The organism is Neotamlana sedimentorum, from assembly GCF_000943565.1.
Taxonomy (GTDB): Bacteria; Bacteroidota; Bacteroidia; order Flavobacteriales; family Flavobacteriaceae; genus Neotamlana; species Neotamlana sedimentorum.
Genome location: NZ_JTDW01000010.1, coordinates 1 through 57671, shown reverse-complemented (window position 1 = coordinate 57671; position 57671 = coordinate 1). Strand labels below are relative to the sequence as shown.

Here is a 57671-nt window from a genome sequence, read left to right as displayed (position 1 = left end):
CGCTACCATCAAACCCAAACGACTGGGTAATAATGTTGTGTAATTCTTCAAGAGAATCGGTTTCACGAATTTCTAAATCGCGAAAAACATCTTCATCTGTCGTATCGTTGTCCAGTATAACTCTAAACCTATAAATCATTTGTAAAAAATTAGGCTACAAAGGTAGTCTTTTTATGTTATTTTGTAAACCTGTGTAATGTAAATGTTATGGCTGTTAATAAGAAAAATGCACCTATTTGATGTGCAACGCCTAACCAAACTGGAACCTGAAGCATAATAGTTAATACACCTAGTACAAATTGAAAAAATACTACAATTAAAATGCTATTTACTGCTCGATTTTGAGGTAAAGTTAAAATGAGTTTTCTCGATTTAATATAAACTAATACAACGCAAGCAACAACTATATACGCTAAGCATCGGTGTATAAATTGTACGCCGCTTTTACCTTCGAAAAAGTTTTTTATTAGCGGTGATTGTTCAATATATACGGTTTCGTGCATAAATTTACCTTCATTCATTAACGGCCAGTGGTTGTGAATAAAACCAGCGTCTAAACCGGCAACAAATGCGCCGTAAATAATTTGTAAAACTATTATAAAGTAGGTTAAACGTAAAAGATTTCTAAACGGAATATTGATTTCTTTTTTGCTTGGATAAATTAAATCTAGAGCGACCCAAAACGTATAGGCAAAGGTTAAAAAAGCGGTAGTTAAATGGGCAGCGAGCCTAAAGTGACTTACGTCTGGATTATCAATTAATCCGCTTTTTACCATATACCAACCTAAAAAACCTTGAAAAGCTCCCATACACAATAAAACAATAGCTTTTTTTATTGTTGGTTTACTAAGTTGCTTTGTAATTAAAAAATAAACAAAAGGCAGAAAAAATACCAAGCCAATAAACCTGCCAATAACACGGTGTAGCCATTCCCAGAAATAAATGTCTTTAAAATCTTGAAGATTAAAGTGATTGTTTAATTTTTGATATTCGGGGTATTGTTTGTATAAATTGAAAGCTTCTTGCCATTCGGTGTCATTCATTGGAGGAATAGTTCCCGAAATAAGTTTGTAATTTGAAATTGACAAACCAGAATGTGTTAAACGTGTTATACCGCCAACAATTACCATTATGAAAATGAGTAAACACCCCGTAAATAACCAGTAAATTACTTTTTTGTTGTCTTTCTTCATTTTTCAAATACTTTTTTAAAACACAGGCTGTTTTCAACATTTTTATAAGGACCGAAATTAGGAACAATTTGATACTTGTTTTTTTTATAAAAACTAACAGCTTCAATTTGCCTTTTCCCTGTTTCAAGAATACTAGCTTTGTAATTAAGCTCTGCAGCCCAATCTTCTAAAGCATGTAACACAGTTGTAGCAATATTTTTACCACGAGCTTCTGGCGATGTGAACATGCGTTTAATTTCAACCAAATTGTCATCGAATTGTTTAAAGGCGCCACAACCAACAGGTTTATCATTTAAGAAAGCAACAACACAATGTTTTAAAACATCAATATTATTGTATTGATTGTAAAAGTCGTGCTCATCGCCATCAACAACAGTTAAATAATTGTCTAGCTGTTTAACCAAGTTAATAAAGTTCTGGTTTTCAGAGTTTGTTCTTTCAATTTTTAACATGGTTAAACGCTTGTTTTTAGCCCAAGTTTTTCTCCTTTTTTAAGCATGAGTTTATAGGCTGCTTCGTGTTCGTTTGGTATATCGCCTTCAAGAATAGCTTCTTTGATGGCTTCTTTTATTACACCTATTTGCCTGCAAGGTTTTAGGTTGAACGTTTGCATAATTTCTTCTCCAGAAATTGGAGGTTGAAAATTACGAATGTGATCGCGCTCTTCAACTTCAACAATTTTTTCACGAACTATTTTAAAGTTATTGTGATACTTTTTAAACTTTTTTGGGTTTTTGGTGGTAATATCGGCTTCACAAAGCGTCATTAAATCATCTACATAATCGCCAGCATCAAAAACAAGACGTCGCACAGCAGAATCTGTAACTTCGTCGTTAGCCAAAACAATGGGGCGCGAACTCATAAATACCATTTTCTGGACAAATTTCATTTTGTCATTTAATGGCATTTTAAGGCGTTTAAATAAGTGAAAAACCATTTTTGAGCCTTCAAATTCGTGCGCATGAAAGGTCCAACCCACTTTCTTACTAAATCGTTTTGTGGGCGCTTTACCAATATCGTGCAATAAAGCAGCCCATCGTAGCCATAAATTATTGGTGTTTTTGGCAATATTATCTACGACTTCTAGGGTATGATAAAAGTTGTCTTTATGGCGCTGGCCTTCAACTTCATCAATACCTTTTAAAGCTGTTAATTCTGGTAAAATATATTGTAAAAGTCCTGTTTTTTCTAGTAACATAAAGCCAATTGACGGTTTTTCGCTTTCTAAAATTTTATTGAGTTCGGTAACAATACGCTCGTTAGTAATTATTTTAATGCGCTTATTATTTCTAGAAATGGCTTTTAGTGATTCTGCTTCAATTTTAAAATTTAATTGAGAGGCAAAACGAATGGCGCGCATCATACGTAATGGGTCGTCGCTGTACGTAATGTCTGGATCGAGCGGGGTACGAATGATTTTTTTATTTAAATCTGTAATACCACCAAAAGGATCAAGCAAATCACCAAAATTAGCTGCGTTTAGGCTTAAGGCTAATGCATTTATTGTGAAATCACGACGGTTTTGATCGTCTTGAAGCGTGCCGTTTTCAACCGATGGGTTTCGGCTGTTTTCGGTGTACGATTCTTTTCTGGCTCCAACAAATTCAATTTCAACATCTTCATAACGTAACATGGCTGTTCCGTAAGTTTTAAAAATTTGAACTTTAGGTTGGTTTGGTAAGTTTTTAGCAACTTGTTTTGCTAAATTTATGCCACTGCCAATAGCAACAACATCGATATCTTTAGCATTACCGCGTTGTAAAATATAATCGCGAACAAAACCGCCAATAACATAAGCATCTAGCTTAAGTTCTTGTGCAGATTGCGAAATTATTTTGAAAATTTTATTTTGAAGAGCTTCTTTGTAATTCATTTTTAATTGCCACGAATTTTTGAATATTAAGGTGGCGACTATTAGCGTATAATTTTAAACACACCATTATTACTAATTTTTATAATAGACGATGGTTTGTTGCAAACTTTTTCTTTTTGCAAATTTACAACATAATCTACGCCATTTAAAATATCGACACTTATTTCTTTAAAGGATTTAGGCGTAGGAGCACCACTAATATTTGCAGACGTAGAAACGAGTGCGCCATTAAGTCTGCGTGTAAGCCAAAAGCAAAAATCGTCGTCTGGAATCCTAATGGCAATACTACCATCTTCAGCAATTAAATTAGGTGCTAAATTTTTGGCTTGGTCGTAAATAATTGTGGTTGGCTTTTCGCTAACATCAATAATATCTTGAGCCGCTTTAGGTACTTGTGCCACGTGGTTTTTTAACATTCTATCGTCGGCAACCAAGCAAATTAAAGCTTTACTGTCTTCGCGTTGCTTTAAATGGTATATTTTTTTTACGGCCTCTGGGTTTGTGGCATCGCAACCAATGCCCCAAACAGTATCGGTGGGGTAGAGTATAATGCCACCAGATTTAAGGGTTTTAAGAGCGTTATTAATTTCGGTTTGCATGAAATGTATTCGTTTTTATAGGTCTAATTTTATTGTTTTCGTTATTTTGCGAATCTAAAGCATTATAATTCGTAATTACGTTGGCTAAAATACTAGTTTTGTTTCATTATATTTTAAGGTGTAATTAATTTTACTGTTGCTTTTTCAATTCAAATAGAGGTTATGCCTAAAAAAGAAAAAATTACAATGCGTTTAATACAGTTTACTGCCGGCACATCTTGGAGAGGACACGAACAGAAAATTATTTATTTATACGAAGCTTTTAAAGATTATGGCTTAGTTGAAGATCAATGGATTATTTGTCCGCATGATTCTGAGATAAGTAAAGTTGCCGAGAGTAAAGGAATGCAAGTCATAACATTTGATTTAAAATCGGAGTACGATTTAAAATTTTCAAAAAAATTAAAAGCTATATGCAATGAAAAAAATACAAATATGCTTTTTATTCATAGCAGTAAGGCGCATACCTTAGCAGTAATTTCATCCTTGTTATTTGGGTTAAAAATACCTTTAGTGCTTTGTCGTACCTTAACGAAGCGTGTTGATACAAACTTCTTTAGAAAATGGAAATACAACTACAAAGGCATAAAAAAGATATTATGTATTACACAGCCTGTTGTAGATGTTTTAAAGTTTGCTGTAAAAGATACGTCAAAGCTTCGTATTGTTGGTATTTTAACAGATATTAAAAAGTTTACAAAAACTAAAAAAACGGGAATTTTACACAAAGAATTTAATATTCCGGATGATTATAAAATAATTGGTAATATTGCCGACTTTAGTGATTTTAAGGATCATTTTACTTGGGTTAATACAGTAAAAGAACTAGTATCTAGAAATAATATTAAAGCCAAATATATTCTTGTTGGTAAGGGGGCCTTAGAAGCTCAAGTGCGAGCTCAAGTAAAAGCATTAAATCTTGAAGAGCATATTATATTTACTGGATTTAGAACAGATATTCCAGAGATTTTACCAGAATTTGATTTGTTTTTATTCACCTCTAAAGATGAACCAGCGGGAGGAGTGATTTTAGAGTCATATGCTTGTAGAATCCCAGTTGTAGCTGCTAACGCAGGAGGAGTTCCAGAGTTGGTAATAGATAAAGAAACAGCGTTGTTAGCAAAAGTGGAAAATCCTATTGATTTTGCTGATAAAGTAGAACTTTTACTGCAAGATGAAGAGCTTCAAGAAAAGTTTAAAACTAATGGTTACGAGTTTTTAAAAAATAACTTTACTAAAGAAGTGATTGCAAATAAAATGTTTGAAGAATTAAATGAAGTTTTAATAGCTGAAAACAATAGAGAAGTCAGTTAATGAAGAATGTACGAATAGATAGCAATTATAAAATAAATGAAGCTGCGCTAAACGAATTTGTAGAGAAGTTTGATGCGCGCGGAGAAAAATTCACGAATCAAAATCGAAATAAACTTAAAATTTTCGATTTAAATGATTTTAAAGTAGTTATAAAATCATTTAAAATACCAAATTTAGTTAATCAGCTGGCATATAGTTTTTTTAGGAAAAGCAAAGCCAGACGCTCTTTTGAGTACGCTAAAAAATTATTAGCTCTAGGAATTAAAACGCCAGAACCTATTGGTTATTTTGAATATAAACAATTCGGATTGTTTAAAAAAAGCTATTATTTGAGTAAGCATTTTAATTATGATTTTACCATAAGAGCATTAGTTGATGATGATAATTACCCAAATTACGATCAGATTTTAAGAGCCTTTACGCGGTTTACATTTAAGTTACACGAAAACAAAATTAATTTTCTAGATCATTCACCAGGAAATACATTAATAAAGAAAACCGAAACCGGTTACGAATTTTATTTGGTAGATTTAAACCGAATGAATTTTGAAGAAATGGATTTTGATGCAAGAATGAATAATTTTGCACGTTTATCGCCGCGCGGAAAAATGCTTTCGGTAATGTCAAGCGAATATGCCACACTTTTAGATGATAAAACAGAAGCTCAAGTTAAAGAGCGTATGTTGTATTTTTCAAAACAATTTTCACATAAATTTAAGGCCAGAGAGCGTTTTAAGAAAAAGTACTTTTTCTGGAGAAAAAAAAGAAAATAGCACTTACTTTTCTTTATACAATCCCAATTTACGTTTTAGAATTTTATTGTAGTATTTAAAATACGAATCTAAATAGTTTCTAAAACTGGTAATAAACCATTTGTTTTGCGGAACATTGTTAGCTAATATAAATTCTTGTTTTTGTTTAGATAGCTTAAAGTGAGTTAAAAAGTAATTGATATCAACTTTACTAAAACCTGTAAATTCATTAATCATATTTTCTTCATGAATTATAGAAGACCAAATACGGCAATCTCCAATGGTTTTTAGCTTGGTTTCATATTTCCAGTGCATGTGTTTTCTGTAATACATGCCTTTTGGGTTTTCGTTTTTCTCTATTAGCGATATAAACGGATTAAATTTTTGAAGTTTGTATCCAACTCTAACCTGTGGTGTGATTTGTAAAGTGTAGCCATCAATAAAATCTAATGCTAAATAATCTTGTTTATTAAACTGTTTTTGTACTTCGTTTACAAAATGAATACTTAAACAGTCGTCATTATCTAAACCACTTGTTATAACGTACTCTTTAGGGCTGGCAGCTAATTTACTTTGTAAATCTGGTAAAAACTGCGTCATGCCATCAACAAAAACAGGTCTAAATTGAGCAGACGCGTTTTCTAAATCTTTTATTTTTTCTTTATATGTTTCAGGTGTATTAACATCAAAATATACTAGCCAAGTAAAATTTTTATTAGTTTGTGCCGCAACACTCGAAAAGCAAAAGTTTGTAAATAACTCAAACCTGTTTTTTAACCAAAGATCAGTTAAAACCACTTGCTGGCGCTTGTTATGAGTCCAGTCTTCTCGTCTTAAATTAAATCGGGTCACTATATAATGATCAAACATATTGTTGTTTTTAACTATTCTTCTTAATTAATTCACGCAATTTTATATACTTTAAAAACCGAATATTGGCAGTTTGTACAGATATTATAAATCCGTTTAAGCCATCTAAAAAACCAAGTTTTACAATATACGATTGTATAAAAGCCCAAGTAGGGTTTAAAATGATTTTATAAACAGGTGCTTTCTTTCCAAGTTTAAAATTTGATTCGGCCGATATGCTTGAAAACTTCTCTACACGCTGGTTAAATTCGGAATAACTTTGGTAAGTGTGGTGTAAAATATCACCTTTTAGCAGTGCAGCTTTACTATCTTTATTAAAAAACTTTACCGAGTCGTGTGGGTTTAAACCGCCCCATTTTGCTTTAGTTTTATCAAAAACACGGAGTTTTTTATCAGGATACCAGGTGGTGTGCTTAATCCACTGTCCGCAAAAATAATTTAATCGCTTTGCGATATAACCATCGTAAACCCAATTCGATTTCAAATTTAAAATCGATTGTTTTAAGGTTTCCGATAAATACTCATCGGCATCTAAACATACCACATGGTTGTAGGTTGCTTTACTTAAAGCAAAGTTTTTCTGCTCGACGTAACCTAAAAAAGCTTGTTCAATAAAAGTGACGTTATATTTCTGGCAAATGGCTTTGGTGTGGTCTGTTGAAAGGGAATCGACTACAACAATTTCATCAACAATACCAACTAAAGATTGCAGGCAGGTTTCAATCTTGTCTTCTTCGTTGTAGGTAATAATAACACCAGATAGTTTAAGCATTAATGCATATAATTTAGGGTAAAAATACTTAATTTTACGGTATGGACAAGCCGCTTGCATCAGTTATAATTACAACCTATAATAAGCCAGAATTTTTAAAATTGGTATTGTTAAGTTACAGCCTACAAACTGTTAAAAATTTTGAACTTATTATTGCCGATGATGGTTCTGGAGATGAAACAAAACAAGTTATTGAAGATTTTAAGGAGAATACAAACTTGGTAATTAATTATGTTTGGCACGAAGATAAAGGCTTCAGAAAAACCGAAATTTTAAATAAAGCCATACGTAAAACTAATGCAGATTATTTAATTTTTACAGATGGCGATTGTATAGCTAGAAAAGATTTTGTGGAAACACATCTAAGTCTTCAAAAAGAAAATTCGGCACTTTCTGGAGGATATTTTAAATTAACTCAAGAAGTTTCAGAAAAAATAACGAATAAAGTAGTTGAAAATCAGGAATGTTTTAATAAAAATTGGTTGTTAAGTCACGGTCAGCCTAAGTCTTTCAAATTAAATAAATTAACTAAGCATAAGTTTAAAGCTAAGTTTTTAAACACAGTAACGCCCACCAAAGCAACCTTTGATGGCATGAATGTATCTTGTTGGAAAAAAGATATGTTGGCAGTAAATGGCTTTAACGAGCAAATGCAATACGGCGGGTTAGATCGTGAAGTTGGTGAGCGCATGATGAATAAAGGAGTAACATTTTTACAAATTAGATATAGTGCCATTTGTGTACATTTGCACCACCATAGACCTTATAAAAATGAAGAAACCCTAAAGTTGAACAAGAAAATAAGGCAAAACAATAAAAAGAACAAAACTGTAGTTACCAAATTTGGTATAACAAAATACGAATGAAGCAACCTGAAATATCTGTAATAATAAGTACTTACAATGCTGAAGCTTGGTTAGAAAAAGTAATGTGGAGTTACCACAAACAAAGCTTTAAAAACTTTGAAATGGTAATTGCCGACGATGGCTCGAAACAACCAACCTTTAGTTTAATTGAAAAAATGCAAAAGCTTGTCGATTATCCTATTATTCACGTTTGGCATGAGGATAACGGATTTCAAAAGTCGCAAATATTAAACAAGGCGGTTTTAAAATGTAATGCCGATTACATTTTAATGAGTGATGGCGATTGTATGGCACGAGAAGATTTTGTACAAGTACATGTTGATAAAAAAGAACCAGGTTATTTTTTGTCTGGAGGTTATTTTATGCTACCCATGGATATATCCAAAGCTATAACCAAAGACGATATTTTTAATCAAAATCCATTTAACGCGGCTTGGTTAAAGTTAAAAGGTTTAAAAGCATCTTTTAAAAATAACAAACTAACAGCTAAGGGTTTTAAAGCCAAGTTTTTAAATGCGGTGACGCCTACAACACCAAGTTGGAATGGACATAACGCATCGGGCTGGAAAAAAGATATTTTAGCGATAAATGGCTTTGATGAGCGCATGCAGTACGGTGGGCAAGATCGTGAATTGGGCGAGCGGTTGTTTAATTATGGTATAAAATCGAAGCAAATTAGGTATAGTGCTATTTGCGTGCATCTGGACCACCCTAGAGGTTATAAAACTCAAGAATCTATAAACAAAAATTTAGCAATTAGGGCCACTACAAAAAAGGAAAAACTTGCTTGGACCGATTACGGTATTGTTAAAAAGGATTGAGATTTATGTTTGATAAATCAACAATTTATGTAGTGTTTGTCAACCTGAACGTGTTTCAGGTTCTTATTAAAAAACTAGTTTTCTTCTAAAAAGAGTTTTAATTGGTCTACAATTAAATTAGGTGTAAAAGCTTTATAGAGGCTTTTATAATTCGCTTTTAAGTATTTTTTCGATGTATTAGTGTAAAGTTCGGGTTTTACGTCGTTTAAATGTATAGAAACGTGAGTTTTTCCATCCTCAAACATATTCCAGGCGGCTTTTGTAATCCAAGGAGAAAAAATGGTAAACGTTGGTACATCAATAGCTTTGGCCATATTTACAGCCCCACCTTCGTTACCTATTAGGGCGGTACAGTGTTTGGTTATGGCAATAAATTCGCGTAGGGTTTTACCAAAAACATCAAATTTAATGTGTTTTTGTGTTTCTGGTTTACACGTATTGTAAATGGCTTTGGCGTCTTCTTCTTGATTTGGAATATAATTAAAAAGAATTTGACCTTGGGTTGCAATAACAAGGGCATCAAGGAGTTCGGCCATGTAATTAAAAGGATAAGTTTTCTTTTGGCTGCTTCCTAAAACACTTATCATATAAATAGGCTTTAACAAGTCCAAGCCATGATTCAGTAAAAATGCTTTGGAATGTTTAAGCTCTTCTGGTGTTAAATAAATTTTAGGAGTTTGGTTTTTAGGCTTATAGTTTAAAATAGGTTTTAAAAGTTGTAATCTATTTTCTATGGCTAAACCTGCAGGTGTTTTAGGGGTTGTAGCATCTGCAAAGGTATGGGTATAAATAAACGCACTGTACCATTTGTACTTTGAGATTCTAATATTTGCAGAAGATATGTAACTTATCACATTACTGGAGAATTTGGAGTAAACATCAATAACAATATCGTATTTTTCCTTTTTAATGCGTTGTGCAAACCTAAATAAGGCTTTTTTACTTTTAGCTTCCTTTTTGGTGTAGTAAATAACATTGTTAATAAACGGATGGTGTTTTATAACCGGAGAGGTGTGCTCGTTTATTAAATAGTCTAACTGGGCTTCAGGAAATTCAACGTTCAAGGCTTCAAATAAAATGCTACTGGTAAGCACATCACCAATCATTTTTTGTTGAATAATTAATATTTTCATCTAAAAGTAAGTATAAAAAAACTCCCAAATTCCGAATTGATAATTTAAGAATTTGGGAGTGAATATAGTGTTTGTTTTAAACCGCAACATCATTTTCACGAAGCGCATCGTTTAAAGACGTTTTCTTATCTGTACTTTCTTTACGCTTACCAATAATTAAAGCACATGGTACTTGATATTCTCCAGCAGGGAATGTTTTAGTATAACTTCCAGGAATTACAACCGAACGAGCCGGTACGCGACCTTTCATTTCTAAAGGTTCATCTCCAGTAACGTCAATAATTTTTGTACTCATGGTTAATACAACGTTAGCTCCTAAAACAGCTTCTTTTTCAACGTGTACACCTTCAACAACAATACAGCGAGATCCTACAAATACATTGTCTTCAATAATAACCGGAGCAGCTTGTAATGGCTCTAAAACACCACCAATACCAACACCACCAGAAAGGTGGACATGCTTTCCAATTTGTGCACAACTACCAACAGTAGCCCATGTGTCAACCATTGTACCTTCATCTACATAAGCACCAATATTTACATAACTAGGCATTAAAATAGTACCAGGAGATAGGTAAGAGCCTTGACGTGCAGAAGCACCAGGAACAACGCGAACACCTTGCCCAGCATAGTCTGTTTTTAAAGGCATTTTGTCATGGTATTCAAATACACCGGCTTCTAAAGTTTCCATTTTTTGAATTGGGAAATAAAGCACAACAGCTTTCTTTACCCATTCATTCACTTGCCATCCATCTGCAGTTGGTTCAGCTACTCGTAATTCGCCTTTGTCTAATTTTTCAATTACAGCTCTAATCGCATTGGTAGTAGCTTCATCTTTTAAAAGCGAGCGGTCATCCCACGCCTTTTCTATGATTTGTTGTAACTCAGTCATTGTATGATTTAATTTTTTGGCAAATATAATAGGTATACTCAAAAAAACATGATTAAGTCGTTCTTAAATGTTCAGTTTATAGAAAAAAAGACTCATTTTTTTACTCGATGAACGGTATGTTTGTCTTTGAATGGCAGGTTTCGTTCGTTTAATTACAAATTTCGTGTATTTAACCCGTAAAATGCTGCTTTTAATCGGTTTAACGAGCAAAATATGCCACTGGTCTTATAAACGAAAATACTAGTGTTTACAACTATTTTTTTGCGTTTGAAACCCGCCGTCGGTATATATTTGAAGTGTAAAACAACAACAGTCACATGAAAACAAATTTATACATATTATTAGTTTTTTTATTAAGTGTTTCTTTTGCTTCTGCTCAAAATACTTCTGAAGTTACTGAAACTGTAAATACTGTTACTGTTGAAAATGATAACGAAATTATCGCTACACAAGTTAAAATTGAAAACGAAACTTTATTAATTGATGCCGACGAGTTAAAGAAAACTATTGCTCGTGGAGCTAGCGATATTAGAAAATACTTAATTAGAGAAAGAAATGCAGGAAATATTACTGTTGTATTTCCTAAATCAAATAAAGCTGTTAAGGCTTAATAACAACGTTCAAATATTATTAATTTAAGGTTAACATTTAACTAAGGCTGTTTGTAAAAACAGCTTTTCCTATTTTTATTACCTTTGTTTTATGGGGAGAATTTTGGCATTAGACTTTGGAACAAAGCGTACAGGTATAGCTGTAACAGATGAATTACAAATAATTGCATCGGGGTTAACTACGATAGATACTAAAGATTTATTAAACTTTTTACAGGAATATATTAACAAAGAAGTAGTAGAATTATTTGTTATTGGAGAACCTAAACAAATGGATAATACGGCTTCACAAAGCGAAAAGTATATAAAAGAGTTTATATCTAAGTTACAAAAGAATATGCCTAATATTAAAATTGAACGCGTAGACGAACGTTTCACCTCAAAAATGGCATTTCAAACCATGATTGACAGCGGATTAAAAAAGAAACAGCGACAAAACAAAGCATTAATAGATGAAATAAGCGCTACCTTAATTTTACAGAATTATCTGTATTCAAAATAAAATATTAACTTTTTGTAACAATACGTTATAAGTTAGTATTTTTGCGCCAACAAAAAATAAAGCATGATATTACCCATTGTAGCATACGGCGATCCTGTATTAAGAAAAAAAGCGACAGACATAGCTAAAGATTATCCAAAATTGAATGATTTGATAGATAATATGTTTGAAACTATGTACAATGCTTATGGTGTTGGTTTGGCAGCACCACAAATAGGTTTACCAATTAGGATGTTTCTTGTAGATACAACGCCTTTCTCTGAAGATGAAGATTTGTCTAAAGAGGAACAAGCTGCCTTAAAAGTATTTAAAAAAGTATTCATTAATGCTAAAATAACAAAAGAAGAAGGTGAAGAATGGGTGTTTAATGAGGGGTGTTTAAGTATTCCAGATGTAAGAGAAGATGTATCTAGAAAACCAAAAGTAACTATAGAATATTTTGATGAAAAGTTCAATAAACATATTGAAACTTATGATGGTTTAGTAGCTAGAGTTATTCAGCATGAATATGACCATATTGAAGGTGTTTTATTTACTGATAAACTATCCAGCTTCAAAAAACGAATTATAAAAGGAAGACTGGCCAATATCTCAAAAGGAAAAATAAGAGTAGATTACAGAATGCGTTTTCCGGCCGAAAAAAAGAAAAGATAACTTGCAAATTTTAAGTAAACAATTAAATTTGCTGTCCAAAAAATAACTTAATGAGTTTAGAAAAAGTTTTAGCCATTTCTGGTAAACCAGGTTTATACAAATTAGTAGCGCAAACACGTGGTGGTTTTGTTGCCGAATCATTAATCGATAATAAACGTATATCGGTAACCATGCAAAACAACGTAAGTGTTTTAAGTGAAATCGCCATTTATACTTTAGAAGAAGAAGTGCCATTACACGCTGTTTTAAAGAAAATAAAAGATAAGGAGAATGGTGAAATCGCATCTGTTAAACCAAAAGATAGCAAAGATAAATTAGAAGAATATTTTTTCGATATTTTACCTAATTATGATGAAGATAGAGTGTATGCCAGCGATATTAAAAAGGTAATACAATGGTATAATTTATTACAAAAGCATAGTATGTTAGATTTGTTGGAAGTAGAAGCGAATGCAGAAATCACCGACGAAGAAGAATAGTAAATAAAACCTAGATATAAAAACCCCTTTTTTTAAGGGGTTTTTTTATGCCTTTTTCTGAAAGTTTTGTTAAAGAAATACGACAATATAAGAACTCAACTAACAAATTATTTTCAAAATGACTGCACTTTGGTTTTTCGAAGATGTAAACCTTTTTAAAGTTTTATGTCCACACAAGTTTAAAAAATACAAACAAACACATCGCTTTAATAATTATAAAAAAGAAGATTATATTTATTTTGAAGCCGATTCTTCCAACAAAGTTTTTTTAATAGAAAAAGGGAAAGTTAAAATAGGATACTATAACGAAGATGGATCTGAGGTTATTAAATCAATTTTAACTAAAGGACAGCTTTTTGGTGAAAAAGCCATATTAGGCGAAAATAATCGCGATGAGTTCGCACAATCTTTAGATAATACTACTAGTATTTGTCCCATAAGTGTAGACACTATGCACGATTTAATGAGAGACAACCAAACCTTTAGTTTTAAAGTCTACAAGTTTATAGGTTTTAAATTTCAAAAACTAGAAAGACGCCTTAAGTTATTAATGTTTAAAGATGCCAAAACACGCTTAAAGGAGTTTTTAGAAGATTTATGTACAGACTACGGGTACGATTGTGAAAAAACAGGGCATAAAGTTATTCAGCATCCATATACTCAAAAAGACATTGCTTCACTTATAGGAACTTCACGACCAACATTAAATATTCTTTTAAACGAATTAAAAGAAAAAAAACTCATTGAATTCAATAGAAAAGAAATAATTATTTACCAAAAAATCGCCTAATGTTAGCTAGCTAACATTTAATACTTTAAGCATAGTGTAATTTTGATTTAAGAAAACAAAAAACAAAAAACACTATGATTAAAAAAGTATTATTAGGCTTAATAGCCTCGACATTTTTATTTGTGTCTTGCGAGGACGACGATACAAATTTAGTTGCTACAAATGGAGGAACTTTATCTGGAGGACCTTTTACATTTTACGTAGACGGAACATCAGATTACGTTTCTGGAATTTCTTTATCTAGCGATGTAGAAGGTGCAAATTCAACTTATGTAATTACGGACGATGCTGGTACCATTCTTGGTTTGCCAACTACTTTAACCGATCTTCAAGGTGTAGATTTTGATGGTGCTGGAGTAGGTGTATGTTTAATATGGCACTTGGCTTACGAAAATGGCTTATCTGGTTTAGAGGCAGGAAACTCTACAGCAGATTTATCTGGAAACTTCGATTTGTCAAACAGTTTAACTGTAAATCGTTTAGGTGGCCCTGATGCAGGAACCTTAGTTGGAGGACCTTTTACCTTTACAGTTGGTGATGGTATGGAAGATATGGTATCTGGAATTACCAATTCGGGTACAGTAAACGGAACTAATTTTTCTTATGTAATTACAGATGAGTCTGGAAATATTTTAGGATTACCAGGAACTTTAAGCGATTTAGAAGGTGTTAATTTTGATGGTGCAGGAGTTGGAGTGTGCTTAATTTGGTACGTTCGTTACGAAGATGGTTTATCTGGACTAGAAGCAGGACAAAACGCTAACGATTTATCTGGTATTTTCGATCTATCTAATAGTTTAACAGTAAATAGAGAAGCTTATACTAATGCAGGTATGTTAGAAGGTGGTCCGTTTACATTTACTGTAGGAGATGGAGTAGCCGATATGGTTTCTGGAATTACAAATTCTGAAACGACTGCAGGTACTAACGCCTCTTATATAATTACAGATGAAGCTGGAACAATTTTAGGTTTACCAGGAACAATAACCGATGTTGAAGGTGTAGATTTTGATGGAGCAGGAGCAGGAGTATGTTTAATTTGGTATATCAGATATGAAGATGATTTAATGGGATTAGCTATGGGGGAAAGCGCAAGTAACTTATCAGGTACTTTCGATTTGTCTAATAGCATTACAGTTAACAGAGAAGCTTATACAAGCGCGGGTATGTTAGAAGGCGGGCCTTTTAACTTTACAGTAGGAGATGGTATAGCAGATTATGTTTCTGGAATTACAGTTTCTGGAACTACGAGCGGAACAAACAGCTCTTATATAATTACAGATGCCAACGGAACTATTTTAGGATTGCCAGGAACTATAGCTGATGTTGAAGGTGTTAATTTTGATGGTGCAGGAGTAGGTGTATGTTTAATTTGGTATATCCGTTACGAAAATGGTTTAATGGGCTTAGCCATGGGTGAAAGTACTAGTAACTTAAGTGGAAATTTCGATTTGTCGAACTCAATTACGGTGAATAGAAATAATTAATTATTAGTGTAAGTTGAGTTTAATTGAGAAAAAAAGTGCAGTATTTTTACTGCACTTTTTGTTTATTAAATCGTAGTACTAATAAGTTAATTAAAATCATTGAAAATGCATAAACAGTATCTTCAATTGGTATGGTAAACATTCTAATATAAAGATTTTCTTGGTTATTATACCAAACAACTTCGCCCTCAATAAAACTTCCTGTTAAAACGCCATTTACTATAAAAAATGGAATAAGCATTACTAAAAATGTTAGGAAATAACGTTGCAAAATTTGAGGATAACTGAGGAGAGTAAGAGTCAGTAATATAGAGCCTAATGAAAAATTAACAAATGTATACCATTTATCCCAGTTGAAAATAGCAACTAATAAAAAGCATATTAGTAGAGAATATCCTACTATTGTACTTAACTTTTTTTGTATTTTTAATTTAGGGAAGTAGTATAAAAGTGCAAAATGAGTAAATGTACAAGCATAGGGAATACAAATGAAAAACAACCATTCTTCTAGAGGTAAATTAAAAATTTTAATTCCTAGGTAATATTTAGGATTAAAACCCCATATTTTATTTTGTGTAAAAATAATGTCCCAAGGGATAAAAATTATCATATTTATTAAAATACCTATAAAAAGAGGTTTCCAGAGTTTATAAAATTTTAATTTTGGATGAAAACTATAAAGAAAAGGGACTAATATCGAACCTACATTTAATAATAGATATAAATAGGTCATTTACTTGATTTTGAAGTATTTAAAAGGCACAAAAAGCATGCCGAAACACTCACCATCTTCTTTTTCTATGTGTTTATGATGCATTTTGTGAGCTCTTCTAACGCCTTTAGCATATCTACTATTAGCTTTACGAAATAATTTAAATCTTTGGTGTATAAAAATATCGTGTACAATAAAATAACACAAACCGTAAGCGAAAATCCCTAAACCAATAGGAAGTCCTGCCCAGAAACTGGTATATTTCCATAGTAAGAAAAAACCAATACTTACAACTGCATAAAATAAAAAGAATGCATCATTACGTTCAAACCAGCTATCGTGGTCTTTTTTGTGATGATCTTTATGTAAACTCCACAAGATACCATGCATTATATATTTATGGGTAAACCATGCCATAAATTCCATAAAGCAAAAGGTACTAAGAAATATTAAAAGCCAAAGTAAAATTTTCATAACGTATAACTCACAATAAATTTAATTGATATTTTACATAACTACGCATTAATAGTTCTACTTTTTTAGTGTTTGAAACTCTAATTCTGGATTCTTTAATTTTTAAAGCAGGTGTTTTTTTTAATTTATCGAGAAGTTGTTTATAATAACGGTAAGCAGTAAAAACTCCAAATTTTGCTTCAATTGGTAATTTTTTAATGCCGTTTAAGCCGTTTTTAAAATCATTTTCAATATCTCTTATAATTTCTGTTTTATCGAACTCGTTTAAATTCTGTAGATCTGTATTAGGAAAATAACTTCTGTTTAAAGTATCAAAATCAGCCTTTAAATCTCTTAAAAAATTCACCTTTTGAAATGCAGATCCTAAAGCCATAGCACTGTCCTTCAAAGCTTCATATTTTGCATTATCACCTTTTACAAATACTTTTAAACACATAAGCCCAACCACGTCTGCAGAACCATAAATGTAAGTTTTAAATTCTTCTTGTGTTAAATAAACGTTTTTATGTAAATCGGTTTTCATGCTATGCATAAAGGCATCAACTAAACTTATGTCTATATTATATTTGTGAAATGTATATTGGAAAGAATTTAATATAGGGTTTAAGCTTATTTTATGTTTTAATGCTAATTTTAAATCTTCATGAAATTTATTAAAAAGATGTTCCTGCTCGTAGTCATGAAAAGAATCTACTATTTCATCTGCAAAACGAACAAAGCCATAGATATTATAAATATCCCTTCTTATTGTCTTGTATAACATTTTTGTGGCCATAGAAAACGATGTGCTGTAAGTTTGAGTTACCAATTTACTAGAGCTGTAAGACACAGTGTCGAATAATGTTTTCATAATTTATGATATTTAGTGACTAAATCTGCAACCAATTTTCCCGAGATTAACGAAGGAGGTACACCTGGTCCAGGAACGGTTAATTGTCCTGTAAAGAATAAATTTTTCACACGTTTACTTTTTAGCTTTGGTCTTAAAAAAGCTGTTTGTAAAAGGGTGTTTGCCATACCGTAAGCATTACCTTTGTACGAATTATAATCTTTGATAAAATCGTTAACACAGAAACTTTCCTTTAATATAATACTTTTTTTTACCTCTTGAGACGTAAGTGCTTCAAAACGAGTGATTATTTTGTTAAAATAGTGTTCCCGAAGATCTTTTGTATCTTTTAAGCCTGGTGCCAATGGAATTAAAAATATACCAGCTTCTTTTCCATTTGGTGCAGCATTAATGTCTGTTACACTCGGAAAACTAGCATAAAATAATGGGTTTTCTGGCCATTTAGGAGTGTCGTAAATAGCTTCAGCGTGAATATCAAAATCTACATCGAAAAATAAAGTGTGATGATTTACATTTTTTAATTTTTTATTAAATCCTATATAAAACAGTAAGGATGATGGTGCGAAGGTTTTTTTTTCCCAATAAGTTTCGGAGTATTGTCTATAGCCCTTATCTAAAAGAGTTTCGGTGTGGTGGTAGTCAGCACCACTAATTGTAATATCTGCGAAATGTTTTTCTCCATTACACACAATGCCTGTAGCTTTTCCTTTTTCTACTATAATTTTTTCAACTGCATTTTCGGTTTTTATAGTTACACCTAATTCTTCGGCAAGTGATTTTATACCTAAAATAACTTGATACATACCTTTTTTTGGATGAAATGTACCAAGACCGAAATCGGCATAGTTCATAAAATTATAAAATGAAGGTGTGTCGCTAGGCTTCGCTCCAAGAAATAATACTGGAAACTCTAAGATTTGAATGAGTTTTTTATTTTTAAAATTCTTACGGACATCACTTTTTATATTGCTAAAAAACTGATTTAATTTTTTTATGGTTATCGGAGTTATCAATTCAAATGGTGATTCACCCGGATTGTAAACTAAGTTTTTAATAGCGATGTCGTAATTACTTTGTGCTTTATCAATAAATCTTTGGAGTTTCGAAGCACTTCCTTTTTCTTCATTTTCAAAAGCTTTCTTAATTTTATCTAAAGTATCTTCAATAGTGATAAAATCATTTTTACCAAAATAAACACTATAAGCGGGATTAAGCTTTTCTAATAAATAATAGTCGGATGGTTTTTTATTAAAGTCTGCAAAGAATCGTTCAAATACATCTGGCATCCAATACCAAGTTGGTCCTATATCAAAAGTAAAACCGTCTTTTTCAAGCTGTCTAGCTCTACCACCAATAGTTTTGTTTTTTTCAAAAAGAGTGACATTATAGCCCTTTTTTGCTAAGTAACAAGCTGCTGCAAGTGATGAAAATCCAGAACCGATTATATTTATCTTTTTCATTGTTTAACAAATATAAAAAAAAGATAAACAAAATTTAGATAAATTTATAATTGTTTTACTAAATTTTTAATGGAATTAAATATAGATATGTTTTCTGGTAAATTTTCTGTATTAATAGTACTGGTTTTTTTTCCTAAAATATAAAGTTGATTTTGTTCTTTTAAAAGAGCATCATTAAAATCGTTGAGATAGCCTAATATTTTGTCATCTTCTGGTGCTACTGTGAAATAAGTTATAAATGTTATGTTGCTAAAGAAATCTAATAAGTGATTTAAGCTTTCCATGGGCACACTCTCGCCTAAAAATATAGAATGGTAGCCTTTACTACGAAGTTGATAGTTAATAAATAATAGACCAATATCATGAATTTCGCTTTCAGGTAAGAATAGAACATAAGTTCGCGAGTTTGGTTTTGGATCGAGTAGTTGCAGGCGCTCAATGTTTAAAAGAATTTTTTGTTTTATGTGTATTGATAAAAAGTGTTCATGCGCAGGTGTTATAGTTTGGGTTTGCCATAATAAACCAATATCGTTTAATACTGGAAGAAATACCTGATAAAAGATATCGCTAAACGACCTAGTTTCAATTAAACTGTTGTATGTATTATAAAATAAAATTTGATCAAAATTTATCATGGCTATTTTAAATGTGTTAATAGCGTGATCTTCTAATTTTGCTCTTGATGCAATTTCTCTAACATTGGCAATAATTTCTTGATTTGATAATTTTGCAATTTTTGAAACTTTTACACCGTTTTTATTTAAAAAAGAAATGTTTAAAAGCTTTTGTAAGCTTTCTAAACTGTAATACCTAATATTTGTATCGGTTCTGTTTGGTGAAAGTAAATTATAGCGTTTTTCCCATATTCTTACAGTATGAGCTTTTATTCCAGATAAATTTTCTAAATCCTTTATGCTAAATTTAGTTTTTATATTGTTCATTTAAACAAGACTTTTGTTCAACAAAAATAAGGTTTAATTTTGAAAATAGATTAATTTCATCGACAAATACTAATAAATACATTTTAAAGCTTTTGTCGGTTAATTATAAAATTGATTAAATAAATATTGATCAAAAAAAAAGAGCGATGATTTTTTATATCATCACTCTTTGTATTTTTAATGCTATGTTTTTTTATTTGTAGTCCGGATAGACTTTGTCCTTATCAGATAAAATAGGATCCTTTATTGGCCAATCTATTTTAAATGCTGGATCATCCCAACGAATGCCTGCTTCTTTTCCTGGTGTATAAAATTCCGAAACTAAATAAGCAATTTCTGAATTGTTCTGTAAAGTTAAAAAGCCATGGGCAAATCCCTTTGGAATATAAATTTGACGTCCGTTATCTTCTGAGATTTCAATAGCTTCATACTGTCCAAAAGTAGGTGAATCTTTTCTAATATCTAAAATAACATCAAGCAGAGCACCTTTGGTACAGCGCACAAGTTTTACTTCTTCGGCACCATCAGTTTGGTAATGCATGCCTCTTAATGTATTTTTAAAAGCATTGTGAGACATGTTCCCTTGAACGAATTGGGTATTTAGCTTTAATTCAGCAAATTCGTTTGCACAAAATGTTCTTGCGAAAAATCCACGATTATCTCCTCTTTTTTCTAAATCCAGCACATATGCGCCTTTTAATTTTAATTCGGTAAAAATCATAATGCCCAAGAGGTTTTATTAGCAGCAGCTAGATTGGTGTAATCTTGAATTTGTTTTACGCGATGATTGTAAACATCTTTATCGTCTTGAACAAGATAACCTTCAACAGTGTAACGAATAGTTTCTTCAAAACTTAACTGAGGCACCCAGTTAAGTTCGTTGGCAGCTTTTGTAATATCTAGCTTTAACAAATTAGCTTCATGTAATTTGTTTTCTTGATTTAGAATTTTATGTTTTAAAGCTGTGCTTTTTTCAATTTCTTGTAGAACAGCTAATACATTGTAATGTTTATAAGTACTCGGACCAAAATTCCAGCCCCCGTCGTACTTTTTATTGTTCTCGCCTAATATGGCTAATTGCATGTATCCTGAAAGTGGTTCTAAAACATGTTCCCATGGTCTAGTTGCGTAAGGGCTTCTAATTTCTAAAACTTCGTCGGCACGTTTGGTTTTAAAAATATCTGGGATTAATCGGTTGTCAGACCAATCGCCACCACCTATTACATTACCTGCACGTGTACTAATAACAGACACAGGTGAATCTTTAAAAAATGATTTACGTAACGATTGAATAGCGATTTCGGCACAAGCTTTTGATGAAGAATATGGATCGGCTCCACCAAGTTCATCATTTTCTTTATAACCCCAAACTTGTTCTTTGTTTTCATAACATTTATCACTAGTAATAAGAACAAGCGACTTTAAGTTGTCGCAATTTCTTGCAGCTTGCATAAGGTTTACGGTACCCATTACATTGGTGCTATACGTTGAAATAGGATCGTTATAAGAATCTATAACTAACGCTTGAGCTGCTAAATGAAAAATATAATCTGGATTTACAGCATTAAGGGTTTTTTCTAACAGAGGCATATTTGTAACGTCGCCGTATGTTTGATTAATTTTATCCTCTAAATCACAAACAATAAAATTGTCTAATTTATTTTTTGGTTTTAACGCATAACCATAAACATCGGCACCTAATTCGTGTAACCAAATTGAAAGCCAAGAACCTTTAAAGCCTGTGTTTCCTGTAACAAAAACTTTTTTTCCTTTAAATTGATCGAATAATTTTTCTGACATTATTTCTCTTCTTTTAAAAAGTTGAAAATTTGTAATGCTTCGTCTTTAAAGTGACTTTCTGCATTATAATTAACAAGTTGTTTAATTTTACTTGAACTAATAATTATAGGTTCTCTAGGGGGAGATTTATCTTCAGTATTAATTTCAACTTCTATAGGTTTGTTGAAATATTCTTGATAAGCTTCTTTTACCGCTTCAGCAACATCCAGCAAGGTATAACTTTTTTCACCACTAATATTGTATGTGTCGTTAGTAGACTCAAGTTGTGTTAGTTTATGAATAATATTGCAGACATCACCCATCCAAATAAAATCGCGAACAGCCAAACCATTTCCATTTAATTTAATTTTATCGTTTTTAAATGCGGATTTACTTAAATCGTTTAAAATTAAATACCACTTCGAGGAGTCGTAGTCTTTAGGGCAACCGTAACTATTTGATAATCTAATTATCGAGTATGGGATGTTAAAATTTTTATGGAATTGTTTCACATAATACTCTGCAAACAAATGGGTTGTTCCATAATCATTATTAGGTAAAAGCTCGGTTTCTTCTGAAATGTTACCTGAGTACTTACCGTACACATGAAAGGTAGAAAAGTAGATAAAATGCTTAGGCGGATTATCTTTTATTGTTTCTAATATATTTCTAGTTCCTAAGGCATTAACTATTATAGCATTTTCTGCGTAGCCTTCAACAAAGTTGTCATTCATACTTGCGGTATGTATAATAATGTCGTAGTACTCTGTAATTGCAGCTTTGCAATTACTTAGTGTACTAATGTCGCAAGTAATAATTTTAAATGGTAACTCAAATTCTAAAGTTCTGTGTCTATAGGTGAGCACAGTAACATCATATCCTAAATTACAATAGTGATGAGTTAACCAAGAACCAAGGTTCCCTAAACCACCAGTAATTAATACCTTTGTTTTACTGTTTACCATATTTTCCAAGGTGCGTTACCAGAATCCCAAAGTTTGTTTAAATCTTGGTTGTCTCTTAAAGTATCCATGGCATGCCAGAAACCTGTATGTTTAAACGCTTGCATTTGGTTGTCTTTTGCAATTTTTTCCATGGGCTCTCGTTCAAGCATTTGGTGGTCACCATCTATATAATCTAGTACTTCCGGTTCGCATACAAAGAATCCGCCGTTTACCCAGCGATTATCATCTTTAGGTTTTTCGTTAAAACCAGCAACAGATAAATCATCCTGAATATTTAAAATTCCATAACGTCCTAAAGGTTGTATGGCGGTAAGCGTCATTAATTTATTATTCGATTTATGGAACTCAACAACCTCTTTAATGTTAATGTCTCCAACACCATCACCGTAAGTACATAAAAACGGTTCGTTTCCAATAAATTCTTTTGCTCTTTTTATACGTCCTCCAGTCATTGTATGTAATCCAGTGTCAAGAAGCGTAACTTTCCAATTTTCAGAAAGGTTGTTGTGTGTTTCTACTTTATTTGATTTTAAATCAATAGTAACACTACTGTGTCTTAAATAATAATTTGCAAAATGCTCCTTAATTATGTGCCCCTTGTAACCAAGTAGGATTACAAATTCGTTAAAACCGTTGGCAGAGTAAATATTCATAATATGCTCTAAAACTGGAATGCCTCCAATTTCCACCATCGGTTTAGGTTTTAGTCTGGTTTCTTCGTTTAACCTGGTGCCAAATCCACCAGCAAGAATTAAAACTTTCATGTGATTAAGTTATGTTGTTAATAGCTCATCAAATGTATAAAAAAATATAAAACACAAATGTGAATTTTGCATTAAATATAAGAGATTTAAGTAATGTTTAGATAAAATGTAAAAAAAAACAGTTTTACGGTTTTTATTTTAATGATTTCCTAGTGTGAAATTACAAAATCGAAAATGTTAAAAATCGTTAAAAACTCTAAAAACGTATTTTGTCGAAAATAATAGCTGTGTGTAGAAAATATATTCTTAGTTATTTTATTCTATGTTCTTTTGTGTGTATAATTAGATTCTTAATAAGACACCAAAATTTGATTAATAGCAAAATAAGTCAAAAATGAAAAGGCGTTTTTAAATCGTCATATTTCATCATAAAATGTTAAAGAATATTGTGAACCTTTAATATTTTGTTTATTGTCCAAATAATTGGAAATAAATTTAATGTAAATTGCTATATGAAAACTAGGAGTTACTCTCACTTAATTATCCCTTTTTCAGTACTTGTTCATTTAAGTATTATAAATGGAGTCTTGTATTTAATGACTCCAAGTACTTATTTAAATATTACGAGCATTATTTTTTATAATGTTTCATGGTTTCTAATTACTTATAATTTAAATTATTATCCTACGGCTCGTAAAGAGACCTTTATGACAAACATTAAAAAAATGTTTTACCTATATATAATATATGGTTTAACATATTTTTCTTGGTTTGGTGTAACTGGAATTCAACCCGATTTTATTCAATATCAACTACTAATCTATCTTATTATATGTGTATTGCTCACGTTGTATAGATGGCTTTTTTATGTTTTTATTAGACACTATAGATCAAAAGGAGGTAATTATTTAAATGTAGTAGTTATTGGGCGAGATAAAAATCTAAAAAAAATCAGAAAAGTTTTTGATAATCCTTATTATGGATATAGATATTGTGGCTTTTTTGACGATGAAACTTCACAAAGTCCAACTTATTTAGGTGAAATATTAGATTGTTTTAAATATATTATTGATAATAGGGTAGATGAAGTGTATTGTACTGCTGCAAAATTAACAAAATCTGACTTACAAAATTTGATCAATTTTGCTGATAACAATCTTATAAAATTAAAAATTATACCTGATAATAAAGATATTTTCACGACTGCTATGACGGTTCAAAAGTATGATCAAATACCGGTTTTAGATTTAAGAACAGTGCCTTTAGATGCTGACTTAGGTAGAATAGCTAAACGTGCTTTTGATATTGCTTTTTCATCTATGGTTATATTATTTTTGTTGTCATGGTTAGTGCCTTTATTGTATGTTTTAATAAAGTTAGAATCTCCTGGACCATTATTTTTCACTCAAAATCGTCATGGGTTAAAGCGAAAAACATTTAAATGCATCAAGTTTAGGTCTATGGCCACTAATTCGGACGCCAATTCAAAAATGGCAACAAAAAATGATAAACGTGTAACCAAAATAGGTAAAATAATACGCAAAACAAGTATTGATGAATTACCACAGTTTTTCAATGTGTTTATGGGAGATATGAGTGTAGTTGGGCCACGTCCTCACATGGAACAGCATACATCGGATTACGAAATTTCTGTAGATAAATATTTGGTGCGTCATTTTGTAAAACCTGGTATAACAGGGTTAGCTCAAATCAAGGGCTATAGAGGAGAAATAATTAATCCATCAGATATATTAAACAGAATTCGATTAGATATTTTATACGTAGAAAAATGGTCGTTTTTGTTAGATTTTAAAATTATTGTTTTAACCGTTTTCAACGCCATTAGTGGTGAAGAAAAAGCTTACTAAAAAAATTATTACTATGAGTTGGTTTGTATTATCAGTTAAGGAAAAACAAGAAGATAAAGTTTCTAAAAAGCTTGAAAAGATGAATTTTCAAGTATTCAATCCTATAGTAAAAGAAACTAAGTTCTGGAGTAACAGACAAAAAAATGTAGAAACACCATTGTTTAAATCACATATTTTTGTAAATATTCCAGAACAATATAGAGGTGTGGTTTTTGCATTGCCAGAAGTACAAGGTTATTTGGTTATCAATGGTAAACCTGCAAAAGTTTATAATGAAGAAATAGAAACAATACAAAGTTGGATTGAAAATGGATCGCATGATTTAGTATTGCTTTCAAAATTAATTGCAAGAAGAGAAATTAACATAAAAAAGTGGCTAAGTAAAAATAATGCAGGTGTAAAATGGATTGGTCAGCAAAATGTTAATACCTTAATTAAAGATATGGACATTATTGTAAAAAATAAATTAAGAAAAGTGGTATAATTTAAGTAGTTAACTTAAAAAAAAGCTCTCATTTATCAATAAATAAAAATGATTTTTAAAGTTGAAAATTTAGAATTGCACGCTATTTTCATAATAAAATCAAGAATTATTAAAATCATTGCTTCAAAATTTATTCAATTAAGTGTTTTATCGGTTATTCTAAAAAATAATGTTTTCTTTGTTTAAGAGAAAATTAAAGCATGTTTTTTGGAATTAAGCAATGCTTAAAAATATTAACAATTAAAACTTAACCTTTTATCGTTTTGTCAAACTATGGAAAAAGACATCATTAAAATTTTAGCCAGTTATTTACGTTATTGGTATTTATTTTTAATAGGCGCAGTAATTTGTTTAGCTATAGCTTTTTTTTACTTACGTTATAATGTTACACCAGAATACTATATTGGTGGTAAAATTTTGTTAAACGATAAAGAGCAAGGTGGTGGTGCAGGCGGAATGGAGTCGTTTAATAGTTTGGGGCTTATAAAAATGTCGCAAAATATTCAAGACGAAATAGGCGTGTTGCAATCTTACGATTTAATGAAGTCTACGATTGATGAACTTGGGTTTGCTGTTGGATATTATATGGAAGGCAGGTTTAGTGAAATTGAAGTTTATGAAAGTACGTTACCGTTTAAAGTGGTGTTAAATGATAGTTTACCACTGACTAATTATGGGACTTTTGGGACTTTAACAATTGTGGATGAATACTCATTTAATATTGAAACTGTTAATGACGATGATACTGTTGTAAAAAAGACCTATGATTTTGGAGAAACATTAAGTACAGATTTTGGTACGTTTTCTGTAGAATTGAAATCAGGTAATTTAAATTTTAAATCTCAAAGTCCAGTAGTTATTAGATTTAGAAATCCAGACAATATTGCTTCAAACTACAACAATAAATTGCAAATTTATCCTGTTTATGAAAATGGTGGTGGATTATTAGAGATTGGTTTAACCGATGCTATTCCAGAGCGTGGTGTCGATTTAATAAATAAATTAATAGATGTTTATGCTAGAAATTCCGCAGAACATAAAAATGTATTATCACGAGCTACTTTAAAGTTAATAGATGAAAGGTTAGAGCTACTAATAACCGATTTAGATAGCGCAGAAAAAGGAGTGGAATCGTATAAGCAAAGTAACGCTTTAACCGATGTAAGTTCTGATGCCTCTCGTTTTATTCAATTAGCCGATGAAACAGATAGACAATTAGCTCAATTACGTACAGAAATTAGTGCTCTTGAAGCATTAGAGGTGAGTTTAAGACAGAGTTCTAATTCAAATCCAATAATGGCGTACAACATTAATAATGCAGTTTTGTCTAATTCAATTGTCAATTATAATTTAGCTTTACAAAAGCGCAATGCATTAGTTCAATCTTCGGGTACAGGAAACCCACAATTAATTGAAATTGATAGGGAATTAAATGAGAATAGAAGCATTATTGCAGAAAATGTTAGAGGTATAAAACTTCAACTTACCAGAAACCAAAGAGATTTAATGAATAAATCTTCTCAATATCGCTCTAAAATATCCTCTGTGCCAACAGCAGAAAGAGCACTTCAAGAAATAAACAGGGATCAAGGTTTAAAGCAAAACCTCTATTTATTTTTATTGCAAAAAAGAGAAGAAGAAGCATTATCGGTAAGTGTACCTTTTTCTGATACTCGTATAATTGAATACCCAAAATCCACTAATTACCCAATAAATGGGGCGAAAACTCCTATTTATTTAGGCGCGTTGTTATTTGGTCTATTTGTACCTTTTGTTTGGATTTTTGTAAAAGATAAGCTCAATACAAAAATCACATCTAGAGAAGATATTGAAGCGCTTACTGATACTCCAATTTTGGGTGCTATTGCAGCAAGCAACGAAAAAGATGTGGTTGTAGTAAAAGAAAATAATGTGGCTCCAGTAGCAGAGCTATTTCGCTTAATGAGGCATAATCTAAAATTCTTATCTCAAGGCAAAGAGAAAAAGGTTTTTATGGTCACTTCAAGTAAACAAGGCGAAGGAAAAACGTTTATAGCCATAAACCTAGCGGCAAGTTTGGCTATAACAGGCAAAAAAGCGGTTGTTATTGGATTCGATTTAAGAGCGCCTAAATTAATGAAAGAACTTAGTTCACCTAATGAAATAGGAGTATCCGATTACATTATTGATAAGAGCTTAAGCATACAAGATATTATTACGCCATATCAAAATCAAAAAAACATGTTCTTAATTGGTTCTGGTTCAATACCACCAAATCCAGGAGAGTTAATGCTAAGCGAGCGTATAGAAGAGTTAGTTACAACACTTAAAAACGAATACGATTACATCGTATTAGATACACCTCCAATAGGTAAAGTTGCCGATGCATATTCGTTAAGTAATCTTGTAGATACCACCCTTTATGTGGTAAGACATAACTATACTAATAAAGAAGATTTAAATATAATTAATGACATTAGCGATAACAAAAAGTTAGATCCTTTAATGATCGTGTTAAACGATATAAAAATGGATAAGGCGGGAGTTTACAGTTATGGCTATGGAAATAACTTAAAATAACAAGTTAAACTATTAATTGGCCTAAAAAGGATAAAATGGAATTAAGTACAGTTAAATTTTTCTTTCCAGAACTATCAGAAGTAAATCAAACTTTAGATGTTGAAAATCCAGAATTTTGGAAAACTGATGCGAGTTATACCAATATTATTACCTATAAGGCTTGGTTATATTATACTTATATTCAATTAAAAAAAATAAACTTTAATGTTGAAGTAAGCGCGACATTACCCTTAGACGGTATCATTGTAATATTAGCCGATGAGGTTTCAAGAAAAGCTGTAAGTGATAATTATAGTAAGTTAAGTAAAGATGCTTTTATAATTGTAGTAAGAGCCGATGAAATTGAGTTTCGTTTTTTGTTAGCGGATATAGAAATTGTTCAAAACGGAAAATATGCTAATAATAACAACTGCTTTTTTATTCCTCATTGGCCACATCCAGGTATAGTACAACGCGATACAAGTAGAGGAACAACAATTAAAAATATTGTTTATAAAGGCGGACGTGGTAATTTAGATCAAATGTTTTATTCAAAAAAATGGTTAGAATTTTTAGAAGCTAATCAATTAAATTTTGTTCTAGATACCGAAGAAAAAAATAAGGAAACATACCATTGGCACGATTATTCAGATGCAGACATTATAGTTGCTGTGCGCCCTTCTTTTAGTAATCATGATAGAAGTGATAAACCCGCATTAAAACTTGTAAATTGCTGGTTAGCCGGAGTGCCTGCTATTTTAGGAAACGAGTATGCGTTTACCGAACAACGAAAAACAGATTTAGATTATTTACAAGCAGAAACCATTGATGAAGTAATCGATGCCATAAAAAGATTATTAGAAGATCCCGAAATGTATAAAAATATGATTGAAAATGGCTTTAATAGAGGAGAGGTTTTTAAACCACAGCAAATAACCAAAATGTGGCAATCATTATTAACTACCGAGGTTCCTAAAGTGAAAAAATCAACAGCATTTAAATTTTCTAAATCAAGAAATAAATACCTTAAAAGTTTTACAAGCTTGTTTTCAATTGACCATACCTTTTTCGAGTGGAGACAACGTGTAAGATTTTTAATTAAAAAATAACATGATTATAGCAAGAATACAACCAAAAATATCCCTAGAACAAATTAAGATAGCAACTTCAATTTGATTAACCAAAACATAGTATAAATGCTAACCAAACGAAAAATAATAGTTGTAACCCCAATTAAGAATGAAGAATGGATTTTAGATACCTTTCTAAAAATAACATTGCAGTTTGCCGATCATGTATTGCTAGCCGATCAATACTCTACTGATAATTCTGTGGCTATTGCAGAAACATTCAAAAATGTTGATGTAATAATTAATGACTCTAAGGAATATGATGAGGCATATCGCCAAAAATTATTAATAAATACGGCTAGGGAGCGTTATGGAGAGGGAAATGTTATTTTGGCAATCGACTCCGATGAGTTACTTAATTTTGATGCTTTAAAATCGTCGGAATGGGAAACAATTAAAAATTCAGAGCCAGGAACCGTTTTGTATTTCGAAAAACCAACATATTTGGAAAATACAGATACGGTGATACGCTACAATTCAAGTGGCGGATGGCCCTTAGGTTTTGTTGATGATAATAGTGAGCATAACGCAAAGCATATTCATAGTACCCGGATACCTGTAAAAAAAGACTCGCCTAAGTTGTTTTTAAAGGATATTAAATTTTTGCATTGTAATTTACTGTCTTTAAAAAGGCAGCGCTCAAAAATTAGGTATTACTGTTTAATTGAAGCCGAAGCGAATACAAAAAAATGGTATCAACGCGTTTGGCAGTATAATAAAGATTATGATTATGCCAAAGAAGGCAATGGGCTAGATACAGCAGATAAACAATGGGTTGAAGGTTGGGAAAATCAAGGCATTGCCATTGTGCCAGAAAAAGAAGAGCCTTATTATTGGTACGATTTTGAAGCTTTAAAACGTATAGATAATGCGAGTTCACCTTATAAGTTTTGGAAAGAAGATGTATGGGATATCAATTGGAATAAAGTAGCAGACTACTTTAATTATAAAATTAATAACATAAAACAACCGCCAAAATTATTATTATTTTTTAGGCGCGGACTTTTTAAGATTGTTTGTTTTATTGTTTCGCTAAAAAGAAAATAACACCCCCAAAAAAATAAGTTACCATTGAACTTGATTCTTATGAATAATACAATAAACAATTTACAAAGTAATTCTCTTTATGAAGATTAAAGCATGGTTTATGTTATTGGGAACAACTGGTCTGGCGCAAGCTTTAGTGCAGGGGTTAGGATTAATATCAGGTATTTTAGTTATTCGAGTTTTACCAACAGAAGAATATGCACTTTACACTTTGGCTAATACTATGTTAGGCTCTATGGTTTTATTAGCAAATGGAGGTATTTCTAAAGGGGTCATGGCTCAAGGGAGTAAAGTATGGAAAGATAAAGAAAAACTTGGAGAAGTCATGGTTACAGGTTTTGATTTAAGAAAAAAATTTATTGTTGCAAGTTTAATTGTTGGAGTGCCAATTTTGGCTTTTTTATTATTAAAAAATAACGCAAGTATTCTCGTAACTATCCTAATAATTATAGCGCTTATTCCTGCTTTTATTTCTTCTCTTTCAAATTCTTTAATAGTGATAGTCCCTCAATTGCATCAGGATATAATACCTTTGCAAAAAAATCAAATAGGAGTAAACTTAGGACGGTTGTTAATGCTAGGAGTTTTAATTTTCTTTTTTCCATTGGCGTTTGTTGCCGTGTTTTCTGCTGGAATACCTCAAATAATAGGTAATTTAAGGCTAAGAAAAATAGTGTCAATGCATGTTAATTTAAATCATTCACCTTCAAAAGAAATAAGCAAAAAAATATTAAAAACGGTAAAGAGAATTTTTCCTGAGGCGGTTTATTATTCTTTTTCTAGTCAAATTACAATTTGGCTTTTATCAATATTTGGAACAACCACTTCAATCGCACAAATAGGTGCTTTAAATAGAATAGCCGTTTTATTAACTTTGATAACTATGGTTTTTAATATAGTTATCGCCCCTAGGTTTGCAAGGTTAATTGATAGTTTTCAATTATTAATTAAGCGTTATTCAACCGTACTATTTGGCTTGATTATTTTATTAATAATTATTGTTTTTACAACTTATGTATTTTCAACTCAAATCTTATTTATTTTAGGGAGTAAATATGCTAATTTGGAACGAGAAATCGTTTTGTTGATATTGGGGTCGAGCTTATCTCTTATTGCAGGGTTAGTATATAATATGTATTCTAGCAGAGGCTGGATTCAACATCCTATATTAGCTATATCAATGAGTTTAATTACACTTATATTAGGTATTTCACTAATAGATATTTCAAATTTAGTTGGGGTTTTAAAATTAAATATTTTGGTTGGTACAAGTCAGCTGTTAACTCATGGCATATTTGGATATTATAAAATATTTCAATTAAAGAATAGATAAATTAATATATTAGTATGATTAATAAAACAGGAGTCTGTACCTTATTTGAAGGTCATTACCATTTTGGAGTAGCAACACTTTCAAATTCATTATATCAGAATGGGTATAGAGGGAACATATATGTTGGTTATAGAGGTGATTTACCTCCATGGGTAATAAATGCTGAAAAAATAGATTTAGAACCATTTGGTGAAATAACGACTTTCAAACCTAGTCTACACCGGGATATTATTCTGTTTTTTATACCATTAAATACCAAGTACAGTTTAACCAATTATAAACCAGATTTTATGCTAGATTTACTAAATGGTCCAGCTCAAGATATAGAGTCTATTTTTTATTTTGATCCAGATATAGTTGTAAATAAGTCATGGGATAAATTTGAAGATTGGGTGAATTGTGGAGTTGCTGTATGTGAAGATGTAAATTCTCCTATTCCAGAGTTTCATCCTCGTAGAGTAGGTTGGCGTTCCTATTATAAAGATTATGATTTTAAATTGCAATTTAAATCTAATATGTATGTTAATGGAGGTTTTATAGGTGTAAAAAGGAGTGATTTTTCATTTTTAAATATTTGGAAGGATATACAAGAATGCATGGGAGAAGCTATTGGAGGATTAGAAAATTCTATTTTTGCTAATTTACAATATAAATCAACTATACCGGAAAGGAAAGGATTTCAAATATTTGATAAGTCTGATCAGGATGCATTAAATGTTTCTATAGAAGTGTTTAATGGAGATGTTAGTATTATTGGTTCTGAAAGTATGGGGTTCAAAGAGGGATACAGTTTGATGTCTCATGCCTTAGGTAGTCCTAAGCCATGGAAGGCTAAATTGTTATCACGAGCTCTTAATGGGATTACACCTCGAGCAACTGATGTTGCATATTGGCAATTAAAAAACTTTCCTTTTAAAGCACATAGTAATATGACTTTTAAAAGAAAAATAATCAGTATTTATATAGCGAAATTGATTAATAGGTTTTATAAAAAATAATTACAAAAAAACAATTAAAAGCAATAATTATGAAAATAACAGTAATCGGAACTGGCTATGTTGGCCTTGTAAGTGGTACTTGTTTTGCCGAAATGGGTAATAAAGTAACGTGTATAGATGTTGACGAAACCAAAATTAACAAATTAAAAGAGGGAGTTATTCCTATTTACGAACCTGGTTTGGAAGCTATGGTTACCAGAAATTACGAACGTAAAACCTTAAACTTTAGCACTAAGTTAGCTGAACATCTTGATGGTTGTGATATTGCATTTATTGCTGTAGGTACACCAATGGGAGACGATGGTTCTGCCGATTTAAAATATGTATTACAAGTAGCAAAAGAAATTGGTCAACACATGACAACACCTTTAGTTGTTGTTGATAAGTCTACTGTACCTGTAGGAACAGCCGATAAGGTTAGAGCACAAATTAATGAAGAATTAGAAAAACGAGGTGCAGATATTCACTTTGATGTGGTTTCTAACCCAGAATTCTTAAAAGAAGGTGATGCTATTAGTGATTTTATGAAACCAGACCGTGTGGTGGTTGGTGCTGATTCTGAAGAAACAGCTGAAACCATGCGTACACTATATTCACCTTTTTTTAGAAGCGGATCAGCGCGATTAATAGTTATGGATGTACGTTCTGCAGAAATGACTAAATACGTAGCAAATGCAATGTTAGCAACAAAAATTTCATTTATGAATGAAATTTCAAATATATGTGAATTAGTAGGAGCCGATGTAAATGATGTACGTATCGGTATAGGTTCAGATAGCCGAATAGGTTATAGTTTTATTTATCCTGGTGCTGGTTATGGTGGCTCATGTTTTCCTAAAGACGTTAAAGCACTGCACCGTACTGCTAAGGAATATGGTTTTGATGCCGAGTTAATAGGTTCAGTAGAGTCTGTTAACGACAAGCAGAAATTGGTTGTAGCTCAAAAGGTTGTAAAACGTTTTGGTGAAGACTTAACAGGAAAAACTTTTGCTATTTGGGGCTTATCGTTTAAACCAGATACAGACGATATGCGTGAAGCACCTGCCATTTATATCATAAAAGAATTAGTGAGTCGTGGGGCAAAAATAAAAGCTTATGACCCTAAAGCGATGCACGAAGCACAAGAATGTTATTTAAAAGGAGTACAAAACATTACTTATTGTAACTCTAAATATGAAGCCATTGTTGATGCAGATGCTATGTTATTATTAACCGATTGGAAAGAATTTAGAATTCCAGATTTCGAAGAATTAAAAACCCAACTAAAATCACCAATTGTTTTTGATGGTCGTAATCAGTTTAACGATAAAATGATGCTAAAAAATGGTTTTGAATATTTCCAAATTGGTAAACAACCTTTAAAGGCCTAAGTTACCCTTAATATAAATACAAAATTTAGCATGAAGATTATGTTTATTTGTGGCTCCTTAGAACCTGGTAAAGATGGGGTAGGAGATTATACGCGTAGACTTTGTGCTGAATTAGCTAAGCAGGGTGTTTTGGTTAGTATGTTGGCTTATAACGACAAGCATTTAACAGAAACTGTTGATAAGCATCGAATAAGTGAAAATACTAAAATACCTTGCTTGAGGTTACCGCATACTTACTCGTCCAAATTAAGATGTGAAGCAGCAAAATTATGGGTCGACGATTTTAATCCTGATTGGGTAAGTTTACAGTTCGTGCCATATTCATATCATGATAAAGGCATACCTTTTAGATTAGCAAGTCAATTAAAAATGATTTGTGGAACAAGGAAATTTCAAGTGATGTTTCATGAATTATGGCTCGGAATGAATAAACAAGATTCTTTCAAACAGAAAATTATTGGTGTTATTCAAAAAAAAATAATTACAAATTTAATTACATCTTTAAATGTTAAAATTGTAAATACTCAAAGTCAGCTTTATAATTATATGTTACAAAACAATGGTAATAACCCAAAGTTATTACCATTGTTTAGTAACATTCCTAATGTAGAAACTAAAACTCAAACTAAAAATAATAATACTAGGCTAGTTGTTTTTGGAGGTGTAAGAGAAGGAGCTCCTAAAGAAGAGTTGGCTAATGAAATTGTTAATTTTATTAATAATCACCCTAATAATATTGTTTCTTTAACTCTTGTTGGTAAATCTGGAAAAGAACAACAAAATTGGGCGGATACGTTTAAATCTAAAAATATAGAGGTATATGTAATTGGAGAAGCGAGTGAATTTGAGGTTTCAAGGATTTTAAATGAATCTGATTATGGAATTGCAACAACACCTTTATACTTAATTGAAAAAAGTGGAACTGTTGCAGCAATGTTAGAGCATAATCTTCCAATTTTAGTTGTAGCAAAACAATGGAAACCAATATTTAACTTTAATATGCAAATACCAAATGGTATTATGGAATATAAAACGGGAAATTTCGAAACTTTTTTAAATTCAGTAAAAAAAGACGGTTTAAATTATAATAGAGGTGTTACGTTTGTTGCCGAAAGGTTTTTGAGTTTTATTAACGCTTCTTAATATATTGAAGCAGTTTAGTTTTAAGAAATGAAAATATTATTTATAACAAATAAATTTTATCCTGATGTTGGTGGTATTGAAGTTAATTCAGAAGTATTAGCGAAGCATTTTAAAAATGAAGGACATGATATTCGTTTAATAACTTGGACGAAAGATAAAGGAGATAGAGTATTTCCTTTTACAATTATTAGAAACCCATCAATTGTAGAATTGTTAAAACAACATTTTTGGGCAGAATTTATTTATGAGAATAACCCTTGTTTAAGGTTATCTTGGCCATCAATAATTTTCCGTAGACCTAATGTTGTAGCATTAAGGACTTGGGTGTCGAGATTAGATGGTAGTATGGCTATTCAGGACAAACTGAAATTAAGTTATTTGAAATTTTCTAAATCGGTAATAGCCGTAAGTTCTGCTGTTAGAGATAAATGTTGGCCTAAAGCGGTGGTTATTGGAAACCCATATCGTAGTGATTTATTTAGAGTAACAAATCATGAAAAACGGTTAAAGGAATTTGTTTTTTTAGGACGATTAGTATCTGATAAAGGTGCTAATTTGGCTATAGAAGCTTTAAATAACTTAAACGAAGAAAACAAAAAATATAAATTAACTATTATTGGAGATGGAGAAGACAAAGTTATATTAGAGGAACTTGTTGATAAATTAAAATTAAATGATTTTGTAACGTTTACAGGAATTCTTAGAGGAGAGGCTTTAGTGGAATGTTTAAATAAACATAAATTTATTTTAGTACCATCTATTTGGGCTGAACCTTTCGGAAATGTTGCTCTTGAAGGGATGGCTTGTGGTTGTATTCCTATAGTCTCAAATGGTGGAGGTTTACCAGATGCCGTTGGTAAAGCGGGGTTAGTTTTTAAACGTGGTGATTTAAATGATTTAATTTCCATAATAGAATCTGTAATTGATGATTTAGAATTACAATCCCAATTAAAAATTAGAGCTAAAGTGCATTTAAAGGAGCATTTACCTAATGTAGTTGCTCGGAAATATTTAGACGTAATTGAGAGTTAAAAAATGAAAATTATTATTTCACATCCAACCAGTAATCAAAATAATAGAGCTGTATTGAATGGCTTTTTAAAGGCAAAATTGATTTATCAGTTTAAAACTGCTATTGCAATATTTCCAAATACTTTTTTATTTAAACTAAGCCTTTTCGGCCCGTTTAAAGAGTTGAATCGTCGACTTTTTAATGAAGATTTATTTCCATTTACCAGTACTAGACCAGTTAAGGAATTTTCAAGGTTGTTATTTAATAGATTAGGCTTTTTTGATTTAACAAAACACGAAGTAGGTGCTTTTTCAGTAGATGCCGTATATAAAGATGTCGATAAATCTGTTGCTTTCAAATTAAAAAAAGCTGTATCTCATGGAGTTAAAGCTGTTTATGCTTATGAGGATGGTGCGTGTTATTCGTTTGAAGAGGCAAAAAAGCATAATATTTCTTGCTTGTATGATTTGCCAATCGGGTATTGGAAAACGGCAAGAAAATTATTGGGTGAGGAAATGGAAAAGTGGCCAGAATGGAAAGCAACTTTGCATGGTTTTAGAGATTCTGAAATTAAGTTAAAACGAAAAGATAAAGAACTTGCCCTTGCAGATCATATTTTTGTAGCTAGTAGTTTTACAAAAAAAACTTTAGAAAGTTACCATGGTAAATTAGCTCCTATACACGTTATTCCTTATGGTTTTCCTGAAGTTATTAAAAACAGAGTATATGCAATAGAAAATAGACCAATAAAATTATTGTTTGTTGGTGGTTTGTCTCAACGCAAAGGCATTGCTAATATGTTCGAAGCTGTAGGTAATTTAAAAGAGAAAGTTGAACTTACCGTAGTAGGTCGAAAAAGTACAGAAAACTGTGAAGCGTTAAATAAAGCTTTACAAAATCATAAATGGATTACCAGTATGCCACATGATCAAGTTTTAAAAACCATGCAAGAGCATGATGTATTACTGTTTCCTTCTTTATTTGAAGGCTTTGGTTTAGTAATTACGGAGGCCATGTCTCAGGGGACCCCTGTTATAACAACAGATAGAACGGCAGGCCCAGACTTAATAACTCATGATAAGAATGGTTGGATTGTTGAAGCTGGTTCAACAACAGCTTTACAAGGATGTATAGAGAACCTTATAAATTCTCCAAATAAAATAATAGAGGCAGGAAAATTAGCCATGGAAACAGCAAGGAATAGACCTTGGGATACTTATGGAGTTCAGTTAGCCGAAAAAATTAAAAGCCTAAACCTTTAAGAATGATTTCAGTATTTAAAAAAAATACAATTGCCCTTACCGAAGCGGAACAGGTTATTAAATCGCTTAAACGGGGGATTTGGTTGTATTTTTTATTACTTATTTTCGAAGGTGCTCTGCGTAAGTGGTTTTTGCCTTTTTTAGCAGCTCCTTTGTTAATAGTTCGAGATCCTATAGCTATTTGGCTAATTTATAAAGCTTGGAAACATAACATTGTTACGGCAAATGGTTACGTTATTTTTATGTCTTTTTTATGCTTGTTAAGCATGATTACTGCTTTGGTATTTGGACATGGGAGTTTACCTGTAGCGATTTATGGAGCTAGAATTTTATTATTTCACTTCCCCGTAATGTTTATTATTGGAAAGGTGTTTACATTAAGTGATGTTGAAGAATTAGGAAAAATACTTTTATACATTTCAATTCCAATGGCAATTTTAATTGTGTTGCAATTCTACAGCCCACAGTCGGCTTGGGTAAATAGGGGTGTTGGTGGTAATGTAGAAGGAGCTGGGTTTAGTGGAGCTATGGGATTTTTCAGACCTCCAGGTACTTTTTCGTTTACTACGGGTAATGTACTCTTTTTTAGTTTTGTTGCATGTTATATTTTTTACTTTTGGCTAGTTCAAATGAGTTTAAATAAAATGGTACTAATTGCAGCAACTGCCGGTTTAATTATTTCAATTCCATTGTCAATAAGCCGAACCTTAATGTTTTCGGTGGGAGTAACAAGTGTTTTTATGATGCTATCTGTAGCAAGTAAGCCTAAATTTTTATTGAGGATGATAGGCTTTATGGTGCTAGGAGTTCTAGTTTTATTGATTTTAGGAAACATTCCATTTTTTGAAACAGCAACAGAAGCTTTTACATATAGGTTTGATAATGCAAGTGAAATTGAAGGGGGGGTTTCTACCTCTTTAATAGACCGTTTTTTTGGAGGAATGATAGAGGCAGTAAGCGAAAGTAATAAAATATCTTTTTGGGGTTTAGGAATAGGAATAGGAACTAATGCGGGGGCGGTTATGCTAACTGGGAGCAGAATGTTTATTATTGCAGAAGGAGAATGGTCACGTTTGGTTGGAGAAATGGGATTTGTTGTTGGTATGGCAGTAATTTTATTACGTGTAATATTTTGTGCAGATATTAGTTTGAGGAGTTACGTTAGTATGAAAGAAGGTAACTTGTTGCCATGGTTATTATTAAGTGTAGGATTGTTAGTAATAATTCAAGGACAATGGGCACAACCCACAGTTTTAGGCTTTAGTACGCTTTTAGGAGGTTTAATTCTTGCTGCAAATAATGTAGAGAATGATAGAAAGTTGAAAAATGAGTGATAAAATTATTTTAATAGGTAATTATCCTTTAGATAAGCAGGAAAGTATGATTCGTTTTTCTAATTTAATGAAGGAAGGTTTTATTGAAGCTGGTGTTGGTGTTGAACTTTGGAATCCAACTGTTTTTTTTGGTGTTATTCTTAAGTCTACAAAAACAGGTAAATCTAAGTGGATAGGCTACCTAGATAAATTTGTTGTATTTCCAATTTTTCTTAAAATTAAGTTATTAAACAAGTTTTATAGAGACGAGGTTAAATTTCATATATGTGATCATTCTAACGCTCCTTATTTAAAATATTTACCGAAAGATAGAACGAGTATTACATGTCACGATGTTTTAGCAATTCGAGGGGCTATGGGATATAAAGATGCTTATGCTCAAGCTTCAAAGTCAGGTAAAATTCTTCAGTCATGGATTCTTAAATATTTATTACAAGTTAAAAAGGTTGCTAGTGTTTCTCATTTCACTTCAAATCAATTATTAGGATTAAGCGAATATTCGGTTATGCCTAAAAATTGGACAGTTATTCATAATGCATTTAATGCTAAATTTTACCCTATGAATAAACTAGAAAGACATAGCCATTTAAAAGAATTGGGAATAAGTGAAGATGAACAATTTATATTACATGTTGGTACTGCACATCCTAGAAAGAATAGAATTTTCTTATTAGATGTATTGAACGAAATAAGAGACCGCTGGCAAGGTAAACTTTGTTTAGCCGGTATGCCTTTAGATGATGCTTTTATAAAAAAAGCAAAAATATTAAATTTACAAGACCGCATTATATCAACTGTAAAGCCTAGTCACCAACAACTAGTAGCCCTTTATAGTTCAGCTTATTGTTTCGCTTTTCCATCACTGTCTGAAGGTTTTGGTTGGCCAGTTATAGAAGCTCAAGCTTGTGAAACCCCAGTTGTAGCAAGTGATTTTGAACCTATGCCAGAGGTAAGTGGTAAATCTGCGCTTCATGCAAATCCTACCGATTCCAAAGCTTTTGGGCAGCAGATTTTAGTTTTACAAAACCCGGATATAAAACAAAATTTAATCAACTTAGGTTTAAACAATATTAAAAGATTTAAAATGGACAATATGATTGAAAAGTATATTAAATTAATTGATTCGAATATAGAAATTAATTAGGTGGGAGTTAATATGAAGATACTCAGAGTCATATCTAGCATGAATCCTAAAGGAGGTGGACCTTGCCAAGGCATTAGAAACACCATTCCTGCCTTACAAAATATTGGCGTGGAAAACGAGGTGGTATGTTTAGATGCTGAAGATTCAGATTATCTAGGAAAAGATTTATTTAAAATACATACACTTGGTGCGCCAAAAGGACCATGGGCTTATAATAAAAACTTAATTCCGTGGTTGGTTAATAACGCTTCAAAATATCATGCTATAATTATTCATGGTTTATGGCAATACAATAGTTACGCGGTTTATAAAGCCATAAAACAAGTGTTAAAAGAGCAGCAGTTACAAATACCATATTTTGTTATGCCGCATGGTATGCTCGATCCTTATTTTCAAAAAGCACCAGAGCGTCGTGTAAAAGCCTTAAGAAACTGGTTTTTTTGGAAGTTTATAGAACATAAAGTGGTTAATAATGCGACTGGAGTTTTGTTTACCTGCCAAGAAGAGTTGTTGTTAGCACGACAAACCTTTACACCATACAAGCCAAAAAACGAGTTAAATGTGGGCTACGGCATCGTGGAACCACCTCAAACAGCACCTCATTTAATTAATGCTTTTAAGGCGGTTTGCCCAGAGTTAAAGGAAGCCCCATATTTGTTGTTTTTAAGTAGAATTCATCAAAAAAAGGGGGTCGATATTTTACTTGAGGCTTATTATAATTGGATCACTACAGAAAATATAAGTCAGCCCATTAAGTTGGTAATTGCGGGACCTGGTTTAGAAACCGATTATGGTAAGTCGCTTTTAGATTTTATAAATAAACATCCGGTATTAAAATCGCATGTGTTTTTCACAGGAATGTTGTCTGGAGATAGTAAATGGGGCGCATACCATGGGAGTGAAGCTTTTATTTTAAATAGTCACCAAGAAAACTTTGGTATTTCAATAGTAGAAGCTTTAGCGTGTAATAAGCCGGTTTTAATATCAGATAAGGTGAATATATGGCGAGAAATTGTTAATGAGTCGGCCGGTTTTGTAGAAACTGATACATTAGAAGGTACCATAAAACTTTTAAAATCATGGCAGGCCTTATCGCTTGAAGATAAGCAAATAAAAAGTAAACAAGCGCGACAAACATTCGAGAAATTATACGCTATAAAACCGACAGCCCTAAAATTAAAGGACACCTTAAGTGCTTATATAAACTAAATTTTAATACATGACAAATACCGATACTGTAACAGGAGCTTCATTTAGTTTAAAAAATAGATTAACAAGATTACTTTGGAATATGCTGTCGATTTTTATATTTAAATATACGCCTAAACCTTTACATGGTTGGCGTGCTTTTGTATTACGTTTGTTTGGTGCTAAAATTGGTAAAGGCGTTCATGTTTACCCTAAAGTAAGTATTTGGGCACCTTGGAATTTAATATTACATGATGAATGTGGTATAGCCAACGGGGTTACTTTATATTGTCAAGGTAAAATTACCATTGGTAAACGGGCAGTGATATCGCAAGGGGCGCATTTGGTTGCTGGAACTCATGATTATACAAAACTTGGGTTTCCTCTATTTACTAAACCCATTAATATTGGAGATTTTGCTTGGGTTGCGGCCGATAGCTTTATTCATCCAGGGGTAACTATTGGTAATGGAGCTGTTATTGGTGCGCGATCTGTTGTTACTAAAAATATGCCAGATTGGATGGTTTGTTCTGGTCACCCATGTAAACCAATAAAAGAACGTGTTTTAGAAGGTGTTAACGAACCAAAATAAATTTTAATAAATTATTTATGAGTATAATTTTAGATTTAACCATAGCTATTCCTGTAAAAAATGAGGAAAAGAATTTATTAGGGTGTATTAATGCCATTGGTAAGGACTTTGCAAAACAGGTAGTAATAATTGATTCTGGAAGTACAGATAATACCATTTCAATTGCTGAATCTCAAGGTGTTGATGTGGTTAATTTTAATTGGGATGGCAAATTTCCTAAAAAACGAAATTGGTTTTTGCGTAATTACAACCTAACAACAAAATGGGTATTATTTCTCGATGCCGATGAGTATTTAACAGATGCTTTTAAAACAGAAATTCAACAAAAAATCAATACAGATAAAATAGGGTTTTGGTTAAACTATACCATTTATTTTATGGGGAAAAAGCTAAAAGGAGGCTATCCCTTAAACAAGTTAGCTTTATTTCAAGTTGGTGCTGGCGAATACGAAAGAATTAATGAAGACAAGTGGAGTAACTTGGATATGGAAATTCATGAACACCCCATTCTCAATGGCGAAATTGGTTATATTAAAAGTAAAATAGACCATAGAGATTTTCGAGGCGTTTCGCATTATATGAATAAACATAATGAATATGCTTCGTGGGAAGCATATCGTTATATAAAAACTATAAACGATGAAGAAGCAAAAGCAAAATGGACATGGAAGCAAAAAATAAAATATAAATTAATGCGAAGTTCATTAATTGGGCCAATTTATTTTATAGGAAGTTTTGTATTTTATGGCGGTTGGAAAGATGGGGCCACAGGTTTTGCTTTCGCCATTTTAAAAATGTCATATTTTACACAAATCTATTGTAAAATTAAAGAGTTAAGTAATAACGAAAAATAATTTTTGCTTATGCGGTTTCTTTTTTGGTGGGGTATTTTAATTTTCGGAATAGTAGTCGTGCTGTATTTTAGTTGGATTAAAAGCCCAAGATTTGAATACAACCAATGGGTACCTTCGTTTATGGCTAAATGGGCAGATAAGCATGAAAATGATAATGTAAGAACTGCGGTGCCTTTAGTGTTTTTAGGTTTGGTTACAGGAAGCTATTTAATTTACCGTAAGTTAGGAAAAAATAAATGGCTAATATGTTGGCTAGGTTTAAGTGCCTTAGTTGTTGTTGCAGAATTAGGACAACTGTTTTTGCCATTACGATCGCCCGATTTTAAAGATGTGTTCTGGGGTGCATTAGGAGCTGGTCTAGGTCTAGGGGTTATGTTTATTATAAAGCCTTTATTTTTAAAAATAAAATAATATGTCGAATACGAAAAAACGGATTTTATTAATTGGGTATAACTTTTCGCCAGAACCTACAGGTATTGGTAAATATAGCGGAGAAATGATGTATTGGTTAGCAAACCACGGATACGATTGCGTGGTGTTAACAACTTACCCATATTACCCGTATTGGAAAGTACAAGAGCCATATTATAAAAAACGATTTTGGTATACCAAGGAAGTCGAGTCTTTTAGCTCAGGTGGTCAAATTACCACTTATAGATGCCCTATGTATGTGCCAGAAGAGCCTACAGGAAAAAAGCGCATGCTGCTAGATTTATCCTTTATGTTTTCCGCCTTTTTACAACTTTTAAAGTTGTTGTTTTCCAAAAAATGCGATGCTGTAATTACAGTAGTACCTTCGTTTCAGTTTGGACTTTTGGGCTGCTTTTACAAATGGGTAAAAGGAGGAAAATCTATTTATCATATCCAAGATATGCAAATTGAAGCGGCTCAGGATTTAAATATGATTTCTTCAAAAAAGGTAATAAATCTTTTGTATCGAGTAGAACGTTTTATTTTTAAAAAGACAGACGTTATAAGTACGATTTCCGAAAAAATGGTATCCAAAGTGGAGGCCAAGGCCAAAAAAGAAGTGGTTTTATTTCCAAATTGGTCCGATACCGAGTTTTTTAAACCCTTGACTAATCAAGAACAATTAAAATTAGAATTTGGTTTTGAGGCCAACGATAAGGTTGTGTTATATTCTGGAGCCATAGGTGAAAAACAAGGTTTAGAGTCTATTATTTATGCTGCAGATACTATAAAAGAACAAATTGACGTGAAATTTGTGATTTGTGGTACTGGCCCTTATAAAGAACGTTTACAAGATTTAACTCACCAATTGGGCTTAAAAAATATAAGCTTTTTTCCGTTGCAACCATTTGAAAAATTTAACCAGTTTTTAAACATGGCCGATGTACATTTGGTTATACAAAAAGCAAAAGCTAGTGATTTGGTAATGCCCTCCAAATTAACAACCATTTTATCGGTTGGTGGATTGGCCTTAATTACAGCTAATAATGATTCAGGGTTACATGCTTTAACTCAAAAATATAATATGGGTGTATTGGTTGATGCGGAAGATCAATTAGCATTAAATAAAGGGATACAATATGCCTTAAATACTGGCGATCGTTTAACAATTAAGAAAAATGCTCGTAAATATACAGAACGATATTTGGATGTAAATAATATTTTAAAAGAATTTGTCAATAGACTATAATAAAAAAACTAATTTTAAAATGTAAAGTATGATAAAACCGCTTACTTCTCTTCGATTTTTTTTTGCTCTAATGGTTTTTTTACATCATTTAGATTTTTTACAAAAAAGTAATTCTGTTTTTTTAAAATGGATATATTTAAATATTTTTAAAGAAGGCTATGTAGGTGTAAGTTTTTTTCTTTATTTTAAGTGGTTTTATTTTATCATATAATTATAGAGAAAAATTTTTAACTAAAACACTGTCAATAAAGCGTTTTTATTTAGCAAGATTGGCCAGAATTTATCCTTTGCATTTAATAATGTTTTTTGCTGCGCTCCCATTTACAATTCATATCTTTAAAATGAATAAATTATTATGGATAGCACAATCTTTTTTCAATTTAACATTAACTCAAAGTTTTTTACCTAAGTCAAGCATTTATTTTAGTTTTAACGGAGTTTCATGGAGCATATCTAATGAGTTATTTTTTTATTTATTATTTCCATTTTTAATAGTTTTGATTTATAAATGTAGAAATTATAAAGTTATAACTGCCATTATTTTGATAATGATAATTCCACTTTCTGTAGCTATAATGCCAGAAGAGTTTTATTTTAGTTTTTTCTATATTAACCCTTTGTTTAGAGTCTTAGATTTTATTATTGGGATATTGCTTTATTTTGTTTTTGAAAAGGTTAAACAAAGAAAATTCAATTATTTCCGTTTGGAATTATTTTCAATTTTATTGTTAATTTTATTTTTTGGTTTACACAAGGGTATACCCGATGTTTATAGATATTCATATTATTATTGGTTGCCAATGAGCTTATTAATTTTTGCTTTTTCTTTTCAGGGAGGAAAAATATCAAAAATTTTATCTAACAGTACTTTGCTGTATCTTGGTGAAATTAGTTTTGGGTTTTATATGATTCACCAACTCATTATAAAATATTATTTCCCTTTGTTTTATGAAAATAAAATTGACAATATATATGCTAAAATATTAGTTTTATTTGTAGTAACGGTATTATTAAGCCATTTAAGTTATAGATTTTATGAAAAACCTTTAAATAAAGTAATCAAAAGAAAAATAAATAGCAAATAGTTTAAAATTTTTAGAAACGTATTTTTTTGTTATAGAACGACAATGTTTATAAGAAAAATAAGCTAATTTTTATATTCCGATATTTTTTTATTTCTTTAAAAAAAGTATTTGGAAATATAGTAAACGATTTCAATATTTCTTAATAACGTTAAAATATTATGTAGAAGGATTTATCTGAAATGTTTAATTAGGTTAGTAAATTATTCCAAACAATCAATGATTTAATAAATGTGGGCTATTTTAAATATTATACACATTTTAAATTACATTAAAAGAATTTAAAATGTGTATAATATATAAGCTTATGTTAGTTTTATAATACGTCTTATTAATTAAGAGTTATTATTATAATTGAGTAATAGTTAAAGCTTTATTGAAATTGATTTAATGCTATCAATATTTTCAATTTTCCAGCGATGTAGTCCAGCATGCCAACTTTCATCATTTTGATAAATGTAAATGGTATTACCTACTTTAGTAATTGAAGAACCGAAAGAATTACCTGCCATTCCATATATAGAGTCACTGAATGGAGCGCCAAAACCATCAACCCCAAAATCAATTAAAGGTAATCCTGTTTCGTGTACTAAATGCATGTAATTAGTTTGTATATTACGCCAGAACTCACCGTGATAAACAAACATGATAATATTATCCATTACCCAGGCACCATTAGCGGCATAAGTAACTGATTCTCGTGCATCATAGGTTCCTGTTTCTAATGGGTATTCATCATTTGAATTATAAGTAATTCCTGGAAAAGATTTAAATTTAAATTGATTATTTTCTAAATCATAAGCTCCCAAATGATAGTTGTTAGCGTCATTTAAACCAGATTGAAAAACTATTAAATCTCCATTTGAAGTATATTGAGCGATTCCTCCTCCTTTTGGTGTGTTTTGAAATAAACCATTAGATTCGTTTATTGTACCAATTAGAGCTCTATTACCTATTAATACGTTGTTATTGGAGTCAAAGCTAATTTTCGCTTCATAAAAATACTGAATACCACCTTGTCTAAAAATATAAGCCATAGTGTCATTAGGTAACATTTTGACACCTAGGTTTCTGGTGTCAAATACAGTTCCTGTATCTCTTAAACCTCCGCCATCAACAAGCTCCCAAATTCTTGTTGCTTCTCCATGTGGTCCAGTTAAATCTCTCATCATGGTGTAAGTACGATTATTGGATAGGGTAACTACTTGCCCCATAGTGCTTGTTGTACCTGCCCAGTGCATGTTTTTTAAGTTGTTAGATATTCCCCAGTTATGAGTTAATTCCCAAGCGCCGTTTTGACCGCCATCAGGTAATAAAGCTTTTGAATAATCAACTTTATATTCGAGCCAATCAGCAAATACTCTTGAATTATTTTTGTTGTCTACGTTTGTTTGGTAAAAGCCTTGTAGATAAGAAATTTGGTCCACATAATTTCTAGAGCTATCAAATAGTATTTGGCGTTGATTACCTTTGTCATTAACCCAAAGAGAGTTATCACTATCATAGTGTACATAGGCATATTCATCAATAACTTCGTCAATATCTGTGAATAGAAATTTATCTTTATATACACGAGAATTATCTGCGTAGCTTTCAGTTCTACCTAAGGTCCATTCTAAATTACTTGTTGAAGTGTTATAACCAAAGACTTGGTCGTAGGTTGCAGCTTCGTTAACAGCAATAGTATTTCCATCTGGTGAAATATCTATACCTTGTATGTTTGTAAAGCCTGTAATTGTAAAACCTGTAGTAGTTATATTTCCAGTTGTATCGTCTATTGTGAATTTTTCTAAAGTTTCTGAACCAGAACCATGTACTATCCATAAATTACCATTCGTGTCTATTTTACAATGTTTAGGATTGTTAAAAGTGGTGATAGTTTGTTTTACAACTCCTGTGTTTTTATTGATTACGGTTAACGTGTTATTAAATTCTCTAGCTAAATATAGATTTTCATTGTTTTGTTGAACGGCAATACCAGTAGGTAAAGGTGTGTCTTCTTCTGGGGTGTAAAGTAAATTACCAACCTTAAAATTGTTGCTATAAATTTGATATTTTTCTCCATTTAGATTTTCCCAATTGTTATGATTTCCAATATTACTTAAAGTAGATTTTGAAAAAAAAGTGTAGCCTGCTGTAGCAACTGTAGTACTATGTCCTGCCATGTACATATATGTACCATCGTAAGCTAAATAAGTAAAACTAGGGCTTACTATCCGTTGTTTCTGTAATTCAACCAATTTATGTTTATCGGTTTTGTCAAATTTAGCAATCGAGGCGTGACCTTCCGAATAATCAAAAGCACAATAAACATCATTTCCTATTATTAAAATATCTTTTACAGAATTAAACCTAGCCCAAACGCTTTGACCTGTAAAACTATCAGAAGTATTACCAATAACTCCCTCCCATTCCGCTTGTAAATTGTTTGATACTACTTTGTAATGGTCGCCTTGAGAAGACACGTTATTACCATCATTATCTAAACCATCCCAAGATGGTAAATTGTAAGTTCCAGCGGCTTTGTCTTCATATTGTGTTAATGTTCTCAATAAAACATCATTCTCATCATAAACGCCTATACTTACTTTGCTATTTGCGGTGAGCGAGTAAGTTTTACTATTATTTGTATTGGCTAAAGTTGTAAATTCAACGGCATTACTATCTTCAGATTCATTTTCGGCATCATCAAGCGCTCTAACAGTTAAATTGTAAAATGTGTTTTGGGTTAATCCAGATATTGTGTAGGATGTAACCTTATCTACTGTTGTTAATAGAGTTCCGTTATTATAAATATTATATCCAGTTACAGCGATATTATCTGTTGCAGCAGTCCAATTTAAATCGGCGGTAGTTTCGGTAATGTTAGTAACAGTTAAATTTAAAGGAACCGTTGGTGTTTCAGTATCTGGACCAAGGGTTGTAAAGCTAATTAAATTACTTTCTTGAGATTCATTATTAGCAATATCAAAAGCTTTTAATGTAATACTATACGTCGTATCTTCAGATAAATCTGTTAAAATAAAATTAGTAATATTGTCGGTTGTTGCAATTAAATCACCGTTATTATAGATATTGTATCCGGAAATAGCTACATTATCTGTAGCAGCTGTCCAACTTAAGTCAGCAGAATTATCAGTAATATTTGAAACTGTTAAGTTTAAAGGGGTAGTAGGTGCTTCTGTATCTGGACCTAATGTTGTGATGGTTACAGTATTACTATCTTCAGATGCGTTACCAGAGACATCAATAGCCTTTAAAGTTAAATTATAGATGGTGTCTTCCGTTAAACCAGTTAAATTAAAATTGGTGGTGTACCCGGTAGTTGCTATAAGTTCTCCGTTATTATATATGTTATAACCAGAAATAGCTACGTTATCGGTAGCAGCGCTCCAACTTAAATCGGCAGAACTATTAGTTACATTTGTCGCAACAAAATTTGTAGGAATGGTAGGAGCTTCGCTATCTGGTGCAGCTGGTAAAACGGTAAAGTTAAAGCTACTTTCTCCTAGCTTAGTTCCAGAAGCATAAGTGGCCGACCATGCAGTTACAAGTAATGTGTAGTCGCCTTCGGTTAAGTTTTTTCCAGCAGTATAGTTGCCTTGGCCATCATCACCATAAAGTGCATATGGAGCGACATTCTCTGATTGGTTATGGGTGTCGCCTCCTGTTAAATTAAAAGATACACTAGCAACATTATTATTTGATGAAGGTATAGCATTTACATTAAAGTCTGTAAAATGTTCTACAGGAGCACTATAACCGCTTGTTATTGTGTTTAAAACTGTGTTAGTACTGGCATCAATTTGTTCTAAAGTGAAATAGACTTCGGCATTCGTAGTGGTTGTAAAAGTTTCTACATTACTGTCTTCCGATTCGTTACCTGCTGCATCAAAAGCACGAACAAAAATATTGTACTCGGTGTTTTCAACTAATCCAGTAAGTTCATAGTTGGTTTCATTACCTATAACATGAATAAGGGTAACGTTATTATAAATGTTATAACCTGTTACAGCAACATTATCGGTGGCAGCTGTCCAATTTAAACTTACCGAATTTTCAGTAATATTAGTAGCCGTTAAGTTTATTGGAATTGAAGGGTTTTCACTATCTAACGTGGTAAAACGAGCTGTATTACTATTGGTTGACTCGTTACCAGAAGCGTCAATTGCTCTTAGTGTTAGGTTGTAAATGGTACCTTGATCTAAACCTGTTAATGCAAAGTTCGTGATATTACCAACCGTAACTAAAAGTGTATCGTCGTTATAAATATTGTAACCTGTTACGGCAACATTATCAGTTGAAGCTGACCAGATTAAATTAACCGATGTTGCTCCAATATTTGAAGCAATAAGATTAAGTGGAGCAGTAGGAGCTTGCGTATCTATAGGTACTAAGGTTGTAAAGTCAACGGTATTAGTGTTTCCCGATTGATTTCCAGAAGTGTCGTAAGCACGAACTATTATACTATAATCGGAGCCTTCAGTTAAACCTGTTAGAGTAAAACTATTTATGTTACCAACATCTTGTAAAAGTGATACACCATTATTGGTTTTATAAATAAGGTAGCCTGCAATACCAACATTATCTGTTGATACTGTCCAAGTTAAATCTACAGTAGTTTCTGTAATATTGAATGCCACAAGATTACTAGGATCTGTAGGTGATTCAGTATCTGTTGGTGTTACTGTGGTAAAGTCTTCATTATTACTTGCCGCCGACTCATTTCCAGCAGCATCAAAAGCTGTTATGGTTAAATTGTATAATGAGCTTGTATTTAGTCCTGTTAAAGTATAGTTCGTAATGTTTCCAACAGAAGTTAATAAAGTACCATTATTAAAAATATTATAACCTGTAACACCAATATTATCTGTAGATGCTGTCCAAGTTATTTCGGCAGTGGTTTCTGTAATATTTGTTGCAATTAAATTTCTAGGCACTGTTGGTGCTTGTGTATCTTCTGGAGTGTTTGTTGTAAAAATCTCGATATTACTATCTTCAGATTCATTGCCAGCAGCGTCAATTGCCCTTATTATAAGGTTATAAGTAGTACTTTCTGTTAAATTAGTAAGTGTAAAAGAGGTTATATTATCTACGACTTGTATAAGAGTAAATTGATTATAGATGTTATAACCAATAACAGCGACGTTATCGGAAGCTGGAGACCAAGTTAAATCAGCAGAATTTTCGGTAATATTACTTGCTACTAAATTAAGCGGCGTAGTAGGCGCTATGATATCTAAGGTTATAAATGTAGCAATATTACTTTCGTTAGACTCGTTTCCAGCTTCGTCGTAAGCTCTAACAGTGATATTGTATTCTGTACCTTGATTTAATTCTACTAACGCATAATTTGTAGCGCCTCTTACGGTAGCCACAAAATCACCATTATTATAAATATTATATCCAAGTACTGAAACATTATCTGTTGAAGCATTCCATGTTAATTGAGCTGAATTTTCGGTAATATTACTAGCTACTAGGTTTTGAGGTGCCGTAGGCGCATTGTTGTCCGATGTAGTAAAAGTAACGCTATTGCTATATTCCGATTCGTTATTAAGAGCATCAAAAGCAGTAACTCTTACGGTATAAGTAGTTCCAGATGTTAATCCAGATAAATTATAGCTTGTATTATTGGTTGTTGCAATTAAATTGTTGTTAATATAAATATTATAACCTACTACAGCAACATTATCGGTTGCTTCTGTCCATGTTAAATCAGCTGCATGCTCCGTAATATTACTTGCTACTAAATTTTGGGGAGTTGTAGGGCTTTCTGAATCAGCACCTGCTTCTTTCGCTTTATCAAGAGCATAAAAATAGTTTTGCGAAAATACAGTTGTTGAAAACAGTAGTAAGAAGTATATTATATATTTTTTCATTATTGTCCTGATATTATGTATGCATTTTCACCAGATTTTCTTAATAAACCAAAACGAACATTTCCTACTTCACTAGCAAATACTGCACTTCCTGAAGCTGTATAATTTAGTGATACACCAGTGGCCGCTGAAACAGTTAAAGTTGCGCCGTTATGAGCTTCTAAATTAATAGTATCACCAATAGCCATTTCTGAAAAATTTGAAGATAAAGTAAGAGTAGCATTTCGAGTACAGGCAATGGTATTATTAATGTCTGAATTTATTATTGATCTAGAGTCTGTAAAAGCAATAACGTTTGCTCTAACAGCCGTAATTGTTCCTGTAATGCTCTCAGCAGTTTTTGCATGCAACGCATAAGGGACACTTAATAATTGGCTAACACCTGTAACATTGTAATTTGTCCCACCATTAATATCGGCTTGAGTTTCTACAAAATAAGACCCTTGCTGCCAGGGAATTGTGTTAAATGAACCTAATACAGATGATCCAGTTCCTATTTCTAAAGAGACTAAACCATTACTGTTTGTTGAGACTGCGTGGTTTTCTTCAAAGATGATTTCACCACTCGGATCGTTTTGATGAATAATAATTTTTATACTAACATTAGAGTCGGCAACCAATGAATTATCACTTGCTCTTAAGATAGCTTGATAACTCATTTTTTCAGGAGTTTGGGCAAAAACTGTCAATGACAATGACAAAAACAGAAGAAAAGAAAGTGTATATTTCATGGTTTTATTGTTTTAAAATTTTGTAGGTGTTCCATAATTGTTCATTTACAAAAACTTGAATTATGTATAAGCCGGTGTTTAAGTAATTTAAGTTTATTTGGGTTTTGTTTTGAGTTATGGCTTGTTTACTAATAAGTTTACCTTGATAATCAAATACTCTAAGCGAATTTTCGTTATTAAAATTTAAACCAGTTGATTTTAAAGTAACAAAATCGGTTGTTGGATTGGGATAGATAAGCATATCAATTTCAGTAGAAATATCATCAATATCTTCATTTGCGGTATTAGTATCAACGTTGGATTGTTGAACTCCTTCACTTATTTGATAATCACTGTTGTTTATTGAACCATAAAAGACTTGTCCAATAGAGTAGGTTATAGACCCAGAATCTACAATAACATCGTTTCCAGAGGCATTTATAGAGTGCAAATTGTCTTGAGCGCTCGATTTGGAAGAAGCAAACAAAACTAAAAGGAATACGAATGTAGAAAGTAAGCTATTTATTAGGTAGGTATGCTTCACAGTTCTATTTTTTTATTATTTAAAATCGCTGAGGCAATATTATGTAATAAAAAAATAAAATCGTTAAAAGTTTTGTTTTTTTCGATGAAATACAATGAATTAATTCGACAAAGTGCATTTGCTAGCGTTTTTTTCTTATGATTAATTAAAGCTACGTTTGTTTTTAAAAATTGGATTTCGAACATTAACGTTTTTTTTAACTGATTATTTTTTAAAGAGAGAATTTACATAAAAAAAATGTCTAATTATCTATATGCTAACCACTTATGTTTTTGTGTAATTTTGATAAAAATAATTATAATACTGATATAATTAAGGAAATTTTAAGAAAAAATATATTTTTATATAGTCATTAAAAAAAATGCTATATAAAATGAAATTTCTCATTTTATATAGCATTTTACTAAAAATACAACATCACTAGATGTAGGAAAAATACTAGTGTTTCACAGGTGTTAATTGCGTTTCACGCTCAATTAATCAATAAACCAGTTATACGCTATTTTAATTCCTTCTTCGAGTTCAATTTTATGCTTCCAACCTAAGGCATGAAGTTTTGATGGATCGGTGAGTTTTTTCATGGTACCATCTGGTTTTTCAGTATTAAAATGAAGCTCGCCTTCAAATCCGATAAGATTTTTTATAAGTATAGCTAAATCTTTTATGCTGATGTCTTTTCCTGTTCCAATATTAATGTGCGTATTTCTAATTTCTTTGTTGTCGCCATTAAAACAATCTTTGAAATTACGGTGTTCCATTAGGTATATACAGGCATCTGCCATATCCTCACTCCACAAAAATTCGCGCATGGGTTTACCGGTTCCCCAAACTTCTAATTTTACAGATTCATTTTCTTTTTTGATTCCATATTTTTCTAAAATATTTAGAATTTCTAATTCTGAAGAAGTCCCGTTAATACCTTCAATCGGCATTTTATTTAGGTCTTTTCTTAGTGTCTCCCAATTGTTGTTATGAAGCGCCTTTCCTAAGTGTGTTTTTCTTATTAGTGCCGGTAATACGTGCGATTTCTCTAAATCAAAATTATCGTTTGGACCATATAAATTGGTAGGCATTACAGAAATAAAATTGGTGTTATATTGAATATTATAACTTTCACACATTTTTATACCTGCTATTTTGGCTATGGCATAAGGTTCGTTTGTGTATTCCAGGGTATCTGTTAATAAATAGTCTTCTTTCATGGGTTGCGGACTATTTTTAGGGTAAATACAAGTGCTTCCTAAAAACATGAGTTTTTTTACCCCATTAAGATAACTTTGGTGAATTACATTATTTTGGATACTTAAATTCTCGTAAATAAAATCGGCTCTATACACATTATTAGCAACAATGCCACCAACCTTTGCTGCAGCTAGAAAAACATATTCTGGCTTTTCGGTTGAAAAGAAATTTGATACAGCTATGCTATCTGTTAAATCTAGCTCTTTATGTGTTCGTGTTATAAAATTGGTATAGCCTTTGGCTTTTAAATTTTTTAATATAGCGCTTCCTACCAAACCACGATGGCCAGCTATATAAATTTTGGAATGTTTTTCCATAATTAAGATGTACTAATTAATAAATAGTTTAAAATGTTACTATTCGCTTTAATAAATTTATTCGGCTTGCTTTAAAATTTCATGACCAGCTTTTAATAAATCTACATCTTTTTTCATGAGTTTAACATCAGATTCCATCATATCCTTAACTAAGTCTTTAAGGTCGTATTCTGGTACCCAACCTAATTTTTCTTTCGCTTTACTAGGGTCGCCAATTAATAAATCAACTTCGGTTGGTCTAAAATATGTAGGATCGACAGACAGTACTTCCTTGCCAATTTTTAATTGAAAATCCTTATTGTTACAAGCTGTTACAAATGCTTTTTCATCTACTCCCGTACCTTTAAATTCTAATTCTATTCCTACTTCTAAAAAAGCCATTCTCACAAAGTCACGTACTGTTGTTGTTACTCCAGTTGCAATAACCCAATCTTCAGCAACATCGGCTTGAAGAATCATCCACATCATTCTTACATAGTCTTTTGCATGCCCCCAATCACGTTTTGCTTCTAAGTTCCCTAAATATACTTTTTCTTGTAATCCTAATGCTATTTTGGCAACAGCTCGCGTAATTTTACGTGTTACAAAAGTTTCTCCACGACGTGGCGATTCATGGTTAAACAAAATACCATTACAAGCAAACATATTATAGGCTTCGCGGTAATTTTTGGTAATCCAAAAACCATATATTTTAGCAACACCATAAGGCGATCGCGGGTAAAAGGGAGAATTTTCATCATAAAACCCTTTTTCATTTTTATTTTCAGGTAAACCGCCATAGAGTTCGGAGGTAGAGGCTTGGTATATTCTAGTTTTGTTTTCTAAGCCTAAAATGCGAATAGCTTCCAAAATTCGCAGTGTTCCTAAACCATCTACATTACCAACGTACTCTGGAGAATCAAAGGAAACTTTTACATGAGACATAGCCCCAAGGTTATAAATTTCATCTGGTTGACATTCTTGAATAATTCGAGTTAGATTCATTGAGTCGGTAAGATCTCCGTAATGTAGTTTTAATCTTTGGTCAGGATCGTGCGGATCTTGATACAAATGGTCAATTCTATCTGTGTTAAACAGAGAAGCTCTCCTTTTTATACCATGTACCATGTAGCCTTTTTCTAATAGTAATTCGGCTAAATAGGAGCCATCTTGCCCCGTAATTCCTGTAATTAATGCAACTTTCATATATGTAATTTTAGTTTATTTTAAATTGAAGCTAATAGTAATTAGAGAAATAACTTAATTTAAGTGTCTGAATTACTAACTACTAAATTAGAATAATATATTTTATTATAAAGTATTTCTGATAAGATTTAAAAAAATGATAGTGATCAAATAAAATAATTATAGATGTAATAACAAACTTAATTTTTTATTGAATATTTATTTTATAAAAAAGTGTTTGTTTGATTGGTTGATGACATAACAAAAAAAAGCTATCATACTGATGATAGCTTTTTTTGATTATTGTTAAAGTTATTTTATTTAATTACTATTAATTTATGATTAAGAATTTGTCCTTTACGAGTTTTAATTCTAATTAAATACGTGCCTTCCTGGATGTCGGTAATATCTAGTTCCGATATATTACCTTGTGTTAGTTTGGCGTTGTAACTTTTTACTAAGCGTCCTCTTAAATCATATAGGTTTATTACATCTAACGAATCGTTAGAGTTTGCTTTAATATACACTTTTGAATTAGCTGGATTCGGGAATATATTAATAGAAAAATTATCAATAGTTTCATTAGAATTCACGCTAAGTGTTTTATCAGTGGTTGTTGTTTTATTAAAAGCAGTTGAGGTCAAACCATTTAAAGTTATCGACGAAGAATTGTTTACACCATAATTTATATCTAAATCGGCTGTTACATTATTGCTAGTTCCATGATAAGCTACAATGATTTGATGAGACGAATTAGATGGAATTAATCCTTCGGTTATGCTTCCAGAAACAATCTCAAAATCTTCTGAATTGGTTCCAGATAAAGCTATGGAATGAACTAGTGTTCCCATATTTCCATTGGAATTACTTATATTAATTTCGGTACCAACAGAACCATTAATATCAATATTTGTTGGAATATTTAAAACACTAGCAACACTAGGTGTTCCAGTAGGGTTGTTTGTACCAAGAACCTCCATGTTTTTTTGGTTTCCTGCGCCTCTTGCTGGAGAGCCAGCAATAATAAAAATACCATCTCCCGACTTAATAGTTTGCGTACCATGACGTTCATGATTTAGGTCAGGAAGTTGTGTCCATGTTCCAGTGTTAGGGTTATAGGCTTCGGTAACGCTTAAAGCATCATCAACTACATCTTCATGAACTTCTCCACCTATTACTAATAAACTACCATTATAATTGGCAACGGATGCACCAGCTCTAGGGGTTGGTAAGTTTTGACTTTCAGGAAGTGAAATCCATTGGCCTGTTGCGAAATCATAAACATCAACTTCTGGGATTACTGGAACAAAAACATCGCCACTTGAAGCGTCAGATAGTCTTCCTCCTGCAGCATATAGTTTGCCATTAATAACTTCGGCATGGAAATGATCCCTAGGTCTTGGAGCATCTGGTAATGTAGTCCAAGTTCCAGTATGTGGATCAAACTCATCAAACCAAGGCACATATCCACCATTATGGCCAATAGTATTACCTCCAACTAAATAAAATTTGTTATTATAAACTACTAAACCAGCAGAACCTCTTTTTCTATTGCTTGGAATTTCGGCACCTTGAACCCATTCATTTTCAACAGGGTCGAATATCCATATATATTCAGCAGGCTCTTCATTTGGATAAGAATTTGTTTTAAAAGCCCCAATGATCCAAATTAGCCCTTCATATTCGGTTGCTTGATAATGGTTGAATTCAACTGGAGCAGAATTTGCTAGTTTAGTCCAACTATCTGTAGTATAATCATAGATGTCTACATCTTGAGCGCTTTCGCGACCTCCCATTAAGTAGAACTTATCACCCGCTTGTACAAATGAACAATCGTGTCGAGGTGTGTAATTTTCATTTTCATTTAAATCGGTCCAAGTTACCGTATTAGAACTATTAACAACCCATGAAAATGCTGTTGAAACACTATCGTTTGTGTTGGTATCACTATCGTCAACAGTAACAGTAATTGTGTACGGACTGTTAGTGTCGGCATTAGTAGCAATAGTTCCGCTGAAGCTACCAGAAGCACTATCAAGAGTAATGCCATTAGGTAAACCATCAGCACTGTACACTAAATTACCATCACCACCAGAAGCAACTACAGCAAAGCTACCATCAAGAATGTCACCAGTGTTATTGGTTTGATCTGCAATAGTATCTATTGAAATAGGCGTTTCAGTAGCATTAATAACCCATTGGAAGCTTGTAGTAGTAATATCATTTGTGTCAGCATCACTATCGTCAACAGTAACGGTTACGGAGTACGGGCTGTTTGTA

The 57671-nt window shown here is 31.8% G+C and carries 53 protein-coding genes (1 of these 53 running past the window's edge); 29 read left to right on the top strand and 24 right to left on the bottom strand.

Going from position 1 to position 57671, the window contains the following annotated elements:
- The 5 genes in view from PW52_RS12630 to PW52_RS12610 are tightly spaced (at most 41 nt apart) and all read right to left on the bottom strand, a layout consistent with a single transcriptional unit that may run on beyond the window.
- On the bottom strand, positions 1-139 hold the start of the coding sequence (locus PW52_RS12630; RefSeq protein WP_044633325.1) for an IS1096 element passenger TnpR family protein. Its footprint begins 380 nt before the window's first position; only the first 139 of its 519 coding nucleotides appear in the window; its start codon is at positions 137-139; its stop codon lies beyond the left edge, outside the window.
- Positions 140-176: 37 nt separating this feature from the next.
- Positions 177-1193, bottom strand: a complete 1017-nt coding sequence (locus PW52_RS12625) for a COX15/CtaA family protein (protein ID WP_044633324.1) — start codon at positions 1191-1193, stop codon at positions 177-179.
- Positions 1190-1645, bottom strand: coding sequence for a GNAT family N-acetyltransferase (locus PW52_RS12620; RefSeq protein WP_044633323.1), 456 nt, complete (start codon positions 1643-1645; stop codon positions 1190-1192). The genes PW52_RS12625 and PW52_RS12620 overlap by 4 nt, the downstream gene beginning before the upstream one ends.
- Positions 1646-1647: 2 nt before the next feature.
- Positions 1648-3066 carry a CCA tRNA nucleotidyltransferase gene (locus PW52_RS12615; RefSeq protein WP_044633322.1) on the bottom strand — a complete coding sequence of 473 codons (1419 nt, stop codon included), beginning with the start codon at positions 3064-3066 and terminating at the stop codon, positions 1648-1650.
- 41 nt (positions 3067-3107) lie between these two features.
- Complete coding sequence (locus tag PW52_RS12610; RefSeq protein ID WP_044633321.1) at positions 3108-3665, bottom strand: L-threonylcarbamoyladenylate synthase; 558 nt, start codon at positions 3663-3665, stop codon at positions 3108-3110.
- Between the two features lie 162 nt (positions 3666-3827).
- On the opposite strand from PW52_RS12610, the gene PW52_RS12605 reads away from it, so the two are divergent.
- Together PW52_RS12605 and PW52_RS12600 are read left to right on the top strand one after the other, a co-directional pair.
- A complete protein-coding gene (locus tag PW52_RS12605; protein WP_044633320.1) occupies positions 3828-4979 on the top strand; it encodes a glycosyltransferase family 4 protein in 1152 nt (383 codons plus the stop codon).
- A complete protein-coding gene (locus PW52_RS12600; RefSeq protein WP_044633319.1) occupies positions 4979-5752 on the top strand; it encodes a lipopolysaccharide kinase InaA family protein in 774 nt (257 codons plus the stop codon). The genes PW52_RS12605 and PW52_RS12600 overlap by 1 nt, the downstream gene beginning before the upstream one ends.
- Before the next feature lie 3 nt (positions 5753-5755).
- Here PW52_RS12600 and PW52_RS12595 read toward each other — a convergent pair whose 3' ends face one another.
- Together PW52_RS12595 and PW52_RS12590 are read right to left on the bottom strand one after the other, a co-directional pair.
- Entirely contained in the window at positions 5756-6601 is an 846-nt protein-coding gene (locus PW52_RS12595) for a glycosyltransferase (protein WP_044633318.1), read from the bottom strand.
- A 10-nt stretch (positions 6602-6611) separates the two neighbouring features.
- Entirely contained in the window at positions 6612-7373 is a 762-nt protein-coding gene (locus tag PW52_RS12590) for a glycosyltransferase family 2 protein (protein WP_044633406.1), read from the bottom strand.
- Between the two features lie 41 nt (positions 7374-7414).
- On the opposite strand from PW52_RS12590, the gene PW52_RS12585 reads away from it, so the two are divergent.
- Positions 7415-8239, top strand: a complete 825-nt coding sequence (locus PW52_RS12585) for a glycosyltransferase family 2 protein (RefSeq protein ID WP_044633317.1) — start codon at positions 7415-7417, stop codon at positions 8237-8239.
- A complete protein-coding gene (locus tag PW52_RS12580; protein WP_044633316.1) occupies positions 8236-9060 on the top strand; it encodes a glycosyltransferase family 2 protein in 825 nt (274 codons plus the stop codon). The genes PW52_RS12585 and PW52_RS12580 overlap by 4 nt, the downstream gene beginning before the upstream one ends.
- A 74-nt stretch (positions 9061-9134) precedes the next feature.
- On the opposite strand, the gene PW52_RS12575 is transcribed toward PW52_RS12580, so the two are convergent.
- Together PW52_RS12575 and PW52_RS12570 are read right to left on the bottom strand one after the other, a co-directional pair.
- Positions 9135-10193, bottom strand: coding sequence for a glycosyltransferase family 9 protein (locus PW52_RS12575; RefSeq protein ID WP_044633315.1), 1059 nt, complete (start codon positions 10191-10193; stop codon positions 9135-9137).
- Between the two features lie 76 nt (positions 10194-10269).
- A complete protein-coding gene (locus tag PW52_RS12570; RefSeq protein ID WP_044633314.1) occupies positions 10270-11085 on the bottom strand; it encodes a 2,3,4,5-tetrahydropyridine-2,6-dicarboxylate N-succinyltransferase in 816 nt (271 codons plus the stop codon).
- Between the two features lie 317 nt (positions 11086-11402).
- Between PW52_RS12570 and PW52_RS12565 the strand changes: the two genes are divergently transcribed.
- The 6 genes from PW52_RS12565 to PW52_RS12540 all read left to right on the top strand — a co-directional run bounded on the left by PW52_RS12565 (position 11403) and on the right by PW52_RS12540 (position 15608).
- Positions 11403-11696 carry a hypothetical protein gene (locus tag PW52_RS12565; protein ID WP_044633313.1) on the top strand — a complete coding sequence of 98 codons (294 nt, stop codon included), beginning with the start codon at positions 11403-11405 and terminating at the stop codon, positions 11694-11696.
- Between the two features lie 91 nt (positions 11697-11787).
- On the top strand, positions 11788-12198 hold the full coding sequence (ruvX, locus tag PW52_RS12560; protein WP_044633312.1) for a Holliday junction resolvase RuvX: 411 nt from the start codon (positions 11788-11790) through the stop codon (positions 12196-12198).
- A gap of 63 nt (positions 12199-12261) precedes the next feature.
- Positions 12262-12852: a peptide deformylase gene (gene def, locus PW52_RS12555; protein WP_044633311.1), complete on the top strand. Its 591-nt coding sequence runs from the start codon at positions 12262-12264 to the stop codon at positions 12850-12852.
- Positions 12853-12902: 50 nt separating this feature from the next.
- On the top strand, positions 12903-13331 hold the full coding sequence (locus PW52_RS12550) for a DUF5606 family protein (protein ID WP_044633310.1): 429 nt from the start codon (positions 12903-12905) through the stop codon (positions 13329-13331).
- A gap of 118 nt (positions 13332-13449) precedes the next feature.
- Complete coding sequence (locus tag PW52_RS12545; RefSeq protein ID WP_044633309.1) at positions 13450-14121, top strand: Crp/Fnr family transcriptional regulator; 672 nt, start codon at positions 13450-13452, stop codon at positions 14119-14121.
- A 74-nt stretch (positions 14122-14195) separates the two neighbouring features.
- Complete coding sequence (locus tag PW52_RS12540; RefSeq protein WP_117584380.1) at positions 14196-15608, top strand: hypothetical protein; 1413 nt, start codon at positions 14196-14198, stop codon at positions 15606-15608.
- A 46-nt stretch (positions 15609-15654) separates the two neighbouring features.
- Here the strand turns inward: PW52_RS12540 and PW52_RS12535 are convergent, their stop codons facing one another.
- The 9 genes from PW52_RS12535 to rfbF all read right to left on the bottom strand — a co-directional run bounded on the left by PW52_RS12535 (position 15655) and on the right by rfbF (position 23553).
- Positions 15655-16341 (bottom strand): lycopene cyclase domain-containing protein, encoded by a 687-nt coding sequence (locus PW52_RS12535; protein WP_044633308.1) that lies wholly within the window; start codon positions 16339-16341, stop codon positions 15655-15657.
- Entirely contained in the window at positions 16342-16794 is a 453-nt protein-coding gene (locus PW52_RS12530) for a sterol desaturase family protein (protein WP_044633307.1), read from the bottom strand.
- Between the two features lie 10 nt (positions 16795-16804).
- On the bottom strand, positions 16805-17644 hold the full coding sequence (locus tag PW52_RS12525) for a phytoene/squalene synthase family protein (protein ID WP_044633306.1): 840 nt from the start codon (positions 17642-17644) through the stop codon (positions 16805-16807).
- Positions 17641-19104 (bottom strand): phytoene desaturase family protein, encoded by a 1464-nt coding sequence (locus PW52_RS12520; RefSeq protein WP_044633305.1) that lies wholly within the window; start codon positions 19102-19104, stop codon positions 17641-17643. Before PW52_RS12520 ends, PW52_RS12525 begins: the two co-directional genes overlap by 4 nt.
- A gap of 44 nt (positions 19105-19148) precedes the next feature.
- Positions 19149-20045: a MerR family transcriptional regulator gene (locus PW52_RS12515; RefSeq protein WP_044633304.1), complete on the bottom strand. Its 897-nt coding sequence runs from the start codon at positions 20043-20045 to the stop codon at positions 19149-19151.
- A gap of 193 nt (positions 20046-20238) precedes the next feature.
- Positions 20239-20766, bottom strand: a complete 528-nt coding sequence (gene rfbC, locus PW52_RS12510) for a dTDP-4-dehydrorhamnose 3,5-epimerase (protein ID WP_044633303.1) — start codon at positions 20764-20766, stop codon at positions 20239-20241.
- A complete protein-coding gene (gene rfbG / locus PW52_RS12505) occupies positions 20763-21845 on the bottom strand; it encodes a CDP-glucose 4,6-dehydratase (RefSeq protein WP_044633302.1) in 1083 nt (360 codons plus the stop codon). Before rfbG ends, rfbC begins: the two co-directional genes overlap by 4 nt.
- Entirely contained in the window at positions 21845-22789 is a 945-nt protein-coding gene (locus tag PW52_RS12500; RefSeq protein WP_131454005.1) for an NAD-dependent epimerase/dehydratase family protein, read from the bottom strand. The genes rfbG and PW52_RS12500 overlap by 1 nt, the downstream gene beginning before the upstream one ends.
- Positions 22783-23553 carry a glucose-1-phosphate cytidylyltransferase gene (gene rfbF / locus PW52_RS12495; protein ID WP_044633300.1) on the bottom strand — a complete coding sequence of 257 codons (771 nt, stop codon included), beginning with the start codon at positions 23551-23553 and terminating at the stop codon, positions 22783-22785. The genes PW52_RS12500 and rfbF overlap by 7 nt, the downstream gene beginning before the upstream one ends.
- A gap of 452 nt (positions 23554-24005) precedes the next feature.
- Between rfbF and PW52_RS12490 the strand changes: the two genes are divergently transcribed.
- From PW52_RS12490 to PW52_RS12400, 19 genes are all read left to right on the top strand, one after another.
- Positions 24006-25361, top strand: coding sequence for an exopolysaccharide biosynthesis polyprenyl glycosylphosphotransferase (locus PW52_RS12490; protein WP_044633299.1), 1356 nt, complete (start codon positions 24006-24008; stop codon positions 25359-25361).
- Between the two features lie 13 nt (positions 25362-25374).
- Positions 25375-25845, top strand: a complete 471-nt coding sequence (locus PW52_RS12485) for a UpxY family transcription antiterminator (RefSeq protein ID WP_131454004.1) — start codon at positions 25375-25377, stop codon at positions 25843-25845.
- A 273-nt stretch (positions 25846-26118) separates the two neighbouring features.
- Complete coding sequence (locus PW52_RS12480) at positions 26119-28404, top strand: GumC family protein (RefSeq protein WP_044633297.1); 2286 nt, start codon at positions 26119-26121, stop codon at positions 28402-28404.
- A gap of 35 nt (positions 28405-28439) precedes the next feature.
- Complete coding sequence (locus PW52_RS12475) at positions 28440-29492, top strand: glycosyltransferase (RefSeq protein WP_052823495.1); 1053 nt, start codon at positions 28440-28442, stop codon at positions 29490-29492.
- Between the two features lie 87 nt (positions 29493-29579).
- Positions 29580-30560 (top strand): glycosyltransferase family 2 protein, encoded by a 981-nt coding sequence (locus tag PW52_RS12470; RefSeq protein ID WP_052823494.1) that lies wholly within the window; start codon positions 29580-29582, stop codon positions 30558-30560.
- Between the two features lie 79 nt (positions 30561-30639).
- A complete protein-coding gene (locus tag PW52_RS12465) occupies positions 30640-31893 on the top strand; it encodes an MATE family efflux transporter (protein ID WP_044633296.1) in 1254 nt (417 codons plus the stop codon).
- A gap of 14 nt (positions 31894-31907) precedes the next feature.
- Positions 31908-32891, top strand: coding sequence for a hypothetical protein (locus tag PW52_RS12460; RefSeq protein WP_044633295.1), 984 nt, complete (start codon positions 31908-31910; stop codon positions 32889-32891).
- 29 nt (positions 32892-32920) lie between these two features.
- Positions 32921-34261, top strand: coding sequence for a UDP-glucose dehydrogenase family protein (locus PW52_RS12455; RefSeq protein WP_044633294.1), 1341 nt, complete (start codon positions 32921-32923; stop codon positions 34259-34261).
- A 30-nt stretch (positions 34262-34291) separates the two neighbouring features.
- Positions 34292-35404, top strand: a complete 1113-nt coding sequence (locus PW52_RS12450) for a glycosyltransferase family protein (RefSeq protein ID WP_131454003.1) — start codon at positions 34292-34294, stop codon at positions 35402-35404.
- Between the two features lie 27 nt (positions 35405-35431).
- The gene (locus PW52_RS12445; RefSeq protein WP_044633292.1) at positions 35432-36436 is read left to right on the top strand and encodes a glycosyltransferase family 4 protein; all 1005 of its coding nucleotides are present in this window, start codon (positions 35432-35434) and stop codon (positions 36434-36436) included.
- 3 nt (positions 36437-36439) lie between these two features.
- The gene (locus PW52_RS12440; RefSeq protein WP_044633291.1) at positions 36440-37678 is read left to right on the top strand and encodes a glycosyltransferase family 4 protein; all 1239 of its coding nucleotides are present in this window, start codon (positions 36440-36442) and stop codon (positions 37676-37678) included.
- Positions 37679-37680: 2 nt separating this feature from the next.
- Positions 37681-39012 carry a membrane protein gene (locus PW52_RS12435; protein WP_044633290.1) on the top strand — a complete coding sequence of 444 codons (1332 nt, stop codon included), beginning with the start codon at positions 37681-37683 and terminating at the stop codon, positions 39010-39012.
- Positions 39005-40156: a glycosyltransferase family 4 protein gene (locus PW52_RS12430; RefSeq protein WP_044633289.1), complete on the top strand. Its 1152-nt coding sequence runs from the start codon at positions 39005-39007 to the stop codon at positions 40154-40156. The genes PW52_RS12435 and PW52_RS12430 overlap by 8 nt, the downstream gene beginning before the upstream one ends.
- Positions 40157-40168: 12 nt before the next feature.
- On the top strand, positions 40169-41365 hold the full coding sequence (locus PW52_RS12425; RefSeq protein ID WP_044633288.1) for a glycosyltransferase: 1197 nt from the start codon (positions 40169-40171) through the stop codon (positions 41363-41365).
- Positions 41366-41375: 10 nt separating this feature from the next.
- Positions 41376-41936: an LbetaH domain-containing protein gene (locus PW52_RS12420; protein WP_044633287.1), complete on the top strand. Its 561-nt coding sequence runs from the start codon at positions 41376-41378 to the stop codon at positions 41934-41936.
- A 17-nt stretch (positions 41937-41953) separates the two neighbouring features.
- A complete protein-coding gene (locus PW52_RS12415) occupies positions 41954-42790 on the top strand; it encodes a glycosyltransferase family 2 protein (protein ID WP_044633286.1) in 837 nt (278 codons plus the stop codon).
- A gap of 9 nt (positions 42791-42799) precedes the next feature.
- Complete coding sequence (locus tag PW52_RS12410) at positions 42800-43201, top strand: VanZ family protein (RefSeq protein ID WP_044633285.1); 402 nt, start codon at positions 42800-42802, stop codon at positions 43199-43201.
- A gap of 1 nt (position 43202) precedes the next feature.
- Positions 43203-44450 carry a WcaI family glycosyltransferase gene (locus PW52_RS12405; RefSeq protein ID WP_044633284.1) on the top strand — a complete coding sequence of 416 codons (1248 nt, stop codon included), beginning with the start codon at positions 43203-43205 and terminating at the stop codon, positions 44448-44450.
- Positions 44451-44632: 182 nt separating this feature from the next.
- The gene (locus PW52_RS12400) at positions 44633-45535 is read left to right on the top strand and encodes an acyltransferase family protein (RefSeq protein ID WP_316930149.1); all 903 of its coding nucleotides are present in this window, start codon (positions 44633-44635) and stop codon (positions 45533-45535) included.
- A gap of 362 nt (positions 45536-45897) precedes the next feature.
- On the opposite strand, the gene PW52_RS12395 is transcribed toward PW52_RS12400, so the two are convergent.
- The 6 genes from PW52_RS12395 to PW52_RS17195 all read right to left on the bottom strand — a co-directional run.
- Complete coding sequence (locus PW52_RS12395; protein WP_044633283.1) at positions 45898-51414, bottom strand: fibronectin type III domain-containing protein; 5517 nt, start codon at positions 51412-51414, stop codon at positions 45898-45900.
- Positions 51414-52073: a hypothetical protein gene (locus PW52_RS12390; protein WP_052823493.1), complete on the bottom strand. Its 660-nt coding sequence runs from the start codon at positions 52071-52073 to the stop codon at positions 51414-51416. The genes PW52_RS12395 and PW52_RS12390 overlap by 1 nt, the downstream gene beginning before the upstream one ends.
- Before the next feature lie 76 nt (positions 52074-52149).
- On the bottom strand, positions 52150-52668 hold the full coding sequence (locus tag PW52_RS12385) for a T9SS type A sorting domain-containing protein (RefSeq protein WP_131454002.1): 519 nt from the start codon (positions 52666-52668) through the stop codon (positions 52150-52152).
- A 476-nt stretch (positions 52669-53144) separates the two neighbouring features.
- Positions 53145-54227, bottom strand: coding sequence for a GDP-L-fucose synthase family protein (locus PW52_RS12375; protein ID WP_044633280.1), 1083 nt, complete (start codon positions 54225-54227; stop codon positions 53145-53147).
- Positions 54228-54284: 57 nt separating this feature from the next.
- Positions 54285-55412 carry a GDP-mannose 4,6-dehydratase gene (gene gmd / locus PW52_RS12370; protein WP_044633279.1) on the bottom strand — a complete coding sequence of 376 codons (1128 nt, stop codon included), beginning with the start codon at positions 55410-55412 and terminating at the stop codon, positions 54285-54287.
- A gap of 296 nt (positions 55413-55708) precedes the next feature.
- A partial coding sequence (locus tag PW52_RS17195; RefSeq protein ID WP_117584379.1) for a Kelch repeat-containing protein occupies positions 55709-57671 on the bottom strand: 1963 nt, incomplete at its 5' end.

Excerpts from the sequence above, each read along its gene's own strand:
- PW52_RS12625 (WP_044633324.1), bottom strand. The coding sequence starts at position 1,193 with ATGAAGAAAGACAACAAAAAAGTAATTTACTGGTTATTTACGGGGTGT.
- PW52_RS12620 (WP_044633323.1), bottom strand. The coding sequence starts at position 1,645 with ATGTTAAAAATTGAAAGAACAAACTCTGAAAACCAGAACTTTATTAAC.
- PW52_RS12615 (WP_044633322.1), bottom strand. The coding sequence starts at position 3,066 with ATGAATTACAAAGAAGCTCTTCAAAATAAAATTTTCAAAATAATTTCG.
- PW52_RS12610 (WP_044633321.1), bottom strand. The coding sequence starts at position 3,665 with ATGCAAACCGAAATTAATAACGCTCTTAAAACCCTTAAATCTGGTGGC.
- PW52_RS12605 (WP_044633320.1), top strand. The coding sequence starts at position 3,828 with ATGCCTAAAAAAGAAAAAATTACAATGCGTTTAATACAGTTTACTGCC.
- PW52_RS12600 (WP_044633319.1), top strand. The coding sequence starts at position 4,979 with ATGAAGAATGTACGAATAGATAGCAATTATAAAATAAATGAAGCTGCG.
- PW52_RS12595 (WP_044633318.1), bottom strand. The coding sequence starts at position 6,601 with ATGTTTGATCATTATATAGTGACCCGATTTAATTTAAGACGAGAAGAC.
- PW52_RS12590 (WP_044633406.1), bottom strand. The coding sequence starts at position 7,373 with ATGCTTAAACTATCTGGTGTTATTATTACCTACAACGAAGAAGACAAG.
- PW52_RS12585 (WP_044633317.1), top strand. The coding sequence starts at position 7,415 with ATGGACAAGCCGCTTGCATCAGTTATAATTACAACCTATAATAAGCCA.
- PW52_RS12580 (WP_044633316.1), top strand. The coding sequence starts at position 8,236 with ATGAAGCAACCTGAAATATCTGTAATAATAAGTACTTACAATGCTGAA.
- PW52_RS12575 (WP_044633315.1), bottom strand. The coding sequence starts at position 10,193 with ATGAAAATATTAATTATTCAACAAAAAATGATTGGTGATGTGCTTACC.
- PW52_RS12570 (WP_044633314.1), bottom strand. The coding sequence starts at position 11,085 with ATGACTGAGTTACAACAAATCATAGAAAAGGCGTGGGATGACCGCTCG.
- PW52_RS12565 (WP_044633313.1), top strand. The coding sequence starts at position 11,403 with ATGAAAACAAATTTATACATATTATTAGTTTTTTTATTAAGTGTTTCT.
- ruvX (WP_044633312.1), top strand. The coding sequence starts at position 11,788 with ATGGGGAGAATTTTGGCATTAGACTTTGGAACAAAGCGTACAGGTATA.
- def (WP_044633311.1), top strand. The coding sequence starts at position 12,262 with ATGATATTACCCATTGTAGCATACGGCGATCCTGTATTAAGAAAAAAA.
- PW52_RS12550 (WP_044633310.1), top strand. The coding sequence starts at position 12,903 with ATGAGTTTAGAAAAAGTTTTAGCCATTTCTGGTAAACCAGGTTTATAC.
- PW52_RS12545 (WP_044633309.1), top strand. The coding sequence starts at position 13,450 with ATGACTGCACTTTGGTTTTTCGAAGATGTAAACCTTTTTAAAGTTTTA.
- PW52_RS12540 (WP_117584380.1), top strand. The coding sequence starts at position 14,196 with ATGATTAAAAAAGTATTATTAGGCTTAATAGCCTCGACATTTTTATTT.
- PW52_RS12535 (WP_044633308.1), bottom strand. The coding sequence starts at position 16,341 with ATGACCTATTTATATCTATTATTAAATGTAGGTTCGATATTAGTCCCT.
- PW52_RS12530 (WP_044633307.1), bottom strand. The coding sequence starts at position 16,794 with ATGAAAATTTTACTTTGGCTTTTAATATTTCTTAGTACCTTTTGCTTT.
- PW52_RS12525 (WP_044633306.1), bottom strand. The coding sequence starts at position 17,644 with ATGAAAACATTATTCGACACTGTGTCTTACAGCTCTAGTAAATTGGTA.
- PW52_RS12520 (WP_044633305.1), bottom strand. The coding sequence starts at position 19,104 with ATGAAAAAGATAAATATAATCGGTTCTGGATTTTCATCACTTGCAGCA.
- PW52_RS12515 (WP_044633304.1), bottom strand. The coding sequence starts at position 20,045 with ATGAACAATATAAAAACTAAATTTAGCATAAAGGATTTAGAAAATTTA.
- rfbC (WP_044633303.1), bottom strand. The coding sequence starts at position 20,766 with ATGATTTTTACCGAATTAAAATTAAAAGGCGCATATGTGCTGGATTTA.
- rfbG (WP_044633302.1), bottom strand. The coding sequence starts at position 21,845 with ATGTCAGAAAAATTATTCGATCAATTTAAAGGAAAAAAAGTTTTTGTT.
- PW52_RS12500 (WP_131454005.1), bottom strand. The coding sequence starts at position 22,789 with ATGGTAAACAGTAAAACAAAGGTATTAATTACTGGTGGTTTAGGGAAC.
- rfbF (WP_044633300.1), bottom strand. The coding sequence starts at position 23,553 with ATGAAAGTTTTAATTCTTGCTGGTGGATTTGGCACCAGGTTAAACGAA.
- PW52_RS12490 (WP_044633299.1), top strand. The coding sequence starts at position 24,006 with ATGAAAACTAGGAGTTACTCTCACTTAATTATCCCTTTTTCAGTACTT.
- PW52_RS12485 (WP_131454004.1), top strand. The coding sequence starts at position 25,375 with ATGAGTTGGTTTGTATTATCAGTTAAGGAAAAACAAGAAGATAAAGTT.
- PW52_RS12480 (WP_044633297.1), top strand. The coding sequence starts at position 26,119 with ATGGAAAAAGACATCATTAAAATTTTAGCCAGTTATTTACGTTATTGG.
- PW52_RS12475 (WP_052823495.1), top strand. The coding sequence starts at position 28,440 with ATGGAATTAAGTACAGTTAAATTTTTCTTTCCAGAACTATCAGAAGTA.
- PW52_RS12470 (WP_052823494.1), top strand. The coding sequence starts at position 29,580 with ATGCTAACCAAACGAAAAATAATAGTTGTAACCCCAATTAAGAATGAA.
- PW52_RS12465 (WP_044633296.1), top strand. The coding sequence starts at position 30,640 with ATGAAGATTAAAGCATGGTTTATGTTATTGGGAACAACTGGTCTGGCG.
- PW52_RS12460 (WP_044633295.1), top strand. The coding sequence starts at position 31,908 with ATGATTAATAAAACAGGAGTCTGTACCTTATTTGAAGGTCATTACCAT.
- PW52_RS12455 (WP_044633294.1), top strand. The coding sequence starts at position 32,921 with ATGAAAATAACAGTAATCGGAACTGGCTATGTTGGCCTTGTAAGTGGT.
- PW52_RS12450 (WP_131454003.1), top strand. The coding sequence starts at position 34,292 with ATGAAGATTATGTTTATTTGTGGCTCCTTAGAACCTGGTAAAGATGGG.
- PW52_RS12445 (WP_044633292.1), top strand. The coding sequence starts at position 35,432 with ATGAAAATATTATTTATAACAAATAAATTTTATCCTGATGTTGGTGGT.
- PW52_RS12440 (WP_044633291.1), top strand. The coding sequence starts at position 36,440 with ATGAAAATTATTATTTCACATCCAACCAGTAATCAAAATAATAGAGCT.
- PW52_RS12435 (WP_044633290.1), top strand. The coding sequence starts at position 37,681 with ATGATTTCAGTATTTAAAAAAAATACAATTGCCCTTACCGAAGCGGAA.
- PW52_RS12430 (WP_044633289.1), top strand. The coding sequence starts at position 39,005 with ATGAGTGATAAAATTATTTTAATAGGTAATTATCCTTTAGATAAGCAG.
- PW52_RS12425 (WP_044633288.1), top strand. The coding sequence starts at position 40,169 with ATGAAGATACTCAGAGTCATATCTAGCATGAATCCTAAAGGAGGTGGA.
- PW52_RS12420 (WP_044633287.1), top strand. The coding sequence starts at position 41,376 with ATGACAAATACCGATACTGTAACAGGAGCTTCATTTAGTTTAAAAAAT.
- PW52_RS12415 (WP_044633286.1), top strand. The coding sequence starts at position 41,954 with ATGAGTATAATTTTAGATTTAACCATAGCTATTCCTGTAAAAAATGAG.
- PW52_RS12410 (WP_044633285.1), top strand. The coding sequence starts at position 42,800 with ATGCGGTTTCTTTTTTGGTGGGGTATTTTAATTTTCGGAATAGTAGTC.
- PW52_RS12405 (WP_044633284.1), top strand. The coding sequence starts at position 43,203 with ATGTCGAATACGAAAAAACGGATTTTATTAATTGGGTATAACTTTTCG.
- PW52_RS12395 (WP_044633283.1), bottom strand. The coding sequence starts at position 51,414 with ATGAAAAAATATATAATATACTTCTTACTACTGTTTTCAACAACTGTA.
- PW52_RS12390 (WP_052823493.1), bottom strand. The coding sequence starts at position 52,073 with ATGAGTTATCAAGCTATCTTAAGAGCAAGTGATAATTCATTGGTTGCC.
- PW52_RS12375 (WP_044633280.1), bottom strand. The coding sequence starts at position 54,227 with ATGGAAAAACATTCCAAAATTTATATAGCTGGCCATCGTGGTTTGGTA.
- gmd (WP_044633279.1), bottom strand. The coding sequence starts at position 55,412 with ATGAAAGTTGCATTAATTACAGGAATTACGGGGCAAGATGGCTCCTAT.